Origin of the sequence: Bacillus sp. FJAT-25509 (assembly GCF_001420605.1) — a bacterium.
Lineage (GTDB): Bacteria > Bacillota > Bacilli > Bacillales > Bacillaceae_G > Gottfriedia.
Genome location: NZ_LJIZ01000032.1, coordinates 1 through 57671 on the forward strand (window position 1 = coordinate 1; position 57671 = coordinate 57671).

Genomic DNA, 57671 nt, shown 5'->3' on the forward strand with positions numbered 1-57671 from the left:
ATTTAAAATGATAAAAGCACATCAATTCATTGAGTGCTTTCAATGTTTTAAAACTAAACCTTATGCAACTAAAGCATACTATAGTTGCATAAGCGTTCCAAAAAGTTGTCTAATAGACAGCATCTTTTTTATTTCAAATATCAACATTTTAAGTTAACAGAGCCTTGAATTAAAAAAGAATGTCTAATTAGACATTCTTAGGGGATTCTTAATTTGATAAATTTAACTACGTAACTTTCTACTTTTTGAACTTACAAGTTCCACCATCTGTCACTACGACGACCATTATTATCGCGTCTTTCATTGTCGCAACGATCTACTGCGCGACAGAATTCTTCTTGATTAACCGTGATTTTCGCATTAAATGTAACCTCGTTATTTCTTCTATTATTTCTATTATTATTTCTTTCGTCATTTCTATTATTATTTCTTTCGTTATTACAATTGCAACTCATTATAACACTACCTTTTCCTTTAATTTAATCTCGATATCTTATGATTGGACAAGCAAAATGATATGGACAAGTGTTTGATTTTAATAAAAATATGATGCAATTCCATGGATTTATTTAGCATTGGAAAAAACGGCTAAATAGGGGTTTGGAGTTTAATTTTAAATTTACGAAAAAGGAAGTCGCTCAAGAGAGGGGCTTCTTTTTTTTGTACATGAAAAGAGTCTTCTTTTTATATAGCTTTCATAAATATATATGGATTAAAAAATATATTTCGTCCAATAAATCATGTGAAATTAATCGCATGATTTTCTTTAAAAATGTTTCTATATACAAAAAAAGTAAGGCGAGCTTCTAACTACTTTAAATAATGTAAGGTTTAATTAGTTTATTTTAATTGGAGGTAATGGCGAATGTTAGGTGCAATCGAAGCAGGTGGAACAAAGTTTGTTTGTGCAATAGGAGATGAAAATGGCAATTTAATTGAGCGTATTCAATTTCCAACAACTGTGCCAGAAGAAACGATTTCACAAGTAATCGAATTTTTTAAGAACTATCCCATAGAAGCAATTGGTATTGGATCATTTGGGCCGATCGATGTGAACGAAGCGAGCTCTACTTACGGATCGATTACATCAACTCCTAAAATGGCTTGGCAAGGCTTTCCTTTTGTACAAGCTATAAAGCAGCATTTTTCTGTTCCAATTGGTTTTAATACGGATGTAAATGCTGCTGCCCTAGGTGAAGCTACCTTTGGTGCAGCAAAAGGGTTAGATAGCTGTTTATATATAACAATTGGTACAGGTATAGGAGCTGGAGCTGTCGTAAATGGTCATTTACTTCAAGGCATCACACACCCTGAAATGGGACATATATTAGTGAGACGTCATCCGAATGATGAGTTTGTAGGGAACTGTCCATACCATCGTGATTGCTTAGAAGGCTTAGCATCAGGACCTGCAATTGAAGCGCGATGGGGGGAAATAGGTTCAAATCTAATCAATCGAAAAGAGGTTTGGGATTTAGAAGGATATTACATTGCCCAAGCACTTATGCAATACATATTAATTCTTTCGCCTAAGAAAATCATTCTTGGTGGAGGCGTAATGAGTCAAATGCAAGTTTTTGAAAGTGTTTACAAATATTTAAATGAGCTAGTTTGTGATTATGTTAGTTTACCAGAGTTGAATGAGTATATTGTACCACCTGGTTTAGGTAATAACTCTGGAATTATTGGTGCTCTCATGCTTGCCCAAAATGCATTAAATAAAAATGCACTAGTTTAAATAGCATATAGGAGGAAATTAGCATGCAACCTTTATTTTTAAAACCAGTATTTAAAGAACGAATTTGGGGTGGGACAGCTTTAAAATCAGATTTTAACTATAACATACCAAATGAAAATACAGGTGAATGCTGGGCAATCTCAGCTCATCCTAATGGGGCGTCAATTATTGAAAATGGCCCATTTGCAGGTATTGCATTAAATGAATTATGGAAAAAGCAACCGGAATTATTTGGTCATCCAAAGGAAGAAGTTTTCCCACTATTAACGAAAATATTAGATGCTAATATGGATTTATCTGTTCAAGTACATCCTGAAGATTCTTATGCAAAAGTTAATGAAAATGGTGATCTCGGAAAAACAGAATGCTGGTATATTCTTGACTGTAAAGAAGACGCACATATGATATTTGGCCATAATGCCAAAACAAAAGAAGAACTAATTAGCCAAATTAAAGAAGGTGAATGGTCAGATTTACTTCGCCGAGTAAAGATTAAGCCAGGTGATTTTTTCTATGTCCCAAGTGGAACCATTCATGCATTATGTGAAGGAACTCTCGTATTAGAAACACAACAAAGCTCTGATACAACTTATCGGGTATACGATTATGATCGAAAAGACCATGAAGGAAATTTAAGAGAGCTTCATTTAAATAAAGCAATCGATGTAACAACAGTTCCTCATCAAGAAACAAAAGTGGAATTAAAGTCGGAAGAAAAAGAAAATATAAAGATTAATACATTTGTAGATTCGGAATTTTTCACTGTATATAAATGGGATGTTACTGGAAAAGCTTATTTAACCTATAATGATCAATATTTACTTTTAAGTGTAATAAACGGTAAAGGAAAACTGATCCATAGCGGAGAAGAATATACTTTATCAAAAGGCTCGAACTTCATTATTCCTGTTGGATTTGGGGAATTTGTTTTAGATGGAGATTGTGAAATAATTGTTTCGCATACTTAAGAATTAAGGCATTCCATCAGAAGGTTTTCAGACTGAATGCAAGCGCTTGCTTTGTGAGGTAAATGAGTACCGCAGGCAGAAAAGAAAGCGGGCGTTTGTTAACAAAATAAAGGCAGCCTAATAGCTGCCTGCCTTTGCCTTTTAAAATTCAACTTCACTAGTAGTTTTAGGATTAGCTAACCAGCGCAATGTCTGATTATGGTGCTTAATAATTTGCTCAGCCGTAAGCTCATCTGAATTCCATGTACTATGAGCATCCGTTACAAGTGTAACCTCATAGCCATTTCCAAAGGCGTTTCTAGTCGTTGTATCAACACAGATTTCTGTTTGAATTCCCGCCATTACTAAATGATTAATTTCCTGCTTTGTCAGCTCTTCTTTTAAACTCGTCTTAAAAAAAGAGTCTGGTGTTGTTTTATGTATAATGATATCTCCATCAATTGGAGCAATATCTGACTGAATTTCCCAACCAGGTGTACCGTATTCAAGTGGAGAACCTTCTTCGGAATGTTGTATATAAAATATTGGCGTATTCGTAGCCCTTGCTTTATCGATCAATTTGTTTAGATTATTTAATAACGTTTCCCCGTTATATACGGGATTAGATTCGGAGAACATAAAAGCCTGCACATCAATTACTAAAAGAGCTGTATTTCTCATTTATAAATCTCCCCTTTGAAAAATGGATATTTTTTACACCTTATAGTAGAAAATATATCATTATTAACAGTAGAGGAGAAGGGTATTTTCAGAAAATTTCTGCTTGTTGTAATTATAAACTATTTTCCGGACAGTTGGATACCGTGCCAACTGCTTACATCACATTGGCCAAATTCATTACTACCTGCAGCAACAACCGTGCCATCTGATTTAAGTCCGAGAGTATGTGTGCAACCCGCCGAAATCGCTACAATATCGAACCAGTCACTTACATTACATTGGTCATGCCTATTCAAACCTGTACCAATAACAGAGCCGTCTGATTTTAGTCCAATCGTATGATTACTACCCGCCGAAATCGCTACAATGTCTTGCCATTCGCTTACATCGCATTGACCATCTTTATTCAATCCCACAGCAACAACCGTGCCGTTCGATTTAAGCCCGACGGTATGAAGATAACCCGCTGAAACCGCCACAATATCATGCCAGCCAGTTACTTTACATTGACCATACCGATTGTTACCTACAGTTGTAACTGTGCCATCCGGTTTCAGTCCGACAGTATGCCAATCACCAGCCGCAATCGCCACTATGTTGTGCCAATCACTTACATTGCACTGACCATCGTTGTTTCGACCTACAGCAATAACCGTGCCATCTGATTTAAGCCCGACTGATCGACGCCAACCAGCCGCAATCGCCACAATATCAAACCAGCCACTAACATTGCATTGTTCATGCTTATTCCATCCGACAGCCACAACAGTTCCGTCTGATTTAAGCCCAATGGTATGAGAATTACCTGTGTGAGCGTTACCCGCTGCAACCGCCACAATTTCGCGCCAATCGTTTACTTCTAGTTTGCCATATTGATCATCACCTACAGCTGTAACAGTACCATCTAATTTAAGCCCGACGGTATGACGATAACCAGCTGCTATAGGAGCTTTAGGCCATGTTTTTACTTTTAACTCTGCTTCGTTCGGGGAAGTATGATCCATGTTTTTATCACTCCAATTACTAACAGGATTTAAATCGTAATTCTGACTAAAATCTTTAGATTTAATCATAACTTCTAATCTACAATCTTTAGCCCCATCAATGATGCAAATTGAATGGCTTGATTTGATGAAACTTTACAGCCGTTTAAATTACTAATTGAAACTGTTAATTCATTAAAAGTAGAACTACTAATATCGATACCTTTGAGTGATGTTTGTTCGAAATTTGCTCCATCAATATCACATCTATTAAAATCAACTTTCTTGAATTTACAATCATAAAAATCAGTACTTTTTAGAACAGAGTCACGAAAAATTACTTTTTCTAATTTTGAATCTCCGAAAAGTGACAAATTTAAAACTGAATTTTCAAACTGTACATTTCCAATGCTAGATTCCGTAAAATTTGCGCCTAATAATTTACAATTTTTAAAGACAACTTTGTGGATGGAAGAATTTCTCATATTGCAATTTGATAAATCACAGTCTTCAAAATATACATCAGTCATACTGATATTTTTAAAATCTGAATTCGTGAATTTACAATTCTTGATTACCGCTTTATATAAATATACTCGATCTACAACTTCATTTTCAAAAACAGAGCCAGAGATCTCACACATTCCTAATTCTGGGTCCTCTTCATAAAAAATGTCATAAAAATTTCTAGCTATTAATTCTTTGGGGATAGTAGGTGTATCGATTTTCATAGTGATTCCTCTCTTTAAATAAAAATTCATTAGATTTGCTACTCATTACTATAAAGAACTTTGAGTTTTAAAAAAAGACTTTTAATTTTTTTTAGTCTGTGTCCAAAACCGCTTGTTTTTTTCTCTGTAATTTAAGAAGAGAGTATCATTTCGATTTTGAAAAGCTATTAATCTAAATCTATTAAAACTTCCATATTTATATTAGGATACTTGTCCAATCTACTTCTATTATTTTGAATAAATTATATTAAAATATCAGGAGGTGATTTTATGCATTCAATTCGTCCAGTTGCAAATGCTAGTGTAAATCAAAGACAAGGATCTTTTAATAGATTAGAGAATGCACAAGCAGAGATTCAAAGATTAGTAATTCGTGATGCACACAACATTACAGTTGCTCAGACTGAAGCTCAAGCTTTAGTTTTAGTACAACTTTCTCTAAGTGCTGCAATTGAAGCTGTAATTCTTATTTTTGGTGATGATCCAAGAATTAGTCAACTTCAAAAAGTTGCTCAGTCCTTAGAAAACCTTCAATTACAATCACAATCTGTTTTCATTGAAAAAGCAGATGGAATTGTAGTCACACAAACTGAACTGCAATTTGAAGCTGTCATTCAAGCTGCAATTGCATTATTAGCACAAGTAGTAGCAAAACTCGGCTAATAAAATTTGGAGAAGAAAAGGACAAGCGTATTAAGTCCTAACCTCATATTCAAATAATTTATTAAAAGATTTTTTGCTAGGGTTGATGACTTTTTTTGAAGTTAATGGTAGTCTTCCGTCTTCAAAGAAAGTTAACCTGATTTTGATTTTAATACCATCTATTTTTATCAATCCGACAAAAATAGATGGTATTTTAGTGTTCATCTATCATTAATTATTAAAAATAAAACAAAAGTATCGCTTCACGCTATATACTCTTTGTTTTAAAATAGTAGAAATAATAAAAATTTTAATAAGGGGTAAGGTAGATGGATATTACAACAACTGAAGTAAACGGACAACTAATTGCAATCGCCAATGCAGATTCAGTAATACTTATTGATGAACAAAGTGCTTTAGATCTGATTATGACAATAAGTTATGATCATAAAAGTAATCGTATAGCACTTAACAAAGAGGCGATTTCAGAAGATTTTTTCAATCTTAGTACGAAACTTGCTGGTGCGGTGCTTCAAAAGTTCGTTAACTACAATATTAAGTTTGCGATTATAGGTGACTTTTCTAGTTATACAAGTAAGGCTCTAAAAGATTTCATTTATGAGTGTAATAAAGGGAATAATGTATTTTTTGTTTCATCAGAACAAGAAGCAATTGATAAATTATCTAATGCAAAATAATCACTCCTTTTGACAAAAGATAAAATAATCACTCCTTTTGACAAAAGATAAAATGATCATCGTTATTCCAAACGTGGAGATGATCCGCACGATATCCGCGAAGCCATAGTACACCATTAATCCGTCTAATGTAAAAACCTTTCGGAAAATCTTCATCTTCAGATAATGCCTCAGATGCAATTGTAATTGAACCGGATGGAGCTTGATGTTGCTTTACAGAATTCCCTATAAAACCTTCTGGTTGATCTAAATATGATAGTCTTATGTAAGGTCCTAGCTCAAGAGGGCACAATTCCAAATTCAGTTCCTTTGCTTTTTTATAAATTTGAGGTGTTGTTGCCCCTTCTAAAAATCCAAGATCGCCAACCGTTAGTTCAACCGTTTGAAGGCTGTACTTTGTATTTGATACAGGAAAGTGATCATCTTTTAATAGCATCTCACCATATTCATTCATCGAGATAGAGGATTGTTGTAATTTCTCGATTAATTGAGATTTCGTAAGTCCACCAACATCTACTACTCTAGTAATAAATGGACAATTAGGGTATATTTTTTCATTTTCAATATGCATTTGTGTTCACTCCTACTACATATTTATTGTGCTTAAAATATTCTATAGTTCTATTTAAATTTCCTTGTTAAACTAAGAGATAATAATAGGTCATGATTTTTTTGATGAACAAATGAGTAAAAAATTTATAGATATTGGAGTTGAATGATGATGAAAACAATTGGGCTGATTGGTGGTATGAGTTGGGAGTCTTCATTACTGTATTATCAAATTATGAACGAACGCGTGAAAGAAAAGCTTGGCGGTCATCATTCCGCAAAAAGCTTACTGTATTCAGTCGATTTTCAAGAAATTAAAACGCTCCAGTTTGAGGATCGATGGGATGAGTTAACGAAAATTATGATTGAAGTTGCTAAAAAGCTGGAGAGTTGTGGAGCAGAATGTCTTGTAATTTGTACGAATACAATGCATAAGATGGCAAAAGAAGTTGAAGAATCGGTCAAAATTCCTTTATTACATATTGCTGATGCAACTGCTAAAGAAATTGTAAATAGTGGAATTAAAAAAGTTGCCTTGTTAGGGACTGCATTCACAATGGAGCATGATTTTTATAAAGGAAGATTAATTGAACAGTTTGGTTTAGATGTTATTGTCCCAAATGAAGATGAAAGAAAACTTGTACATAATATTATTTATGAGGAACTTTGTCTTGGAATTGTGAAAGAGGAATCTAAGCAAGTTTATTTGAACATAATCGATCATTTAATTGGACAAGGAGCTGAAGCTGTTATTCTCGGTTGTACTGAAATAACGATGTTAATCTCTCAGGAAAATTGCAGTATTCCTGTCTTTGATACGACAAGAATTCATGCTGAAAGTGCTGTAGATTTTGCTTTAGGTATTAAATAATAAAAGAAACCCACAAGGTATTAAATATTTCCTTGTGGGTTTTTATATTTTACAAACACTGTACTAATTAAAGCGGGGAGTATAGTAATTAACCTTCAATAGGGAAATCGTTGTTTGTTTGAGCAAGTGTTTTCTCTTTCCGAATCATGAATAAATTGAAGACAATATAATAAGCAAACATGATTAGCATTAGCCCAGCAGACCATCCAGAAGCCATACTTTGTAATTTGTTAGTTAAATCATCATTTTGTAATCCATTTAGTTTTTCAATTGAATAAATATCATAAATTCGATAAACCAAGCGACCGAAGAATAGTAGAGTAACAGTACCGCTAATCCAAATATTTGTATGATAGAACCATGCTCCATTTCTATTTTCATAATTTGTTTTAATTGTAGCGAAATAAGCAAGCCCAATGCCAATTAAAATACCAATCACATCTGATGTTAAAATAATTGGTTTTATACCACCTTGAAATAGTATTAATGCGCCAATTAAAAAGAAGATAACTGTACTTATACGCATTCTCTTCTTATTCAATTGCTGCCATCCGATATTTCGACGGATTCTTTTAAAGATGCGATAAACTAAAAGTAAAATAATGATTCCGATAAAAATATATTGTTGATTCATTGTTTTTCTCCTTAATTTGTATTGTATGTTCATATGATATTCTTTTATTTATTTTGAATCGACTTCTATTTGATAGAAATTCATTCATAAAGTCTATAACTAGAGATAGAGGAAAACAGGAAGAATATTGATTAAAATTAAGAGTGAATCTTTTAAAAGGTAAATGAGAGGAGTAAGTTTATTTTGAATAAGAACAATGTCTTCTTATTAAGACCAATTATAGGTGCCACTATTATTTTAATTTTCATGAGCACAGGGAAATTATTTAGTGGACCACCTCTTAAAACGGCACTTTATTTAACGATTTGGGTTACTTTAACTTGTATTTTATTGATACCTAAAGATAAATGGTCGAATGCAAATTTAGTTATTGCGTTTAGTATTATGGTGATTGAAGCATTGGTCGGATTAATTTTGTTTAAAGAAATAAATGTTTTGTATTTTTTAGCTTTTATGTTTCATGTAACGATTATCAGGTCATCTTTATCGAGGACTCCGATTACATCCATAATCGTTATGATCGTCATTGCTTTAATCTATACGCGATTCGGACACCAAGATTTATTAAACGTTTTAACCTATATTTTAATCTCAATTATTATTTATTTAAATATTCGAAGTAGAATGCAGCGAAATGAAATGTATGCATTGAATAAACAACATGTCGTTAATTTAGAAAAAGCATATAGTCAGCTACAAGAAGCGTCTTCTACTGTTATGCAAAATGGAATTTTAGAAGAGAGAAATCGAATTGCCAGGGATATTCATGATGCTGTGGGACATAGTTTAACTTCCATTATCGTTCAAATGCAAGCTGTACAATATATGATAAAAAAAGATCCAAATCAAGCCGAACAAAGTTTAAAGGATATGTTAGTAGTTGCTCGAAAAGGTTTAGATGATATACGTAAATCGGTTCATTCACTTGCCGATGATCTTCCTCAATCTGCAATTGGCACATTAGAAACTTTACTGACACATATGGAATCCTCATCTTCTATTCAATATTCCTTCATAGCGGAGATAGGTGATGTTGAATTAGATGTCGAGGTATACAAAATACTGTTTAGAATTTTACAAGAATCAATTACAAATGTTATACGGCATTCTCAAGCTACAAAATTAGATGTTGTACTGCGAAAGGAATCTAAAGGCATCAATATGACTATTAGGGATAATGGGGATTTAGAAGATGCTCAAAAAATTAGTGAAGGATTTGGATTAAAATCAATGAGAGAAAGACTAGAGAAAATGAATGGTAGTCTTTCCTATTCAGTTATTTTTCCACATGGCTTTGAAATTGTTGCAAAAATACCTTTGTGACGAAGGGAAGAGTGAGAAAATATGTCATATGAAAAAATAAAGGTCTTACTAGTTGATGACCAAACGATGATTAGGCAAGGCTTTAGTTATGTAATCAATCTACAAGATGATATGAACTTAATTGGTGAGGCATCTGACGGAATAGAAGCAATCAAGTTAGCAAAAGAAAAACGCCCAGATGTCATATTGATGGATATACAAATGCCTTGTCTTTCGGGTATTGATGCTACAAAAGAAATAATGAAACAATTACCTACGACGAAAATTGTTATTTTAACTACATTTGATGATCAAGAATATATTTACCAAGGAATTCGATCGGGAGCAATAGGATTTTTATTAAAGGATGCTGAAGTTGAGGAAATGCTTGATGCGATTCGCTCAGCCTATCGAGGTGAAGCTATTTTTAAAACAACTCTTGCAGCAAATGCACTTTCTAGAGCGATTGTTTCTGGATTTTCAGTCCCAGGTAAAAAAGGAGAATCAATGCTAATCGAAAAACTAACGGATCGTGAACAAGAAATCCTCCAGGAAATGGCCTATGGACTTCGAAATGATCAAATCGGTAAGAAATTATTTATAACAGAAGGTACTGTTAAATCACATGTCCATCGTATATTACAAAAATTTGGTTGTGAAGATCGAACACAAGTAGTCGTAACGGCGCTTAGGAATGGAATGGTGAAGTAAGAAGGATTTAGGAAAGTAAATAAAAAGTAGATGTTATTTCTATCTGAAATAACACCTACTTTATTTGGACCGAAATCTACATAAATGAAATTTTTCATAATGGCTTGTATTACTTTTAAAATCAATTCGGAGGAAAAAGTGGAAAGGGTAGTTTAGGAAAGATGTTTCGAATTGAATTGTGCTAATTTTAGATTAAATTTAGGGCTAGAAGAAATTATTGGGATGACTTTATACTCAGTAATAAAATGTTGTAGAAGATCTTCTTTATATAGACTCGGTAATAAATGTGATCATAAAATACATCTAATTAAATAGATATAATATTAAATGGTAGAAAGGAAGAGTTTGTTCTAGTCGATGACCTATTTTGTACAAGATTTTTTATGATAAAAAAAGAGGAAAATAAAAAAAAACTACGAACTATTATTATTATTAATTAATTCAGTTAATCGAAGTACTTCTTCATAAAAAATTGGATATGTATTTTATTAAGTATGTTTGTTAACAATACAGAAATTAAATAAAATTTACTAAAGAGGTGTATTCAATGAGCGTCCATGACCCAAACGAATTTGATGAATTGATCCCAAATGATACCGATTTAAATTTTATTAAGAAGTTTCCAGAAGTTGAAGAAGCGATTGGAATTGATGAAATTCTGAAGTGGTTAGAAGATTAACAAAATCAGATAATTTGAAAATAAAAAAGTACTTTCTAAATTTTTAGAAGGTGCTTTTTTTCATTTTCAATTAATTTAGAATAAACCTAGTCAAAGAGGATGATTTTTTTTGATTGCAGTTTGATTATTTCGGAATATAAATGACTGATGTTTTAAGCTTTGGTTATAAAAAATTGATAAAAGCGAACGGAAAAGCAATAGGAAAAAAGTTAGGTAGAAAATTTAGTGAATAAATAGTAAGAACCAATGCAAGAGAGAGTATTTTGCTACTTTCATTTTTAATTTAAGTCTTATATTGGATTAAGAGCATGTAATTTTACCTATAGTATGATCTATTGAAAGGTATTGCTTTCCTATATATAGAAGTAGTCTAAGTGAACAATTTGTAAGGGCTTTCATTTTAGGTTTTTGCTTTAATTAACGTTTGATCAATACGCACTTAATTAAGGAGGCTAATTAGAAATGAAGAAAAATCAGTTTGATACAAAGTTGATTCACGAAGGCTACAAAACTAGTGAGTATCACGGGAGTTTAACTCCTCCATTATTTCATACGTCTACCTATACATTTCCAACTGCACAACATGGAGAACAGTCCTTTGCCGGAGAGAAAGATGATTTTATTTACTCAAGATTAGGAAATCCAACCGTTCAAATTTTGGAAGAACGAATGGCTGCGTTAGAAGAAGGAGAGGTAGCGTTAGCATTTGGCTCTGGAATGGCTGCTGTATCTGCTACAATTTTCTCGTTAATTAGCACTGGCGATCATATTTTATGTTCAAAAGGCATATACGGATGTACGTATGGATTTTTAGAAATGTTGGAGAGTAAATTTGGAATTGAACATAACTTTTGTGAAATGGATACTGAAGAAGAAATCCATAACTTAATCCAAGAAAACACGAAAGTTATATTTATTGAAACACCGATCAACCCTACAATGAAAGTCATTGATATTGAAATGGTTGTCGAAGTTGCGAAAAATAATAATATTACAGTAGTAGTTGATAATACTTTTTGCTCACCTTATTTACAAAAGCCATTAACACTAGGCTGTGACATTGTGCTACATAGTGCAACGAAATATATTAGTGGTCATGGTGATGTAGTTGCAGGAATTGTTGTTTGTAAAACAAAAGAGCTAGCTGATCGAATGACCCCTATCCGAAAAGACATAGGTGCGATTATGTCACCATTTGATGCATGGCTGTTGCTTCGAGGATTAAAGACATTAGCAGTTCGAATGGACCGTCAATGTGAAAATGCAAAAAAGGTCGTTTCATTTTTACAATCGCATCCAATGATAAAGGAAGTATTCTACCCTGGAGACTTTAAAAATCAAAATTATTTTATTGCTAGTAAGCAAATGAAAAAAGGTGGGGGAGTCTTCGCATTTACATTTGACGGGACAAAGGAAGAAACTCAGGAATTTATTAACCATTTAGACATGATAAAAATAGCGGTAAGTCTAGGGGATACAGAAACATTAGTTCAGCATCCAGCGACGATGACACATGCAGTCGTTCCAAAAGAGTTACGAGAAAAAATGGGCATAACAGAAAATATGCTACGCATGTCAGTCGGGTTAGAAGCATGGGAAGATATTGTAGCTGACTTACAACAAGCTTTACTTAAATCTAATAGCAATACAGTATGTTAATCTTGATTTGATAAAAAAGTACTTTCTAATTTTTTCTTAGAAAGTACTTTTTATTTTAGCTCTAAAATTTAAATGGATAATTAACAATATCATTAACCCCCATAAATTTGATACTACATTTTAAGAAACAAATATTACACATCGAAACGTCAATTTCATTAGTTAAAAAACTTTATAGGACGAGCAGTCTTGCAAAAGGAAGATTTTTATGATTATTGACATAAATAGGGGGTATATCTAGTCAAAATCGTAATAATTATATAACAATGTCGATATGAAATTGTATGTTTGCTTTGATTTTTTGGCTAAATTGACTGCTTAGACTAAACGATTCACTTTAAGGCACTAGTTTATGGTGAAAAGTAGCCCGTAATACGGATAGCAGTATAGGTATATTTCTAGTTTAATTGCATTTTTCATACTTTTAATTGCAGTTCTAGAATTTTTAATTGCGATTCCGGGATTTTAATTGCAGATTTGCCATTTTTAATTGCGATTCTGGGAATTTAATTGCACTTACTTGAAATTACGATTTAATCCATAACCAAATCAATTAAAAAAAATCCAGCAAGTCCCCATAAAAATGGACCACTAGATTTTTAAACAAAACCTACTTATTCAAAGAATCAATAATCGGATAAAGCTCTTCTAAATGAGTAATTTCATATGTAGGTACAACTTCATTTCGTTCCTTATGATGCCTATTAATCCACACGTTTTTCATTCCAATTCTGCTTGAGCCTAAAATATCTGTCATAAGATTATCTCCGACCATAATGACCTCTTCTTTTGAAAGTTCCATTAATGATAAGGCATGTTCAAAAATACTTGGGTCAGGTTTACCTTTTCCGAAGTCTCCAGAAATTAGTATTTGATCAAAATACTCTTTAATCTTTGGTGTAATTGAAAGCTTCGTATGTTGCAAATCAGGAGAGCCGTTTGTTAGTAAGAGCAGTTTATATTGTTCATTTAATCGATCTAGCACATCAAATGTTTCATCGTATACAAAAGGGTTTCCTTTTCGTTCTTCAGGGAATGTTTCGGCTAATAAATGACCAAATTCTGGATCATCTATTCCAAATGCTTTTAAGCCAAGCGTCCATGCATTTTTTCGATAGGCAGGAGAATTCGCCTTCATTTTTGGAAATTGATCATGATCATCTAAAAAATTCCCCCATAGTCCTTCGAATGGATTGATGCCAATTAATTTTGTGAATTCGTATGTATCGTATGATTCATAAAGCTTTCTAGCCGAATCACGAACGGCATTTTCAAATTCAGTTGGGTTAATACCGTATTTTTCTGTAGCTAGTTTACATGTATTTGCAAATGCAACTTGAACACTTTTTTGGTCCCAAAGTAATGTGTCATCCAAATCAAATATGATTCCTTTAATCATAAAAAATAGCCCCTTCCAAATATGAACTGTCTAAATTATCCACTATCGTACTAGGAAAATATGAATTAGTAAATAGAAAGCTACTAAAATTTTACTTTTTTTTAGATACATTTAATGATTATTTATTTTAAATTAATAATTTAGTACAAATGACGATTAAATGGAATATAATACCTTGTTGATTTTGTTTTAATTAATGATGAAAAGAGTGAGTATATGTCATTTGAGGATTTTGTAAACTGTCATTCAATGCAAATTAACTCGAAGGCGGTCTTTGATAAACAAAATAAATTAATGCGATATTCGCTTACAAGAACTTGGGATGAATCGAAAAAGAAAGCTACGCTTGTATTACTTAATCCTTGTCGAGCAGATCATCTAAAGAGTGATTATATATTGGCGAGATGTCTTAACTTTTTTATAGATTATAAGAAAGGTAACTTCGGCTCGTTAGAACTAGTAAATCTTTTTGCATTAATGGAACCGGATTCAACAAAGCTAAAAGGGAAAGAATGCGAAGTTGGCGAACATAACGATGAAGCAATAAAATTAGCGATTAGTAACGCAGACATTATTATAGTAGCTTGGGGTTCAAGTAAACGATTTAAGTGGCGAATAAAAGAAGTTCTAGACCTGCTAGAACCTTATAAAGATAAATTATTTAATTTTTGTGATGACTCAAATCGGAAAGATATATTGATTCACCCAGTTATTTTAGCGGAACGACATTGGTTAGAAAAATTAAATTTTGAAGCACTTTACGAATGGACTACAAAAGATTAATCTTAATGATATTTCTGAAGGCAACTCATTTTGGGTTGTTTTTTTTATTGCTTGAAAATTCAAATACTTATATTTGTAAAAATTGTTATAATAAATTGAGCATATAGTTTTAGTTCAAGGTAGAAAGCTACCTCTTAAACTAAATACTAAACTTTACTAAAATTGCAGACTTCTTAGAAACTCAATTATTACTTGAGTCCATTTTCCATTAATTCAAGTAACACTTGATTTTAACTATTCAATTAACTAGATACAATGAAATTAACTTTTAAATAGAGGTGATATAAATGTTTGATATGAAAAAAGTAGGTAGACAAATCGCTCAATTAAGAAAAGCAAACAAGATTACACAGATGAAGCTAGCTGATCAATTAGGTGTTAGCTTTCAAGCAATTAGTAATTGGGAACGAGGAGAGACAATGCCTGATATTTCTAAATTACCTGAGCTTGCAGAAATTTTTAATGTAAGTATTGATGAAATTTTAGGAAATGAAAAAGGCGTTAAATTGATCAATAATTTAATTGAAAAAGATAATACGGATTCTTCAATTGAGTTAGAAGTTGAAAAAGAAGAATTTTTAAATGTTGCACCGATTCTTAATATCGATCAAGCAGACATCGTTTTTAGAAATGTTGAGAATCACCTTACAATTACTGATACATCGGATATTGCTCCCTTTGTTAGTGAAGATCTAATTGATGAATGTGCAAAGAAGGAATTTGATTCGAATGGAATCAAAGAATTATCACGCATGGCACCTTATATTAGTAATGATGTAATTGATGAATTTGCGGAGAAAGAGTTTGAGTCAAATGGAATTGAAGAATTAACTTGGGTTGCACCGTTTATTAGTACAGAATTAATGGACGAATTAGCGAAGAAAGAGTTTGAAACGAATGGTATAAAAGCTTTAACAACTTTGGCACCATTCATCAGCGAAGAAGTAATGAATGAATGCGCAAAGAAAGAGTTTGAAACAAGTGGTATAAAAGGATTAACTCAGGTGGCACCATTTATCAGTAACGAAATCATTGATGAATGTGCAAAGAAAGAGTTTGAAACAAATGGTATAAAAGGATTAACTCAAGTAGCACCATTTATTAGCGATGAGATCATCGATGAGCTTGCAATGAAAGAGTTTGAGCTAAATGGCATAAAAGAAATAACATCAATGGCAGCATTTATCGGTGACGAAATAATCGATGAATGTGCAAAGAAAGAGTTTGAAACAAATGGTATAAAAGGACTAGCTCAGGTGGCACCATTTATCAGTGATGAAATAATAAATGAATGCACAAGAAAGAGTTATGAATTAAATGGGATTAAGTCATTAGCACCGATTTGTCCTTTTATTGAAGGTGACCTACTTAATGAACTTGCTTTAGATGCTATATCAAAACATGGCATTAATGAGATTATTTCAGTGATCCCATTTTTAAATTCAAAAATTGTAAAGAATGCAGTAATTAAATAGCTTTCAAACTGAACTTGTATTTACTTTCAAGGGTCGCAATTAGGACCCTTATTTATTTTTTCTAGACATTTTATTAATAAATAAGGATATTTTCTGGACAATTCGGTAATATCCTTTATCATATAAATAGTAAAAATAATGAAAAGGTGACTTTATGAAAAAATTACTTGTAATTGTGGCTTTAGCAGTCTGTCTAATTATCTCTGCACAAACAAATCCATCAAAAGGAGAGTTTGTCACTTGGGCAAAGGATCAGCTTAAATTGGAATCAAAAAATAAATACATTGATTTTGGAATTGACTTATTAGGGGAAAAACTTATTAGTAAGGTTACAACTAAAAAAGATTATATCTTTTTTTCAGTTTACGAGGTTAAGGCTTTAGACAAGGAAATAAAAGTGGTCGGTTTATTTAATCACTTTATTCCAATTTCAAAAAAATAAATTATGAAGAGTTAGTGGAAAACTTTGATTGCTTGTATATAATAGAAGAATAAAGTTAAAAGAGGTGGAAAGAATGAGCAAATCAAAAGCAAGAAAATTACGAGACAAACTAGTTAGAGAAGGTAAACGAAATCCAGAATTAAGTAGAAGTTCATTTGCGATGTTAGATTTAAATACGCGTAGAACAAAAACGAAACAAGAAAAATTAAATCAAGTTAAACATAAAAAACAGTCCTTTGGAAAAGATGATTTTCAAACAAAGGACTGTTTTTATTTAGATGCTGATCTTATTGTTGTGTAACAGGCGCTTTTTTTACTTTATTAGCGAATTTAACTGTTAGATTTGTTTTATATACGTCGGCCGCAGCTTCAAATTGATTGTAAGTATTATTAAATTTTTTAAAAACGTTAGTTGCATTTACAAGAGCAATTTTTGCTTTTGCTACATCTCTTTTTTCAATTGCATTATCTAAGCTTTCATTCTCTTCTATATCATACAGCTCGTCAAAACCATCTTTAAAATACTTATCAAACATAGAATCTAGATCTTTTTCGATTTGACGATGTGTTGTGTAATCCATATCAAGAACATCGTATGCATAGCTAATAATTTCTTGTTCTTTAGATGTCATCCCATAAAAGCGTTGATTTACTAAAGCATATTCAGTTTCATAGTTTTTATATTCAGCAGGTAATTGCTTACGAATATAAATTTCATTTTCAGTATAAATTTGATCCTCGATATCGTATACATATGACTCGATCATATCATATGTGTGGTTTTGGTAATTTCTAACTGCCATCAATTTATTTTTTTGAGTTGTAAAGTATGTTTTAGCACCCTTTGAATCTACTTTTTTAATATATGTATTAAACTGTGCTGTTACTTTTTTCATATCTACTGCAGCATTGTCTTTACGCGCTTTATCAATTCTTGTTTTAAAGCTCGCTGTTTTTTTCACTAGTTCGTCTTTACCTGTATATCCGTATTTATTAAATAAAGTAACATCAGTTTGTAGTTCTTTATAATAATCATAAACTTCTTGATCTGTATAATAGATTTCACTTTTTAAGTTGCTAAGAACTTTTATGTAAGAGCTGACTTGTTTTTTTAAATCATTTTGAACTTGGACAACTTTAGTATTAGTTGCAGCTTGGGTTTCAGTTGGAAGTATACTTAATAAAATACCTGCTGATAGAGTTGTTGCAGTTGCTATAGTTGCGATTTTCTTAAATTTATTCATTTCGGTCTCCTAATATTAAAATTTTTCACACTATTAGTATATTACATGTTACAAAAATATTAAATATATATTAATAAGATTAAATATGTTTTAAATTACCTTTAAATGGAGTTATACCAGTTCACTCCACTTAAAGGTAAATAAATTAAGTGCTACAATCATAAACTAGTAAAATCTATTTTTAGTCTCGAGAGGCATTTACAATTAACTGTGCCATTCTTCTTGGGTATACTTTTGCAGTTGACATATGATCGCCACTTCCTTGTATAAAACGATAAACTCCCAATCTACTAGCCATATGAGGATACCAACCAGAATTTTCGCCTGTAGGTACTACTGTATCTTCTTGTAAATTAATAAAGCTTCTTGGAGTAGATAATTGGTAAAACGTTTTTAAATCTAGTTTTTCAACAAGGGGAGTTGCCGGTTCAGGTGTTGTCGCACTATAAATTTGCCTCGCCGTTTGTAAATCAGCCAAGTTAACAAATACATCTCGGAAATATTGGAATGGTAGTTTGATTGTATTATCAGAAGATTGCGCAGCTAAGTCTAATAGGAATTTTTGGGCTTGAAGTGGAAATTGATCTGTAAGGCTTTCACCGTCATTTAAAACAAAAGCATTCCAAAAAACTAATCGTTTAATTCGATCGTGAAGCTGTTCAGCGACTTTTTGAATGACAGTACCACCAAAGCTGTGACCTATCAAAATAATATTATTAAGCTTATTAGACGTTATATAATGAACTACTTGCTTTGTAATGATCTCATGATTTACATTTTTATCTTTATCTGTACCATGCCCAGGCAACTGTGGTGTGTGAACAATATGTCCCATTTTTAGTAGTTCTCGTGTGATTCCGTGCCAGAAGAATGGATCAACCCATGAGCCGTGAACTAAAACGAAAGTAGCTTGAGCATGCTGACGATAAAAAATGTCAGATTGGTCAATTGAATGATGCTGTTGATGTATAGGATATGATTGATATTCGTTATACCAATATTGGTGATAATCATAGTAAGGATTATTTTGATTTGGATTCATATTTTGATTCCTGTAGTTTATAGGTTGAATCATTTCATGGGATTTTTTACTGGTCATGCTAATTAGTCCCTCCTCGTTAATCTTTCTCATCGTATGCACCTATTCGTTAGAAGGTGCCCACTTAACTAATGGAAATATAAGTAAGTAAAGAGGGGAAAATAATATTTTAGGAGGAGAATATTATCAAAAAAGCTGTTATTTTATTAATACTATTGTTAATTGTTTGTACAAGTGTTTACATTGCGTTGAAGGATAAACTTTTCCAAGATTCATCACATTCGAATCCAAATAAAAATACAAATCATCAAACGGAAACGGATACTAATCATTCGAATCAACTTTCAACAAAAGAAATTTTAAATAATATAATTTCAAGCGCTAAACAAGGAGAAATTCCAAACCAAAAAAATATAGAAGTAGGAAAGACTTCCTTAAAAGATATAACAGAGCAATTTGGGGAATCTACCCAAAAAGATGAGGCTGCTAATAGTACGTACTTAACTTATCAAAAACAGGGATTTGCTGTAGGGTATGATCATCAAAATCGAATTTATGAAGTAAGATCATATAATTCTAATTTACAACAAGTTCACTATGACGATATTATGAAACAATTAAAAAAGCCAAGTAAGATTAAATATTATAAAGATCAACAAGTTGATCAAATTATTTTAGTTTATGAACTACCAAATCAAATTGAACTGAAGTTTATTTTACCAAGACCAACTAGTGAAAATAATAATCCTACATTGCATCATACGTCAGTATCAATTATTGACCAGCTTATTCCTAATACTGGCACTAAACTAGATCAGCTTTTAAATGCAATGACACTTCAAGAAAAAATAGGTCAAATGATTATTTCAGGTTTTTATGGACCGAATTACTCAAATAGTTTAAAAGAACTAGTTGAACAATATTATATTGGTGGATTTATTTTTTACAATGAAAATCTAACGAATAACAGTCAAACGGTTAAACTTGTAAATTCAATAAAGGCTGCTAATCGAAATAATCTTTTACCGATCTTATTCGGAGTTGACCAAGAAGGTGGAAGGGTATCACGTTTACCAGGAAATCTAGGTCAAATACCATCAAACGAAATAATTGGAAAGAAAAATAATGGACAGTTCTCATATGAAATAGGACAAATACTAGGAGAACAGCTACAAGCTTTTGGTTTAAATATGGATTTTGCTCCTGTTTTAGATGTAAATAGTAATCCTAAAAATCCGGTCATTGGTGATCGTTCATTTAGTAATAATCCAGCAACTGTAAGTAAATTAGGAATACAAACAATGAAAGGAATTCAATCAGAGAAAATCATTCCAGTTGTAAAACATTTTCCTGGCCACGGTGACACTTCGGTTGATTCCCATTTAGAGTTACCTGTTGTAAACAAATCGTATACTGATTTAAAATCGTTAGAATTAATACCATTTAAGGACGCTATTAATCAAAACGCAGATGCTGTTATGATTGCACATATTTTATTACGAAAAATCGATCCTAAATATCCTGCTTCAATGTCTAAAAAGGTCATTTCATCAATGTTAAGGAATGATTTAAAATATGATGGAGTGGTTATGACGGATGATATGACGATGGATGCAATTGGAAAAAATTATAATTTGGAAAAAGCAGCGGTTACTTCCATTTTAGCTGGAAGTGATATCATTATGGTTGCTCATGATCCTAACAAAGTAAAAGCTGTATATAAAGAAATCGAAACAGCCGTGAAAAACAAAACAATTTCAGAAGAACGTATAAACGAGAGTGTAAAAAGAATCATTTTACTAAAACAAAAATATAAATTAGACAATAATCAAGTAAAGCCGATGGACCTTCAAAAGCTCGTTGAAAAAACAAACAAATTAGTAAAAAATTAGCAAAAAAAGGAAATTACCACCTTTTGTCGAATAAATAGTCTAAAAAGGTGGTGTTCTTTCTGGCTAGTAAGATTTCAGATGCAGGATTAATGCTATTGGCTATTTTTAAAGAACTTCAAGAAAAAGAGCCAGACTTTGAAAAAGGGCTTCATAATGAAGTAGGAGTAGCTATTGATGATGTCGAACCTGCATTAATTGAATTGGAAATGCAAGGATTTATAAACGGTTTAACTTGGATTAAGAGTGATATAGATCAAAAAGAAAATGCTTCATTATTTAATATTTCAATAACACCTATAGGATTAGCTAGAGTAATAGAATTATTAAGATAATATGTATACATAAAATGACTACCTCAAATGTTACGAGGAGTATAGTAAATTTCCTTTTAGAAAAGTCTGTGAAACAGCCATATATTTTTATCGATTATAAACTTTCTTAAATAAACATACCAAATTACGCTGAAAAAAAGAGCCTAAAAATATTCTCTTAGGCTCTTTTTTTATTTAGAAACAGTCGTGTTAATTGTATAACTTATGATACCAGAACGGTTTCGTGCGTAAATACTTAATTTTGTTCCAAGCTTTTGTTTAGGAATTTTGACCGTATATGTTCCTTTGTTAGATGTGGTGGTTGAACCAATCGTTTTCGAACCAGATTTCACATAAACCGTTGTAGATGGTTCGGATTTACCTGTAACAGAAGTTGAGTTGATGCTAACTTTGTTAACCGTTGGTGTCTTAGGAGCAGTAACCACCTTGACTAATGTACTTTTACTGGTATTTTTTGAAGCATCCGTCGCTGTAATGGATAGTGTTGTGTTGGACGATTGCTTGGAAATTGCTATCTTAAAAGTACCAGTATTTGTTGCTTTACCAGTATTTAGTACTTTAGTTCCTTTTTTAATCGTAATCAGTGCATTCGCTTCTGATTTTCCTGAAACGGTTGCTGAAATATTACTGATTCGATTGACTGTTGGTGCATTAGGAGCAATTGTATCCTTAATTTTTGATACCGTGACTTTGCTTCGATTCCCAACTAGATCAGTCGCTGTTGATTGGATCGTTTTATTTTGAGCAATGTTTTTCAATGTAACTGTAAATTGACCGTATTTATTAGCTTTCGTCGTAACTGTTTTTCCGGTAGACGGTTGGCTAGCCAATGGAACAGTAGTTGCCATTGTGCTAAGAGATTTTGTGTTAACCATCGAATCGACCGAAAGTGCAGACGAACGAGAAGTGGTTGTTGGGATTAAAGAATCCGTCGACAGATTGATTGTAGCATTCGGTTCGGCTGTTCCTTTTACAATGTTGGTAGCATTATCGATACTCGTAATCACTGGCGGCTTTGGTGCAACAGTGTCACGAAGTACGTTTTCAACAACAGTGTCTGTCCCATATGGTGCTTCGGCTGGAAACAAATCTTCTAAGAAATACATAAAATGAACCGTAGTATTCGCTCGTAATGGAGTGATTAATGGAACAGAAAATGTTCCATCCGGTTTTGTTATAACTTCATAAGGATAATCTGCCGCATTAATCTGTAATTTAATATTTGGTGGTGCAGTCCCTGTGATGATCAACGATGAATCGTATAATGAGTTCACATGAATACGCGAATCAGGTTCAGACACAACATTTACTGATAAATAATCGACCAATCCCTGATAAGTTGCTTTTATAATCGTACCACCTGATTTTTTTGCGATAAGTTTATTGGATGAGTCAATCGATACAATTGATGGGTCAATTGGCGTTAAGGTAACTTCATTTGGGTCAAGGAATGTGATTTCGTTCTTCTCATTTATATATTGCAACCCATAATAGGTCGATTGGTTTTCTTTTAATTGAATATACGGATCTTTAAACTCAATCCGTTTAGTCAAAGGCTGACTTATTGGATAGTTTTGTACCTCAATATATTCAGGATCTTCGTAGTTTTTGTCATTTGTGTTTTTAGCATAAGCGATTTTATCCATGTTTTGAGAAAATACAACATTGTCAATATCATTTCCAACTGTGCGTAAATAAGCACCAGTTGTTGCGTTGAAAAATTTAATCTTATGGAAATAATGGAAAATTAATTCATTATTTTTACCGTAACTAATTGCACGAGAAGTTGTTCTATTATTTTTGGCTGATTCGTTGATGTACAAATTAAAAACAGTTGAAGACTTTTCAAAATTACGATTCACATCGTATTGCACAAATGGATTTGCGAGTCCTGAATCATTTGTTAATGATAGCGTATTGCCATCAGGACTAAAAATCATTTGACGAATCGGATAATACCGAGTCGTTTTAAACGGATTTTCAAACGATTTTATGACTTTTTTTGTTTCGTAATTGATAATTTCAACGGTCGAATCATCTGTAACAGCAACAATTGGTTCTGTTGGATGGATACTTACACGTAATCCGTATTTATAATCAAATGATTTTTCAAACAGTACGGTTTTTGTTGCATCATCATATATGGTTAACCCATATGTTCCATCTGATAATTCATGTGTTATACCCATGATTCGTTCATCGGACCCTTTAAATGAAATTTGGGCGATATAATAAGGTAATGTAAATAATTTGTCCCCTGTCTGAACATCGAAAAACTGTGTGTTTTCGCCTTCATTTGAATACAAATAAGAACCATTAGGACTATAATTAAGATAGCGAACAGGCATATGGTTTAGTAATGCTCCTGTTTTTGTATCGTACATTCCAAAGTTCACAAAAACTCGATTCCCGTCCGGTGAAAGAGTTGGGCTGTTACCAGGACTTGCAAAAATCAAAGAAGGATTCGGTTCAGTCGCAGCAATGACTGCTTTTTGTTGAGTAAGCGTAGCCTTCGTACAAAAAAATAGTAGTAGACACAGTATGGATAAACTCGTTTTTTTAATCATATATTCTCCTTAAATAAATAGTCACTACTCGATTATATAGTGCTAATGTCAATAAAGATATGAGAATATTCGTAATCGAAGGGCAAGTTGAAAAATACAAATGATGTTTTTGTTTTTAAAAAGTTTCAAAAAAATTTATAAAAGGTTCAAATTGTAACATATTGAAAGAATATACTTGGTCGAAGGAGTGGGGGGATAAAATTCACTTGCAAGAAATAAACACCATTTCCATTTCCATTTCCAAAAGAAAAAAGGAGGAAATAAAAATGAAAATTAAAAAAGTAAACCCCGAATCTGTTGCTGCACCTGTTGGCCAATATAGTCATGTCACAATTGTCCCAAGACATGCAGAGCTAGTAGTTTTATCAGGTCAAGTAGGAAACGACAAAAACGGAGTATTTCCAATTGATATCGAAAGTCAATTTGTCAATGCACTTGAGAATATAAAAAACATCCTTGAGAGCGAGAAAGTCGAGCTTCATAATCTTTTTAAACTCAACTTCTGGCTAACGGAGAAAATCGATCGTCAATTCTTTCTAGACTGTTGGAGCCAATTTCATTCCGGTAACCCACCTGCAACAACTTATGCTTATGTATCAGCTTTAGCAAATCCAGACATTAAAATAGAAGTAGAAGCATGGGCAGCAAGATAATCAACTTAGTTCGTTACAATCAATCGTTATTGAATTAAAACTATGGATGGTAATGATTGGTATAACATAGCGAACTTTGGGAAACTTAAGTGGAGGTAATTCGGTTCGAAAGCGAGATGAAAAATTGAAATGGATGAATTCGAGTCTCAATTAAATCCCACTGTAAGAAAAAATATAACAAAAACACTAACACAACTTAATATGAAAATCGAAGGCATGATTGGAAGAATTGAAAATAAAGGATGCGGCATATTAACTGAATTTGAAAATATCCATCGCGTCTTTAATAATTTACAAATGGATGCAGCCTCATTTTATTTAAATTCATATCTATCTCCGTATACTGATATCTTTGATGAATTGGCAATTACAGTTCAGCACTTATCAAAACGTAAACATGGCGGATTAATTGTAGTAAAAAGAGACGACTCACTTGAAGAGTTGATGAGTTCAGGGATACACGTCGGTGCAAAACTATCCCCAGCATTATTAGAATCAATTTTTTATCCAGGTAGCCCGTTACATGACGGAGCAGTACTAGTTGAAAATAACATGATCATTTCAGCAGGTAATGTACTTCCGCTATCTAAAATTACATACGATAATAAAAAACTTGGAACAAGGCACCGAGCAGCAGTTGGAATTTCAGAACAAAGCGATGCACTTGCTCTAGTTGTATCAGAAGAAACAGGAAATATATCTTTTGCTTATAAAGGAAGCTTATATCCTGTTAAATATGGGGCACCTATTAATTAAAACCGAAACGATCAATTAGATCGTTTTTTTTTTGTTGAAAAATGAGATTGTCAATTAGTGTCCAATATGACCGTTATGAGGAAGTAAATTACAAGTATAAGCAAAAGTACTACCTCATGAAGCTGTTATGAGGAAGTAAATTACAAGTTTAGGCAAAAGTACTACCTCATGAAGCTGTTATGAGGAAGTAAATTACAAGTATAAGCAAAAGTACTACCTCATGAAGCTGTTATGAGGAAGTAAATTACAAGTATAAGCAAAAAGTACTACCTCATGAAGCTGTTATGAGGAAGTAAATTACAAGTTTAGGCAAAAGTACTACCTCATGAAGCTGTTATGAGGAAGTAAATTACAAGATTAAGCAAAAGTACTACCTCATGGGATTCTATTTTAAAGATTGAAAATTTTTAATATCAACTCGCTGAACGATCATTTAGATCGTTCTTTTTGTTTTTATAATAATTTTACTTTTTTCAGATTTTATGGATTGAATTGTTTTTGAAATCATATTATGATTATACTTAATTATTCCGATACGAAAGGTTGGTTTTTGGTATGTCTAATCCAAAAATAAATACAATTCCATTACCTTTAGTTCGTACAAATCAATGGACGATCTTTATTTCTGTAATATTAACATGGATCACTGGTCAGTACTGGCTACTACTTATTCCTTTAATCAGTGGACTAAGTGGATTACTTTTTGATTTCCATCCAATCATAAAATTTGCTAAACGTTTTTTAAAAAAGAAACCATCGAGCTATCCGCAAGAGGATAAAGGTCAACAAAATTTTAATCAAACAATTGCAGTAACCTGTTTATCTCTAGCATTTATTGGTGCATTAGTTAGTTGGAACGTATTATTTTATGTGTTTTCAATTATGGTCGCATTAGCTTCGTTTATCGCAATCAACGGATTTTGCATTGGTTGTTATATTCATTTTCAATGGAACCAATATAAATATCGAAAAAGCTTAAGATAAATTAAATAAAAATCAGAGTCTTCTCATTAAATGAGAGGACTTTTTTTATGATTTCAAAACAATAATCTGATAGAAAAAGAAGTTGAATATAAAAAAATGGAAGGAAACTCGTAACAAAAAATTCATTGGTTTATTTCAAATATCTAACTGATGTATGATATGATATAATAATAAGTCTTTTATGGTGGTGATTTGGATGGAAAAAGCTCATTTCTCAGAAGAACTTATGAGATTTATTTCAAATATGGATCGTGAGAATTCTGTTGTTCAATTTTCTGTTCCAGGCAAAGGACGATTTACACTTGTCCTTCAAGAAGAAGAACAATCTATTAAAGCAGACGTCGAAGCAAATCCTGAAATAGAAATTATGATTAGAAAAAGTCAGGATGAGTACAAAAAGGGTTTAGGGGTGTCAACATCTGAGTTTTTAAAATCAATTTCCTCTAAAGACTTCATCTAACGATTTTTAGAAATGTTATATGGCCGCTTAATGTACGAAATAAACTTACCCAATTTAGAAGTATAAGATTCACTCCAGAAGAAACATTTGATTTTATTTCACAAATAGTCTTGGAAACAGAAGATTTATTAAAAAATGAAGTCATTGGAAAAACATATACTGAAGAACATGGAAATTATAAAGGAATATCAAGAGTCGTAATAAAAAAATTTCGAATTTATTTTGAAATGGTCAATAACGATATAGTTATTGTAGCAATCGTATTTCCAGGTGAAAAATAATAATAATCAGAGCCTTCTCATAAATGAGAGGGCTTTTTTTATGATTTGAATACATAATTCGGTATACTAGAAATAGTATTTGAAAATGTGACGTTCTCCAAGGTTTTTAAAGCAAATTAGAAATTGAGGATTTACTATAAAATTAAACGAAATAGATGGATTATTGCTTCAGGAAGGAGATTTAAAATGATTCAATGGAAAGAAGACATTGTTATAAATGAAAATATCGAAAAAGTATGGAGTCTATTTTTAGATAAAAACATTAAGAAAATAATGCCAAAAGTTGAAGAACATAATTTAATCGATAAAAATGAAAACGAAGTAGGTGCAAAGCATCAGCAAAGTTATAGAGAAGGAAAACGTGTAGAATCTTATATTGTTGAAACTTTGGCTTACGAGGATACTGAATCATATAAAAAAAAGCAAATCCATTTTGTTTTAGCAAATGCGTTTGTAACGAATCTGACATTTACATTAGAAAAAATCGACGATATACATACAAAATTTATTTATGAAGGCACGAATGCCGGAGTAAATTTTATCGGACGAGCTATGTTAAAGCTAGCTAATCCAAAGGGGAATAATTTAAAGGCAGTACATGATTTTTTACAAAGAGTCGAACAAGAAGCTTTAAAGGCGTAGGATTAATAGGAATTTATAAAACAACAAAAAGGAGAGCATTCCATACTCTCCTTTTTTATTATTTATTTGATACTTTACTTAATAATTCATATGAATATAAACGCGCTGCATGATCGAAAACAGAACCATTTACCATGATTTCATCAGCTTTTGTTATATTTAAAACTGTTTGTAGCTTTTCAGTAACGGTTTCGATTGTACCAATAGCAGATAGTTTCATTTGATTTTCAAGTGTTTCTTTTTCATATGGACTCCAAATTTCATCCATATCGTCAACTGGTGGTTTTAAAAGAGAAGGTTTACCACCTCGAATTAAGTTTAAAAATGATTGTTGTTGTGTGGTGAAAAGTCTTTTTGCTTCTTGATTTGTGTCAGCAACGACAACATTTAAGCCAATCATTGCATATGGTTCATCTAAACTTTTAGATGGTTTAAAGTTATTGTGATACAACTGCATTGCTTGAACTGTATAATCTGGTGCGAAGTGTGCTGCAAATGCAAATGGTAAACCTAATTCAGCAGCTAACTGAGCACTAAAGCCACTTGATCCTAATAGCCAAATTGGTATATTTAAACCTTCGCCAGGCACAGCTTGAACCGTTAAACTGCCTAATCCACCTGGCGGATTAAAGTAATTACGTAATTCCTCTAATTGAGCAGGGAAGTCTTCATGGCTGCGTAAATCTCTACGTAACGCTCTCGTTGCTGACATATCACTACCAGGAGCACGACCTAATCCAAGATCAACACGACCTGGATGTAGTGATTCTAATGTACCAAATTGTTCTGCTATGACTAATGGAGCATGATTTGGTAACATGATTCCTCCAGAACCAACTCGAATCGTTGATGTTCCACTTGCAATATGTCCAATTACAACTGAAGTTGCTGAACTTGCAACTGCAGGCATATTATGATGCTCGGCAAACCAGTAACGGTGATATCCCCATTTTTCAGCATGCTGTGCTAAATCAAGACTATTTTTAAAAGCATCAGCAGGAGTGCTTCCTTCAACAACCGGTGCTAAGTCTAATACAGATAAAGGTATTTCACTTAAATTCTTAGCAACTTTATCTTGGAAACGATTATTCATCATAAAATTTTCCTCCTAAAAAAACATTTTTCAATATATGGAAATAACGAGACGTTCTCATTTGATAAACTGTGTTTTAATTATATACAGTATGCTAAGATTATAGAAAATCTTTAGCCATAATACAAGTTTTTGAACTTGGAAATATTTATTCAGGGAAACTTCATTTGGTAACAAGAAGCACTTTTGGTAAAAAGAAAAAAATTTGTAAATAAATGTATAGAATAAATTTTAAGAATCATACTATCTTTAATCTGATAAACAACATCAGAGCATCCAAAAGACAAAGGAGTCGACAACATGGCAAACAGAAGATCTTCAAATCAATATGCTTCACCAAATGCAAATTCAGCAATTGAGCAAATGAAGTTCGAAATAGCTTCTGAATTTGGAGTGCACTTAGGACCAGACACAACTTCACGCGCTAACGGTTCAGTTGGTGGAGAAATTACGAAGCGTCTAGTTCAAATGGCAGAACAAAGCCTAGGCGGATATGCTCGTTAAATAAAAAATGAGGATGGAAAGCAAACTTTCTATCCTTTTTTTATTGTCTAAAAACAACTAGATCCATCCAGTAAATCGTTATCTACTTACATTTAAAAAAGTCTAAAAACTACTATATACTTGCAAGGGATACAAAAACGGGGGATAATAATATCACTGGATGGTGATAAAAATGTCAAGTTGTAAAAATTCCGTTACACCTAAGTGGTTCGGATTTGCTATTCAGGCATTAGTTTTACTAGCAACAACAGAAGGGGTTACACCAAGTAAAGCAATCGCAAAACATATTAGATCAGGTGTTTCATTTATGAGAAGAATTATGGCTCCCCTCGTAAAGGAAAAAATAGTAGAAGCAAGAGAAGGACGAGATGGTGGCTATTTATTAGCTAAGTCACCTGAGGAAATTACCTTAAAACAAGTCTACATTGCCCTACAAATGACAGAACCTCTATCAACCGCACTAATTGAATCCACATCTGACTGTACTAGTGGACGTGTAATGAACAATGTATTTTCAGACTTTGCAATTGAAGCAGAAGAACACTTACTTGGCTTTTTATGTAACTATACTTTGGCTGATTTTGTAAGACGTGCCAGTCATAAAACAATCGAATCACTTTGAAAATATCGTACATTTGGATGTACGATATTTTTATATTGTTTGGGATAGTGTGTCTGTTAGGAGGCGAGTACAATAAAATTTAGAATCGCAATTAAATTTAGAGAATGCTAATTAAAATAGTGTAATCGCAAATAAATTTCAGGAATCACAATTAAAATTGTAGAATCGCAATTAAATTTGGAGAATGGCAATTAAAATAGTGCCATCGCAAATAAATTTCGATAATCGTAATGAAATTAGTCATTTCGCAATGAAATTTTGAGAATCACAAATAAAAATAGCGAAATCGCAAATAAACCATACGAAGTGTATAGTTTACAGGGGAAAATATCAAATTTTTATTTCGAGAGAAGTGATTTCTCTCAGATCATGATCGATTGGACTTTTTTTAATGATATAAATTAAAAATTGCTTCTTTTCTTATGAAATGTGAGGTGTTTTAATTGGAGCAAAATGATTATTATCAAAATTTATTAAAAAGGCTTTGTAAAGCTAATAATATCTCTCCCCGAAAACCTATATTTGAAAGTATTGATGGTTTCGTAATGATCCATGTAAAAAATCATTTGAAAGAAGGAGTAGATTTAGAAAGCTTTAAAATATTAAATCTTATTTATCAAACAGTTGTACCTTTAGGCATAAAGTTCAATCAACAATTATTTTTATATCCAAATGGGGATCGATTAGATAGAGTTACGATCTCTTTTAGCAGAAATGATTATATGGTTTTAAACAAGAAACTGGAAACAGGAGATATAAATAATGAGTAAAAATAGTTTTAATTAATTATTTTTACAAAGCAACAGTAAAGTGATTTTACGAATTCTTTTAAATATATATATGGGATACTATAAAAGTAACAAAAAAAATTTAGAAAATTTTGAGGAAAAGTGAAAAATGTATGAATTTTATTAGATTTCAATAAATCATCTGTCAATGGCATGCGGACGAGGTGATAAATTCCTCCACGCTTTCTTCCATTAAAAATCTAGTCCCTTACGAGTTTCAGCTAGCCCTCAAATTTTAACCTTGAGAGTAAGGATAATCAAAAATCAAAAAATGTCCTTGAAATGAGAACAGTTATGACATATACTGTACTTAAATCAACACACTTACAAAAAGTAACCAACTAATTTTTACCGCACTATTTTTTTAAGTATTACTGTTTCTAAACTAAGAACAGTAAGGATTCAGTAAAAAACTCTAAAATTAACTGTACTTAATATAAGTTCAGTAAAAAACAAACAACAAAAGGGAGAGATTTTTAAATGAAATGGTTTACTCGAATTATTCAAGGGATTTTAATTATTGCATTTCTACTGTCTGGATTTGTGAAATTAAGTGGAAATGCTCAGATGTTACATGATTTTATAGAGGTTTATGGTTATTCAAAAGGTATGATGTATACGATTGGTTCATTTGAGGTGTTAGGTGCAATTGGTTTATTAGTTGGTTATTGGAAGTTGATATTGGGTAAGCTTGCTTCAGTCGGATTGGCGATTATTATGGTAGGTGCTGTATTTACTCATTTACATGCGGGTCAAGGCATGAGTGTTGCAATGGCTCCGTTCATTCTGTTAGTGTTAACATTAATTGTACTATTTTCTAGAGGAGGTAAATTAAAATGAATTTTCATCAAAAGCCAAAAGTTTATGCTCCAACTGTTGAATTAAAAGTTGCAAATTTAGAGCGTTCATTAACGTTTTATCAAGAGGTTATTGGTTTAAAAGTTTTGGAACATTCCACTACAAATGCTAGTTTAACAGAGGATGGGGTAAATGTATTAATTAAATTAGTGCAACCAGACAATGTTACACCTAGAAATGAGCAAAATACAGGATTATATCATTTTGCGTTATTAGTACCTACTCGAAAAGATTTAGGTATCGTGCTTAAGCATCTGATTGAAACTAGAAATCCACTTCAAGGTGGTTCGGATCATTTAGTCAGTGAAGCGATCTATTTAGCGGACCCGGATATGAATGGTATTGAAATTTATGTAGATCGTCCATCGGAGAATTGGCAATGGCATAATGAGTATGTCGTTATGGATAGTAAACGATTAGACGTAGAGGGACTTTTAGCACTTGCTGAGGATGAAGCTTTTACTGGTCTACCATCAGGAACAATTATGGGTCATATCCATTTGCAAGTTTCTGATTTAAATAGCACAGAGAAGTTTTATTGTGAAGGGCTCGGATTTGATGTTGTAACGAAATATGGAAGCCAGGCATTATTTATTTCAACTGGACGTTATCATCATCACATCGGTTTAAATACTTGGCATAGTGCAGGAGGAGTTGAACCTTCTGATAGCAGTGCAGGATTAAAGAATTTTACATTGTTATATCCAAGTGAAGAAGAAAAATCGGTGGTAGTAAATCGTTTAAAGAATATGGGAGCTTTTGTTTTTGAAGAAAATGGCTTTACATTTACGAAGGACCCTTCAGGCATAACAATCCAACTATTAGTTGGTAATGAAAAATAGAAATACAAAAAATATGAGTATCAGACTGATTGCAAACGCTTGTCTTTAAGGGGCGCGAAGTCTGGTGAGGAGCGGAGTTACCCTAGACGGTAATGAGCACCGCAGAAAGCGAGCGTTTGTCAACAGTCTAAAGAGACATTTTCAACTACTATGTTGTGAATGTCTCTTTTTTTCGTTTCTATTTTTTAGTTGCATTCTATCATATTTTTTCAATAAAAATAATATATTTGAACAACATGTACATTTACTAACTATGGGAGACGGGAAGAAAAAGGGAGAGTGAAAAAGTGTTACATATTGTGGTTTGTATAAAACAAGTGCCAGATACGAAGATCATTAAGATGAATCCTAAAACGAATACGATGGACCGTGCAAGCGCTCCAGCAATATTAAATCCGTATGATGCTCATGCGGTAGAGGAAGCTGTTCGAATTAAGAATAAATATGGTGGAACAGTTTCGGTTATTACCATGGGGCCACCACCTGCTGTAAAAGCTATAAGAAAATGTATTGAAATTGGTGCAGATGAAGGGTATATGATTTCAGACCGTGCATTCGCTGGGGCAGATACGTTAGCGACAAGCTATGCTTTGACGAAAGCGATTGAGAAAATAGGACAAATTCAAGCGATTGATTTAATCATTTGTGGAAAGATGACAATTGACGGTGATACTGGACAAGTTGGACCAGGTATAGCACGTCGTTTAGATATACCACCGTTAACATCTGTTAAGAAGGTCCAAGAAATTAATAAAGGTGATGGATATGCAATTGTTCATCGAAAAATAGAAGATGGCCATGAAGTGATTAAAACGAGTTTACCTTGTCTATTTGCAGTTGAGAAGGAAATAAATGAAGTTCCTTATTCATCACTTACAAATATGATAAAAGCTGCAAGGTATAACCCGACAATATGGGCCGTGAAGGATTTAGAAGATATCGATATTAAACAACTAGGTTTAAAAGGTTCACCAACAATTGTATCGAAAGTATGGGCTCCACCAAAGGCTAAAGGTGGTACGGTATTTGAAGGAACTTCATTAGAAAAAGTAAATGAACTAATGAAGATTTTAAATGAGAAGAAAGAGTTATTTGAAGTGAAGGGAGGGGTATAAATGGATTTCTCAGAGTACAAAGGTATTTGGGTGTTTATTGAAGAAAACGATAAAGTCATAGCACCCGTGTCACTTGAATTGCTTGGAGCTGGTAAAGAATTAGCAGAAAAACGTGGTTGCGAATTAGCAGGATTATTAATTGGTGAAAATGTGAAATCGTTAGCCCCTACGTTATTTGAATACGGTGCTGACATCGTTTATGTATATGATGACCCAATTTTTAAGGATTATCGTACTGAATCTTATATGAAAGCAGTACTTGAATGTTGTAACAAATATAAGCCTGAAATCTTATTATATGGAGCTACTTCTAAAGGGAAGGATTTAGCAAGTGCTGTTGCAACTGACTTACCTACAGGTTTAACAGCCGATACAACTGTATTAGATGTTGAAGAAGATACAGGGCTATTATTAGCTAGTCGACCTGCTTTTGGTGGAAATATAATGGCAACTATTCTTTGTAAGAAATATAGACCTCAAATGGCGACAGTTCGTCCAAAGGTTATGAAAGCGCTCACTCCTATTCCTGGCGCTGAGGGAGTTGTGATCGAAGAGGAAATTGATTTAAAAGAAGAAGATATTCGTACAAAAGTTTTAGAGATTGTACGTGCAACAACTAAGAAGGTTCGCATTGATGAAGCAGATATCATCGTAGCGGGTGGCAAAGGATTAGGTAGTAAAGACGGATTTCAGTTGATTCATATGTTTGCTGAATCGATTGGAGCGGCTGTTGGTGCAAGTCGTGATGTAGTTGAAGCTGGCTGGGTTGAACATCATCATCAAGTTGGTCAGACTGGCTTAACGGTTACACCAAAAATTTATTTTGCAATTGGGATATCTGGCGCAATCCAACATATTGTTGGGATGCAAAATTCAGGTCTCATTATTGCAATCAATAAAGATCCAAATGCGGCAATTTTTCAATCTTGTCATTACGGCATCGTAGGAGACGCATTTGAAATTGTACCAATGCTGATTAACCAATTCCAAGAAAGTTTTTCTTTAAAGGAGGAAAATCACGATCATGCCGGAAAAATTTGATGTAATTGTCGTTGGAGCAGGCCCAGCAGGAATTTCATGTGCATACGAACTCGCAAAAAATGGTGTTAATGTTGTCCTTATTGAAAGAGGAGAGTATCCAGGTTCGAAAAATGTTATGGGTGGCGTATTGTATCGTAAAATGATGGAGGATGTTATACCTGAATTTTGGAAGGATGCACCAATTGAGCGTGTGATTGTAGAGCAACGAGTTATGATGCTTGATAAACAATCCGCTACTACCTTTGGATATAAAGGTCTTGAATTTGCTGAGGAACCTTATAATAATTTTACTGTTCTGCGCTCAAAATTTGATCAATGGTTTGCTCAAAAAGCAGTAGAACAAGGTGCATTATTAATTAATGAAACAGTTGTTCTCGAGTGTATTGTTGAAAACGATATGGTTGTTGGGGTAAGGACGGATCGACCAGACGGTGATTTATATGCCGATGTGGTAGTTCTAGCTGATGGAGTAAATTCACTTTTAGGAAAATCTTTAGGTTTCCATAAAGAATGGAGACCAGATGAAGTCGCTTTGGCTACAATGGAAATTTTAAAGCTGGATAGTAAAATAATTCAAGATCGATTCGGTCTTGAAGGTAACCAAGGGGTAGCAATTGAGCTATTTGGAGATGCGACAAAAGGCATAGTTGGCACAGGATTTTTATATACAAATAAAGATTCTCTTAGCATTGGGGTCGGTACATTATTATCAGGAATGATTGAAAATAAATTGAAACCTTATGATTTACTTGAATATGTTAAGAATCATCCGATGATTAGACCGTATATTCAAGGAAGCGAACCACAAGAATACCTTGCTCATTTAATTCCTGAAGGTGGGTACAAATCGATTCCTAAATTGGTAGGAAACGGAGTGTTGGTAATTGGTGATGCAGCACAGTTAGTAAACGCAATTCATCGTGAAGGCTCAAATATGGCAATGACATCTGGAAGATTAGCAGCAGAGACCATTATCGAAGCAAAAGCGATTGATAACTACTCTGATGTTGCTTTAAAACCATACGCTGATAAATTATTAAATAGCTTCGTAGGACAGGATTTGAAAAAATATAAAGATGCAACACATCATTTTGAAAAATTCCCTCAATATTTCGAGCAATATATTCCACTATTAAATAAATCTGCCAGCCAAATGTTTACAGTAGATGGTAAATCTAAATGGGAAAAACAAAAGAATATTATGAGTAATATAGGAGGAGCAAAGGCTAAAATTAAGCTTGCGAAAGATGTATACAAAGCATGGAAGGTGATGAAATAAATGAGTGAGACAAAAAAAGAAAGTACAATCGAAGAAAAGCAGTATCTCGTTCGTTTTAATGCCGATACAAAATCGCACTTAACTGTACTAGATTCCGATATTTGTATGACAAAATGTCCTGATAAAATCTGTACGATCTTTTGCCCAGCAGAAGTTTATAAATGGGAAAATATTCGAATGCATGTTGGATACGAGGGATGTCATGAATGTGGAAGCTGTAGAATAGGCTGTCCTCATCAAAATATTAAATGGGAATATCCGAAAGGTGGGCACGGAATTATATTTAGATTGGGGTGATCTGAAATGTTCTCGATAGGCAACTATGTTATGTTTAGCTTAGATGGTGCTGTGGGAACGGTTATGGAAACTAAAGATAATCATTGCTTAGTAGCTTGGGAGGATCGTGTTTGTAGCTGGGCAAGTTTCGATCTACTAAGGAAAATTAGCTGCGCAGAATTAATTCAACTCTTCACTCCAAAATAATTCACCTATTTTTAAATGTAAAAAACCTATAAAATATGGGGGCTATATGGGAGGTACCTAAAACCACCTATATAGCCCCCAATTACATATTAGAGCATCACATTAACCCGTATACCATAAAAACAATTCTAAATGTTCCTTTTTCTATTTTCACTTTTTTAGGTTCTATGATAGATTTTTTTTCAGATTTCGGTTTACATATTTTACAGGATTTTTTTAAGTTATCACTGTTTTTAGGTATAGATAATTTTGTTTTTTCTTTTTGACTAGTTTCTAGTTTAGAGTGTTCAGTTTTATTAACTATCTTGGTTGGTTTAGTACTTATGTCTTTTTCTGTTGCTTCATTATATTCTGCTTCATTTGAAGGATCTGTAAAGGAGGTAAAAATAAATATAACAAATAAGGCCCCAGTAATAATAAAATTCTTTAAAGCCTTTCCGTTCATTTTAAAGAAAGAGATCATCCCCAAAATAATAAAAAATAGGATTCCAATAAGACATAAAAATTCAATAAACGTGTACAATAGATAGCCTCCCTATATTTCGCCACATAATAAATATTCGTTATAGAGGACTAAATAACCTTTTTGAAGTGAAATGAACCATTACTAAAGTTTAGGAGTGTTCCGTTAAACAAAATAATAAGTACTATTTTCCTGTGCTTAACAATTTGTTTTTAGTGCTTTAGTTGTTATTGTTTGATAACTAAATAACACCCGTAGATAAAAATGTTGTATACCTATAAATCCAATATCAAAGGAATAATTTTTTCCTAGAAAAAATAGACCACTAATATGAGCTCGTTCATTTATAAGGAAGACTCCTATTAATATAGAAGTCTTTACATAATTTTTAAATAACGTCAGTCCACTTAAATTAAAAAGTTCCCCAAATTGTCTCCTAGTTATTTAATTTAGAATACATCATTATACAAATCTAGGGGACATTAATAGTAGTAAAAAATGTTAATGTTCCAGCAATCCAAAACTATATACTTATAACATTTACATGCTAATGTTATTAATAGATATAGGATCTTACGACTATATCTTTTTTATTTTGAAGTTTAAGGGAAACGTTGAAACGAATATTAAGGATAAAGGAATTAATATTTACTAAAACTATACAATTCGAACCATATGAATGAATAAATTCAACCGTATAATTAAATTCATTAATTAAATACGAATAATATCATTGACTAAATAATAGATTGAATTTATATTTAATTTTAAATATTCAAATAATTAGGGGTGCTTAAATGGGAAATGCATTAGTGTTTCAGTCAGATTTTGGATTACTAGATGGAGCAGTTAGCGCTATGTATGGTGTTTCTTGTAATGTAAATCAAGATATAAAGATTTACGACTTGACCCATGATATACCTCAATACAATATTTGGGAAGCTTCATATAGACTTGTACAAACAATGAATTACTGGCCAGTTGGAACAGTATTTGTTTCAGTTGTAGACCCAGGTGTAGGGTCAGATCGTAGAAGCATAGTGGCTCGCACAAATACGAATCACTTCATTATTACACCTGATAACGGAACATTAACACATGTTGGCAAAATATATGGGATCAACCAATTAAGAGTCATTGACGAAGAAATTAATAGACTTCCAAATTCAAGTGAATCTTATACTTTCCATGGAAGAGATATATTTGCTTATACAGGTGCAAGATTAGCTTCTGGAATAATCGACTTCGAAAATATTGGTCCAGAAGTAGATTCAAATTCATACATACAATTACCTATTAAAGAATGCCATAGTGAAAACAATTCGATAACAGGAACAATTGATATACTTGATGTTCGTTATGGTAGTATTTGGACGAATATTGGTCGATCAGATTTTCTCAAACAAGGCGTTTCTCATGGGGACTTTGTCGAAGTGCTAATTACATACCAAGGAAGAAAAGTATACAAACAAGCCGTAAAATATGGAAAATCATTTGCTGATGTAGCAATTGGAGAACCAATTTTATATGCAAACAGTCTGGATCAAATGGCAGTTGCTGTAAATCAAGGTTCGTTTACTGATGAATACGGAATTGATACCGGGATCGAATGGGAAATAACACTTATAAGCAAGTAGGAAAAGCTTAAGAGTATCAAATATATAGGGCTAGTAGAAAAGAGCTAATTTTAGTAATTTTTCAATTGAATTTTAACTTAGAAGTTTACTTATATTTAAGTGGGCTTCTCTTTTTGTTGTGAATTTTAATCGGAAAATTGGAACTTTCGAAGTAGAATTTATAAGTTTACGTGAAATGTTTCACGTGAAAAACATTTTTGACTCTATTAAATTTCTTATATTTAGGGGATTTGTTTAATTAAAAGTAAAATTTAAGTGAACGTTTTCACAAATTATTCACAGACAATGGTATTTTTCTTTACTATAATTGGCCTTAACTTCAAGATAGATGTTTAGTTCTTTTTTGAAATATCTTTAATGAAGAATTTTATTTAAGGGGTTTTGATTAAATGAAGGTTTCAAAAATTGTAGCAATTGGTGTAGTAAGTTTTTCAACACTCGTAGGAGCGGCAAACACTTCCTTTGCAGCTGTCGCGTCTCAAGCAAATTCAAAAGCAGCTATTAATTTTACAGAAGGTTCTGGTCCAGTAACTCCAGTAGATCCAACTGACCCAGCAACTCCATTAGAGCCAATTGGACCTACTGATCCAACAGATCCTCCTACAGGTGAGACAGGTTCGTTAACATTGGACTTTGTTTCTTCAGTTCAATTTGGTTCGAAAGAAGTTTCAAGTAGTGATCAGGTTTATTCTTCTACATCTAAAAAGCCTTTTATCCAAGTTTCTGATCGACGAGGTACTGGTGCAGGGTGGGAAGTGACAGCTAAAGCTAGTAAATTTACAAACGGTGCAAGTGAATCACTACCTGGAGCGGTTCTTACATTTAAAAATGGATCAGTTGTAACACCAGGAAGTGGAACTGGCCCAACGCCTGCTCAAACGATTACATTAAATACAGATGGATTAACTGAATCATCAGTTGTTACTGCTGAAGCAGGTACGGGACTTGGTACTTGGTTAACTAGATGGTTAGGCCCAAATCCAGATGTTAATGATGGTGCAGTAAATAATAATGTTACTTTAAAAATTCCTGGTGGAACAGCAACAGTAGGTAATCATGAAGCAATTGTTACTTGGACACTAGTCGATGCTCCTGGAGTATAATTAAATCTACATAAAAAAGTTAATTGATTTTTAGCCTGATTAGAGTACTTTCTATCAGGCTTTTTATATTTTTCTACTAAAAAATTCTGTATAATTTAAACTGTCGTTAAGGACAGCTTAGAAACTAAAGGTGGAGATTTTATTGGAATCATATTCTAAATTAGCAAGTAGATCAAGTAGGTTATTAGCAATATTGGTTGATGGATTTATAAGTTTTCTTTTTATTTTTGCCATTTCTATTATTACTGGAATGACAAAGTTTTCAACATTTTTTGATCCTACTAGAGTAGACAAATTTGATATTTGGACTTCTCTACTATCCATTATTAGTGTCATTATATTTTATATTTTGATCCCTACATTTGTTTGGAAAGGGCAAACATTAGGAAAGCGTTGGTTAAATATTGTAATCGTTAAGAACGATGATCAGGAAGTAAATTTAAAGACGATGTTTTTAAGAGAAATTTTTTTCGTTTTAGGATACATTAAAATACCATATTTTTCGTTAGTTGTAGGTTTTGTTGCATTTGTCGATCCTTTTTTCATTTTTTCTGCAGATCGCAAAACACTACATGATTTAATTGCTAAAACTAAAGTAATTGATGTATAAAAAAGAAAGCTCATTTCGAGCTTTCTTTTTTATTTTAAAATTTTCATCTGGCTTATATGGGCACGTGTTTCTTCAGTACCTAATTCATAAATCATTGCATAAGCTTGTTTTAAAAAATAGTCATATCCATCGTTGTTTTCTTGACTCCAATTTGTGATTGGAATGATGAAAGCAGTTTGAATACCTGCTGCTTCATCATAACTGTCAATCTGATGGAAAATTCTTTCGAGTCTATGTTTTTCATCAATTGTAGCATCGATTTCTAGCTCATAAGGTGCGTCCCCTTGATTCGGAACAATTGTTTTTGCTTGAACAGATACATAATATCTCCTTTTTTCCATAAAGATCTCCCTTTTACGTATTTTTGGTTATCATTTTTATTATCTTCACCGACCAGTGCTTTATTCAAAATTAATAATCAGCGCTAATAGCCCTAAAAAGGAATTTCATAAATAATATTGAAATATAAATTTGATATTAAGATAATTTAGGTATGGATAAGGGGGGGAATTTATGAAGGGACTATATCGAGAATTTTTTCTTCATTTCGATATTATTGTGATGGGGGTACTTTTTTTAATTGGGATTATTTATAGTATAGGATTTCATTTTTCTTGGTTTACTGTCTTAATTTTCATTATAGGAATAATCTTTTTTATGTTTAGTGAGTATGTAACTCATCGTTTTATTTTCCACATTAAGGCACCAAAAAATAAACTATTTCTTAAATTTATGAAAAGAATTCATTATGATCATCATACGTATCCAGATGATTTGAAATTGTTATTTTTACCGATATGGTACAGCATTCCGAATTTAGGATCACTTTGTATCATTTATTTTTTGATATCTAGAAATCTAATTCAAACGATCGCATTTGGCTCAGGTTTAGTTTTTATGTTACTAGTGTACGAATGGAAGCATTATGTAGCTCATAGGCCAATTAAACCATTAACAAAAGTAGGGCGACAGATTAAGAAGCTACATATCCTGCATCATTTTAAAAATGAAAACTTTTGGTATGGCGTATCGACACCTATTTTTGATGGGATCTTTGGTACGTTGAAGGATGAGAAGGAAGTAGTAACAAGTAATACCGCGAAAGCCTTAGAAGAAAGAATGTAAGCAGAAAGTAAAAGAGTTATCTTGGAGGAATAATGTTTTACTTATTTTCTTTTTTAATTGGTGGTTGTTACGGCATTATTGCTGGTTGTACGTTTTATATAATTAAAATGATTAAGGAAAATGCCTAGTGTTTACGCTAGGTTTTTTTTGTCGGTTTTAGCACCTTTTATTTATGAAACAGCCTATTTTAATGAACTTTTACTAAAAAATTAATATTTTATTAAAATTGAAAAAAGGGTAAATATTTGATTGGATGGCCTACTATACTGAAAATAAGGGGGAATGATTGTGTCATTGGATCGAACTCAATTAGAAAATGTTTTAAGACAGATAAAAGAAAAGAGAAATTCAAATGACTAAACTAAATTACAAAAAAATTATGCTCTTAGGATTTGGATTTTTTGCAATCAGTCTTACTTGGTCAGTCTATAATGCTTTTATGCCAAAACTTTTAAGTGATTATATAAAGTCATCTGCTTTAATCGGATTTATTATGACGTTTGATAATTATTTTGCATTATTTTTACAACCTGCCGTTGGAATGTATAGTGATCGTTTAGATACACGATTTGGTAGAAGAATGCCATTTCTAATGATCGGTATGCCTCTTGCAGCAATATTTACCTTTTTAATTCCAGTGCATAAAACACTTTTTATGTTAATCTTTTTTATTGTGTTTATGAATTTAAGTATGAGTATTTTCCGTTCTCCAGTTATAGCACTTATGCCTGATTTAACAAGAGTTGAACAAAGAAGTAAAGCGAATAGCGTCATTAATTTTATGGGTGGAATTGGTGCCTTAATTGCATTCTTTATTGGTTCAATTTTGTGGGATCTAAATAAAGGATTTCCTTTTTACTTAGCAGGATTTTTAATGTTAGTTAGTTTTCTAATTCTTTTTTTCTTTATTAGAGAAAAAAGAGATGTTCTAAATTATGAGCAAGCTGAAGAAAAGGTGAAATTAAGAGAAGGTTTCCGTTCAGCCATTCAGAATAAAAGTGTATTATTTCTATTATTAGCAATTCTGAGTTGGTTCACGGGATTTAATGGAATTGAGACCTTTTTTACACGTTATGGAGAAGTTTATTTAGGGGTAAAGGTTAGTGCAGCGGCATTTTCATTTGCTTTCATCTCATTAGCATTTTTAATCTTTGCAATTCCTGCTGGGTTCATTGGAACAAAAATTGGTAAGAAACGTAGCATATTAATTGGTATATTTGGAATCATGATTGGGTTTATTGTTTTATTTTTCTTAAAGGATTTATTATACATTCGAATAGTCTTTTTGGTTATGGGATGTTTTTGGGCATTAGTGAACATTAATTCATATCCTTTTTTAGCTGAGATGGCACCGATTGGGTTTATTGGAACTTTCACAGGTTTATATTATTTATTCTCATCGATTGCCAATATTATTTCACCCCCATTTTTAGGTGCAATTATGGATCTAATTGGATTCAAATTCATGTTCTTGTATGGTTTTTTCTTTATTACAGTATCATTCTTTATGATGCTTAAAGTAAAAGACAATCATAAAACAGTCGAAAAAAATTCAAATGCATCTATTTAAATTTGATGCTTTGAATTTTTTTTAATAGTTATTAAATCGTTTCACATAATTAAAATTAAAAAACAAATAATAATGAATGCTGATATTTCAGTGTCTTTAAAAGAGTAATTTTGAAAAAAACAAAAGTTAGGAGCACTACAAAATGACAACTAATATCAATAAATTGATTGATCATACAGTTTTAAAACCTGAAACAACTAAATCTCAAATTGAAAAATTATGTCAAGAAGCAAAAGAACATAATTTTGCTTCGGTTTGTGTGAATCCAACTTGGGTCAGTCATTGTGCAAGTTTGTTAAAGGGCTCTGAAGTTTTGGTTTGTACTGTTATTGGATTTCCTTTAGGCGCGAATACAAAAGAAACAAAAGCGTTTGAAACTAAGAATGCAATTGAAAATGGAGCCGGGGAAGTAGATATGGTGATTAATATCGGAGCTTTAAAAGATAAGGACTATGATACTGTTGAACAAGATATAGCAGCAGTTGTAAATGCAGCAAAAGATAAAGCGTTAGTAAAAGTAATTATCGAAACAAGTCTGTTAACGAATGAAGAAAAAGAAATGGCTTCTAAGCTTTCTGTAAAAGCCGGAGCAGATTTCGTTAAAACATCTACAGGATTTTCAACTGGTGGTGCAACTGTAGAGGATGTAGCATTAATGAGAAAAACAGTTGGACCTGATATTGGAGTTAAAGCATCAGGAGGAGTACGCGATCTAGCAAGTGTAAATGAAATGGTTAAAGCTGGGGCAACTCGAATTGGTACAAGTAATGGAATCACGATTGTCCAAGGAAACGTAGCGACAGAAGGCTATTGATTCCTTTTAATGGTAAAGGGTGTTAAGTTTCAAACTTGACATTTACCTGTTGACCTATCAATAGTTTATGTATTATAATCGTAAAAGACATGTGGAAAAGGGTTTCTTTTTTTACAGTGTTTTATTGATTGTAAGTGGTAGCTTGGAGGGAGGGAAAAGTAAGATGTCTAAAACAGTCGTTCGTAAAAACGAATCTTTAGAAGATGCTCTTCGTCGTTTTAAACGTTCAGTTTCTAAAACTGGTACGCTACAAGAAGCAAGAAAACGCGAATTTTATGAAAAGCCAAGTGTAAAACGTAAGAAAAAATCAGAGGCAGCGAGAAAACGTAAATTCTAAGAGAGGGTGTTACTATGAGTCTTCTCGAACGTTTGAATTCAGATATGAAACAAGCGATGAAGGAAAAAAACAAAGACAAGTTAGCAGTTATTCGAATGGTGAAAGCGTCATTACAAAATGAAGTAATTAGCTTAGGGAATAATGTGACATTGTCAGCTGATCAAGAGTTAACAATTTTAACTCGTGAAGTGAAACAACGTAAAGACTCCCTCCTGGAATTCGAAAAAGCTGGTCGTCAAGACCTTGTGGATAAATTAAAGCAAGAGTTACTGATTCTAAACGAATACTTGCCTCAACAATTATCTGAAGAGGAACTTCTTGAAATTGTACGTGCTACAATTTCAGAAGTCGGTGCTACATCAAAAGCTGACATGGGGAAAGTTATGAGTGCAGTTATGCCTAAAGTAAAAGGACAAGCTGATGGCTCTTCTGTGAATAAAGCTGTAGCAAGTCTGTTAAAATAAACGTCTATTTTTAGACGTTTATTTTTTTTTTTTGTTTTTGGGATGAATGGCTGTATATGGAATTGCGATTGTTAAAGAGTGTGCAAATAAAATGATTGAAACTGCAATTAAATTCCTTGGAAGTGCAAATAAAATCTTCGAAAGTACAATTAATATCTTCGAAAGTACAATTAATATCTTCGAAACTGCAAATAAAAAAATCAAAACTGCAATTAACTCCTTAAAAATGATTGCTTCACTCGAATAAATCACATTAGTTTGCTGACTTTTTACGATAACAATACCGTTCACTAAAAAAAACTTAATTTCTTATAAAACTGTTAAGTATTCTCCTCCACCAGCCTACATCTGCACCATTTTCAGTCTTGGTGTAAACTTTATCCTTTAATTGCGCTCCACACATATCCAGTTAGTGTGTCCTGAACTAGTTTAAGATCCTGCACTTAACCAATTTGATTTGAAAGTAAATTTAATTGAAATTTGCATAATCCAGTTTGGAGAAAACGCAACCGAGAATAGCTATTTGCTCTCGTTTTTTTGCAATATAAATTAATGGAAAAAATATTAATTTTTTAGTCTAAATTTAACTAAGTGTGTGATTTATATCACATATAGAATTAATTTTATTCGGTATGATGAATTTAGATGAACAATGCATTTGTTTATCATCCACTTGTAAAGGAGAGATGGGAATAATGACACCGTTCGGGGATTTACACAATGATTTAGGTGGAATAGCATTTGCTTTAGGTTGGTTAATAATAGTCGTACCATTCGCGTTTACATTAATCTTTATTACGAAAGAGATGGCAATAGGTGACGAAGAACGATTACAAGATGAGATTAAACAAGGGGTTCATGATTATGCTAGAACAAATAAAGAACTATTCATAACAGAAACATATGATACACCACAAATTGATACATCTATGACTAAAAGGCCGTTACCAATTAAGTTGTTAGGTATTATAGTAAGTGTACTCATCACCTATGTTACAGTCAAAGGGATTTACGGTGATGGGAATAGTGATCTAACTTCAATAGGTCTTGTAGTAATGTGGAGTCTATTCTTTCTCACACAAGGGGTTCTTTGGTGGGTTACTACTTCACAAGGAAAACAAGATGTTTATCAAGATGTTACAATCCAAAGAAGAATGTAAAAACGTAAATAAAATATTTCAACCGAGAATAGTATTTGTTCTCGGTTTTATTTTTGTATCAAAAGATTTGGCTGTAACTTCAATGCTATAACTAAAAAATTAACTTCTTAATCATTTGGTTTGTTATCCGCACCCCATCTAGACGCCAGTACCCATAAATCTCAATTTCCTCACTAAAATTTAAAATCAATAAACCCTACTTTTATAAAATCCAAATATTCATCTTAAATTTCCATTGCCTTTTTCTTTTTATATCATACCTTCTCAGAAATCATCATAAATATGATATGAAAGGGGGAGGAGTCTATCTTGAAAAGATTAGCGCATAATTTAAAAACATGGATGTCAAGTAAGATGGACTTACCACCAGATGTACTATTGGAATTGCCACGTATTACGATGTTAGGTCAACTACATATTTATATTGAAAACCATAGAGGGTTACTTGTGTACTCAGACAATGAATTGCGTTTGTTAATGAAGCAGGGGCAGTTGTTGATTAAAGGGAAAGATTTTGTTTTGAAGACGATGTTGCCTGAGGAGATTTTGTTGGAAGGCGAAATTGAGCATGTGTATTTTATTAATGAATAGCATCTAGAACTTACACCATGATCAGTCTAATGACATGGGGGATTAGGATGAAAAACCAATGGACTTCAAATCTTACAGGGATGGTTCAAGTAAAAGTGATTGGGCTTGGACCAGAACGTTTTTTAAATGAGTGTATGCGTAAGGGGATTCCACTTCGTGATGTGAAGAAAAGTGGAACAAATTCGATTACGTTTACAATTGAGTTGAAAGATTATAAACGGATCAAGAATATTCCTCGGAAAAAAGAATATAAAGTATATTTTATTGGCCGGAAGGGGCTTCCTTTTGAAGTTAGACGAGCTTGGAAGTATTTTGGATTTGTTATGGGTGTTGTTGGCTTTTTATTAGTTTTGTTTTTACTTTCAAATATGGTTTGGAGAATTGATATAAAAGGTGCTTCACCTGAAGTTGAGTATAAACTTCGGAAAGATTTAACTGCGATGGGTGTTAAGACTGGCGCATCTCAATTTACTTTACCTAGAATGCAAACGATCCAGAAAAAGCTACAAGATGAGAATCCAACATTAACCTGGATTGGTGTACAATTAAATGGGACTACCTTTCATTTTGAGGTGGTTGAAAAGCACATACCTAAACCTGAGAAGGCATTAAGTCCACGTCATATTATTGCAAGTGAAGAAGCTGTTATTTCAAGCATGTTTGTTGAAAAAGGGAAACCTCTTGTAGTAAAGAATGATTTTGTGAAAAAAGGTCAAATATTAGTATCTGGAATAATCGGTACGGAAGAACATCCTATTTTAGTACCAGCTGTTGGCAAAATCATGGGAGAAGTTTGGCGAGAGGAAATTATTAGTGTCCCTTTAGATACTCCTTTTACGGTGCTTACAGGAGAAAGAAAAACTAGTTATTATATCGGAACAAAGGAAAATAAAATAAAATTTTGGGGATTTGATAAGAATAAATATAAGTCTTTTGAAGATGAAAGTAGTTCGTATCAATTTAAATTTATAAAATGGAAATTGCCGATTTTTTTTAGTAAAAAAACAATTCTGGAAAGTGAAAAATATGTTAGAACATACTCTAAAGTGCAGGCTGCACAACTTGGAAAAGAAATTGGGAAGAAGGAATTAATGAAAAAGTTAAGTCCGGATGCCAAGATTTTACAAGAAAAAGTTTTGCACGAGTCAATAGACAATGGTAAAGTTAATTTAAGAATGTATTATAAAGTTTTAGAAGATATCACAAAAACGAAAACTATTGTTCAAGGGGACTAAAGTAATGCCAGAACAACTACTAACGATTAATCAACAACTAGAGGATCCAAACGAAGCAATTGCCTTATTTGGTACAAACGATAAGCATCTAGAAATAATTGAGAATTTGCTTGATGTTAAGATTGTGTCACGTGGTCAATCTGTACAAGTTTCAGGTACGAATGAAGATGTGAAAACTGTTGAGCAAATCATTCAAGCTCTTTTAGAGGTTATTCGAAATGGAGTGAGTATTACATCGAGGGATGTTACATACTCAATTCAGATGGCTAAAGAAGGAAGGCTGTCATCATTTGCTAGGTTGTATGACGAAGAAATTATTAAGAATTCAAAAGGAAAACCAATTCGAGTTAAGACTTTTGGACAAAGACATTATCTTCGTGCAATTCAATCAAATGATTTAGTATTTGGAATTGGACCTGCTGGTACAGGTAAAACATATCTTGCAGTTGTCATGGCTGTTCAAGCATTAAAAAATAATAAAGTAAGTAAAATTATTTTAACAAGACCTGCTGTGGAAGCTGGAGAAAGTTTAGGATTTTTACCAGGAGATTTAAAGGAAAAGGTTGACCCATATTTAAGACCACTGTATGATGCTCTACACGATGTTTTAGGGCAAGAGCATACTGTGCGTTTAATTGAACGAGGAACAATTGAAATTGCACCTTTAGCTTATATGAGGGGACGTACTTTAGAAGATGCCTTTGTCATTTTGGATGAAGCTCAAAATACGACAATGGCTCAAATGAAGATGTTTTTGACCCGTTTAGGATTTGGCTCTAAAATGGTTATTACAGGTGACCCTTCACAAATTGATTTACCTAAAGGAGTAAAGTCGGGTTTAGTATCAGCTCAACATACACTTAAAGGTGTAGAGGGCATTGGTATGACGATCTTGGAACAAACTGACGTAGTACGTCACCCACTTGTACAAAAGATTATTCAAGCTTATGATTTAGCAAAAGAATGATTCGTAGTGACCCTACATTGATAGGGTCATTTCGTATTTTTATGATGAGGTGCATTTCTAGAAAGGGGAAACAATGAATAGTTTGCAAGCTTTAATCCAGCGTTTTAAGAATCAAACTCTTGTCATATTACTATGTACCATTGCATTCAGCTTATTAAGTTTTCTTCTTTTAGTTAGTCATGTTAGACCGGTAAAATACGACATTCAGCTATTATCAATTGCTGATGATAATATTTATTCACCTATCACGATTGAGGATAAAGGAGCTACAGCTAAAAAGCGACAAGAGGCTGAATCAAGAGTTGAGGATGTATATAAATACGAGGAAAGTTATACACAAAAGCGTATTGACATAGTAAATTCAATTTTTGATATTGTAACAGAAGTGAAAAACAAAAATGCAAAGAGTGATAATCCTACAGGACAAGCATTAATTGATAAAGAAACAAGTGATGTAAAGAAAAAACTGCCTGACGACATTCGTAAAAACTTAGAAGATAGTGTATTTAGTACTTTAGTTAAATCGTCAGATGAACAGTTAAATATTACTAAAGCTTCGTTAAATACAGCTATTAATAATGTTATGTCTGAGGAAATTACTACGAGCCAAATCGAAGAATCTCGTGGAAAGCTGCGAAATGAATTATCATATGTAAGCGTTAATCCTTCACTAAAGGATGCGATGATCTCAATTGGCGATTTTGCTATTGTTCCAAACTACTTTTATGATGTCGAAGCGACAAAAGAGAGAAGACGTCTAGAAAGTGAAAGTGTAGATAGTGTCTATATTTTACAAGGACAAGTCTTAGTAAAAGCCGGAGAAACAATTACAAAGGAAAAATATGATCAATTAAAATTAGTTGGTTTAATAAAAAACAAACAGTCGATTCAACCGTATATTGGATTAATTTTATTAATTGGAGTATTGGCGTACTTCGTATTGAAGCAAACGGCAACTTTAAAAGATAAAGGGAATATATACATCGTTACATACTATAGCATTGTAATTTTTACAATCTTAATTTTGAAAATTGTAAGCTTGTTTCAAAAAGTTGAGTTTTCTGGCCTTGTATATGTAGCTCCAGTTGCGATTGGGACTTTGTTAATAAAGTTTTTATTAGGTAATCGATATTTAATGGTTTCGTCGATTATTTTCTCTATTTGCGGTAGTTTAATGTTTAATGAAGATGTAAATGGCGCAATTAATTACTCGACTGGAATCTATATTTTATTTAGTTCAATCGCCGTTTTATTTTTAAATGAGGTTAAAAATAAGCGTTCAATGATTCTCCATGCTGGATTTTTAATTTCGCTTGTTAATATTGCTACTCTGTTTTCTTTGATTTTAATTCGGAATGGTCAATATTCATCTGTAGAAATTGGGATTTATTTATTAATGGGACTTACTTCTGGAGTTTTATCAAGTGTCATTACGATGGGGATTTTACCTTTTGTAGAAGATTCGTTTGGGATGGTGTCCTCATTTAAACTTGTTGAGTTGGGTAGTCCAAATCATCCTTTATTAAGAAAAATTTTATTAGAGGCTCCGGGTACATATCATCATAGTATAATGGTTGCAAATTTAGCTGAAGGTGCTTGTGAAGCGATCGGTGCAAATGGTTTGTTAGCTAGAGTTGGAGCATATTATCATGATATAGGTAAAACGAATAATCCAGGATTCTTTATAGAAAATCAAATGGGTGTTCATAATCCCCATGATCGTATTAAACCGATTCAAAGTAAAGATATCATTTTAAGGCATGTAAGTGATGGTGTAACAATACTAAAAAAATATAATTTGCCAAAAGATATTATTGATATTGCAGCAGAGCATCACGGTACAACTTTATTAAAGTATTTTTATTACAAAGAAAAAGAGACGAATCCTGATGTTAAAGAAATTGATTTTAGATATCCTGGTCCAAAGGCTCATTCAAAGGAATCAGCAATTGTAGGAATTGCTGATAGTGTTGAAGCGGCAGTTCGTTCGTTAAAAGACCCTGATATGGAAAAAATCGAGGTATTAGTTTCTTCGATTATGCATGATCGCTTGAATGATGGTCAGTTTGCAATGTGTGAATTAAATTTAAAAGAATTATATATTGTTGAGAAATCATTGTGTGAGACTTTAAAAGGAACTTTCCATTCAAGAATACAGTATCCAGATGAAAGATAAGGTGAAATAATGGTTCAATTAGAAATAGATTTTATAGATGAAACAAATGAAGTGACTAACGAACAGCAATCTGATATAAAGGGTTTACTAGAGTGTGCACTTGAATATGAGGGTGTAACTGGTGAAGTTGAAATTGCAGTTTCATTTGTAGATGATGAAAGAATTCATGAAATTAATAAAGAGTATCGAGAGAAAGATCGTGCTACTGATGTAATTTCATTTCCAATGGAAGAATTAGGGGAAGGAGAAATTGAAATCATTGGTGTGGACTTACCGCGTACTTTAGGTGATATTGTCATTTCAATTCCTACTACTAAGAGACAAGCTGAGGAGTATGGTCATTCGTTCCGCCGTGAATTAGGTTTTTTAGCAGTGCACGGATGTTTACATTTACTAGGTTATGATCATATGAATGAAGCCGATGAGAAAGTGATGTTTACAAAACAAAAGGAAATATTAGAAAAATATGGCCTTGAAAGACTTTAAAAAAAGAGCGACATTATTTAGATCTTTTGGTTTTGCATTTAGTGGTATTTTTAAAGTCATTAAAGAAGAAAGAAATATAAAAATCCATTTATTTGCAGCCCTTATTTCAATCGGCCTTGCATTTTATTTACATATTAGTCGAATAGATTGGTTAATTCTTCTACTTATTATTACAATGGTCATTTCGCTAGAGCTTGTAAATTCTTCAATTGAAGCAGTTGTAGATTTAGCATCACCTAATAAACATCCTTTAGCAAAAAAAGCGAAGGATGTGGCAGCTGGTGCAGTGTTAGTCGCTGCAATTGTTTCAATCATTATAGGTGCTTTGCTATTTTTTCCGTATTTTACTATACTACGTTAATAAGACCCCACTTTTTTTGTTCGGGCTTATAATAGGAGGCTACATAAATGGATAAACAACAACTTATAAATGAAGCGATAAAAGCTAGAGTAAATGCATATGTACCATATTCGAAATTTCAAGTTGGTGCAGCATTACTTACTAAGGATGGTCAAGTTATTCGTGGTTGTAATATAGAAAATGCATCATATGGTCTAACGAATTGTGCAGAACGTACTGCATTATTCAAAGCGTATTCAGAAGGCATTACGGAGTTTACAGCAGTGGCAGTAGTCGCTGATACCGAGGGACCTGTTGCGCCTTGCGGGGCATGCCGTCAAGTTTTATTTGAACTTAGTGGTCCAGATACAATCGTATATTTAGCAAACTTAAATGGAGCAATCCAAGAAACATCAGTAAAAGAATTATTGCCAGGAGCATTTACATCGGAGGATTTGAATGAATAAAGAAAGTTATAAATCAGGTTTTGTCTCAATTATAGGTAGACCAAATGTAGGGAAAAGTACATTCCTAAATCGAGTAATTGGTCAAAAAATAGCTATAATGAGTGATAAGCCTCAAACAACTCGTAATAAAATTCAAGGCGTTTTTACGGAAGATGATGCACAAATTGTCTTTATCGATACGCCAGGAATCCATAAACCAAAACACAAACTTGGTGATTTTATGGTAAAGGTAGCTCAAGACTCAATTAAGGATGTTGACGCTACGTTATTTATGGTAAATGCCAATGAAGGATTTGGTCGTGGAGATGAATTCATTATTGAGAAGCTGCAAGGAAGTCGTAGTCCAGTTATTTTAGTTATTAATAAAATTGATACAATTCATCCTGAACAGTTATTTGATTTAATCAATAAATACAAAGATTTATACCAATTTGCTGAAATTGTTCCAATCTCAGCATTACAAGGGAATAATGTCGATCGCTTATTAAAAGTTATTAAAACTTATTTACCAGAAGGTCCGCAATATTACCCTGCAAATCAAGTAACAGATCATCCTGAAAGATTTATCATTTCAGAATTAATAAGAGAAAAAGTATTGCATTTGACTAGAGAAGAGGTTCCACATTCAATTGCTGTTATTATTGAGCAAATTGAAAGAAGACCAGAAGGAAATGCAATATACGTGAATGCAACAATTGTGGTTGAAAGATCTTCCCAAAAAGGTATTATTATCGGAAAGCAAGGTAGCATGTTAAAAGAGGTTGGCAAGCGTGCTCGTTTAGATATAGAAAACTTGCTTGATACAAAAGTATTCTTAGAGTTATGGGTTAAGGTTCAAAAAGATTGGCGTAATCGTATGTCTCAATTAAGAGATTTAGGTTTCCGTGAGGATGAGTATTAAAAGGCAAAAATTAAGCGATAGGGGCTTAGAATCAGGGGTCTAGTAATATTACCGTTATTTTAAAAAGCCCAACACACTTCTTTTGATTTTGCAAGCTTTTTATTTGTTATTTTAATAAATTTTATACACATGAAAATCGGGAGAGAAGGTCACATTATAAGTAAGCAGGGAAAGTAATTTGGCTATAGGTAATGAGCAATGAGTTGTAGCTATTCTTGAAAGGTGGTTTCTCAATGTTGAATTTTACCTGGGATGTCTTTTCTAAAACTGGAAATGTTGAGACGTATTTATTGTTTAAGCAGCTTGAACAGGAACATGTGGATCAGAAAAGTTACATTGATGAAGAAATAGCTGATATTGATTCCCTACATACTTAACCTTCATCCAATTGGATGGTGAGTTAAATGTTACAGCGTGTAGAAGGAATTGTATTACGGGCAAACGCTTATGGAGAATCAAATGTTATTATTACTCTTTTAACAAGAGAATTAGGTAAGATAGGAGTTGTGGCAAGAGGAGCGAAGAAGACGAATAGTCGACTTGCTTCTGTTACACAACTCTTTACATATGGGTCGTTTTTAATTCAAAAAGGATCTGGATTAGGTACATTAAGTCAAGGTGAACTGATTGATTCATATCGAGAATTAAGAAGTGATTTAGTTGCAACTGCGTACGCTTCGATTGTTGTAGAACTTACAGATAAAGCTGTAGAAGAGAAAAAAAATAATCCGTATTTATTTGAATTAGTCCTTCAATTACTACAGCACATGAATGAAGGTGCAGATGCTGAAGTTTTGACTTATTTATTTATGACGAAAATGATACCTGTGTTAGGATATCACCCATTTTTTGATCAATGCATAAATTGTAGACGTAGTGCAAATGAAAATATATTTGTAGCCTTTTCTGTTAAAGAAGGTGGGTTTTTATGTCAGCGTTGTAAACAGACCGATCCATATGCTTTTTCTGTTACTGAAAAGTCGGTTAAGCTAATGAGGTTATTTTATCATTTTGATGTAAATCGACTTGGTAAAATTGAGGTTAGTGAAGCAACTAAGAAAAACTTACAACAAATTTTATTTTCTTATTATGATGAATATAGTGGGATCTATTTAAAGTCACGTAAATTTTTAGAGCAATTGAAAAATATGGATAATTTTCTGAAAAATAATAAAAATTCAGAAACCTAAGGAAGGAAATAGGCTACCTATTTCCTTCTTTCTTTTTTAAATTGTAAAAATAGTATATAATATTTATTAGAGAGTATAACATATTGGATAGTTAGGGGTGAGGGAAATAGAACTGACAAAGCGACAAACTCAAATACTTGAAATAGTAAAAAGTAATGGACCAATTACAGGTGAACATATAGCTGATAAGCTAGCACTTACAAGAGCTACGCTTCGCCCGGATTTAGCTATTCTTACAATGACTGGTTTTTTAGAAGCAAGACCACGAGTAGGATATTATTACACAGGAAGAACAAGCGGTGCACAGGTCATTGACAGAATAAAAAAATTGACTGTAAAGGAATTTCAGGCGATTCCTGTTGTAGTGGATCGAAGTTCATCAGTATATGATGCGATCGTTACAATGTTTCTTGAGGATGTAGGAACGTTATTTGTTGTTGATCAAAATTCGGTTTTAACAGGAGTACTTTCGAGAAAAGACTTACTCCGTGCAAGTATAGGAAATAAAGATTTGCATACATTACCCGTAGATATTATCATGACGAGGATGCCAAACATTACAATTTGCTATAAAGATGATACAATTTATAATGTAGCTAAGAGTTTAATTGAAAAACAAATTGATGCTGTCCCTGTTGTTCGTGAAAGTGAGCATGGACTTGAGGTAATTGGTCGATTTACAAAAACAAATTTTACTCGTGCGATTGTAGACTTAATGAACAATGATATGTTTTAGTAAAGTTAAGAGGTGAACATATGGGCAATTCAATCGTTTATGTTGTATCAGATTCTGTTGGAGAAACAGCAGAGCATGTCGTAAAGGCGGCTATTAGTCAATTTCATCAAAAATTCGAGATTAGACGTGTACCATACGTTGAAGATAATGCAACATTAATTGAAATAGTTCAAGTAGCAAAAGAAAATAATGGTATTATTGTATTCACATTAGTAAAACCTGATATGAGAAAGAAATTATTAGAAGAAGCGCAAGGTGCTGGTGTAATTGTTTATGACTTAATCGGTCCATTAATCGATAAAATTTCAACGATTCATAAACTTGAACCTAGAAATGAACCAGGTGTAGTTCGCAAACTAGATGAGGATTATTTCCAACGTATAGAAGCAATTGAATTTGCGGTTAAATATGATGATGGAAGAGACCCAAGAGGTATTGAAAAAGCTGATATTGTCTTAATTGGTGTATCTAGAACATCAAAGACTCCTTTATCACAATATCTTGCTCATAAAGGATTTAAAGTTGCCAATGTGCCTTTAGTTCCAGAAGTAGATCCACCAGAACAACTACTTAAAGTTCCAAAAGAAAAGTGCATTGGGTTAATGATTTCTCCAGAAAAGTTAAACAATATTCGAAAAGAAAGATTAATTTCCTTAGGACTGCACGACGGAGCTAGTTATGCTAATATTTCAAGAATTGAAGAGGAACTAAAACATTTCAATAATGTTGTTAAACAAATTGGCTGTAAAGTTGTAGATGTTTCAAGTAAGGCAGTAGAAGAATCCGCTAATGTAATATTAAATTATTATTATCAAAATAAGCAGATAAGATAATTTTTTAGAAATTAAAAATGATGATTGATCTTTTTAGACTGACACATTAGAGTAATCTAATGTGTTTTCATCTTTTTAAAATAGGAATTTAAATAAATTAGGATCGTATGTAAAAGTTGAAATTCTTTAGTACTTATTGCTAGATTTCCTAATTAAAATAGATTATAATAAAAAATTGTATGAAATGAACTAATAATAGGTTTAACTTTTTATACTTACGAATAAACTATGAATATGTGCTTCCTAGTTTATTGAAGGATGGAAATAAAACTACATAAATCGATACATGTTTTGAAGGAATTACAAAAGACGTGTAGAAATTAATCATAAGCGATAAATAAATGGGTTAATGAAAACCAGAACTAGCAGTTGAATGCAATGCTTATGAACTACTGTTTAGCACTTCTTTTTTAGATAATTATTAATTCATATATGACTTAATAAATTAAATTAACTTAAGTTTTAATATATGGAAATATTTTTGTCGAATCATGAAGGAATACAGTGAGTTTTATCGAATAAAATAGTATATGGAGCTGTCAGTATGGGAAACAGAATTCCCGATGAACTTGTCGAGCAGGTTCGTCAGTCAGTCGACATAGTTGATGTAGTAAGTGAGTATGTTCCTCTGAAAAAACAAGGAAGAAATTATTTTGGACTATGTCCTTTTCATGGAGAAAGCACACCATCTTTTTCTGTGTCTCCTGAAAAACAAATTTTTCATTGTTTTGGATGCGGTGCTGGAGGAAATGCGATTTCTTTCATTATGCAGCTTGAAGGACTTAACTTTCAAGAATCTGTCCATCAGCTTGCAAAAAATACAAATATCACTTTACCTTCAGATACGGTTGACACAGTCAAGAATCCACAAGCTACTGAGCAAGGCATTATGCTTGAAGCTCATGAGTTTGTCAAAAAGTACTATCATCATCTATTAGTTAACACAACTGAAGGTAAACAGGCGTTAGAATACCTACTTAACAGAGGTATTTCGAAAGAGGAAATAAAGCATTTTGAGCTTGGTGTTGCTTTAGATTCTTGGGATGCTGTTACTAAAGTGTTAGAAAAACGTGGCTATCCAATGCCGATCATGGAGAAAGCTGGTCTAGTTGTTCGAAGTGAACGTGATGGTAATTACTATGATCGATTTAGAAATCGATTAATTTTTCCTATTCATAACCATCAAGGAAAAATTGTTGCATTCAGTGGAAGAATAATGGGTGAAGGTTCACCAAAATATTTAAATAGTCCTGAATCTTCAATTTTCCATAAAGGAAAATTATTATATCAATTTTACCAAGCAAAGAATGTCATGAGAAAGCAAAATCGGGCAATCTTAATGGAAGGTTTTGCAGATGTCATTTCTGCGTTTAGAGCTGGTGTCCATGATGCAGTTGCAACCATGGGAACTTCATTAACAGAGGATCAAGCGAAAGTCTTGAAAACATCTGTTGATCAACTTATTATTTGTTATGATTCAGATCAAGCTGGTATTAACGCAACTGAAAAAGCAGCTAAAGTTCTTCAAAAAGAAGGATTTACAATTAAAGTTGCACAAATGCCTGATGGCTTAGATCCCGATGAATATATAAGACAATTTGGTCCAGAAAAATTTAATACCTCTATTATTGAAGCTAGTGTATCATTAATGAGTTTTAAAATGCAATATCATCGAAAAGGAAAAAATCTTTTAGATGAAACTGTTAAATTTCAGTATATAAAAGAAATGCTACAAGAAATTGCTAAACTAAGTCAACTGATTGAACAAGATTATTACTTAAATCAACTCTCAAAAGAGTTTTCTATCTCGATTGAAGTACTTAAGAAGGAATTTGGACAATATAGTAATCAGGCAAATCGTATATCTAATGTAACAGAAGTAAAAACTGATATCAAACGCGATATTACTTCTAAGACACTTCTTCCTGCACATGTTCGAGCTGAACAATTACTTTTAGCTCATATGTTAAATAGCAGTGACGTGGCTGAGAAAGTGAGACAGCAATATCAGGGTCTATTCTACAATAATGATTATTCCGAGATTATAATCCATCTTTATGCTTATTA

General features: G+C 32.6%; 66 protein-coding genes (1 of these 66 running past the window's edge). 53 read left to right on the top strand and 13 right to left on the bottom strand.

Features of this window, described 5'->3' with window-relative positions; all coding sequences use genetic code 11:
* Positions 1-251: 251 nt before the first annotated feature.
* Entirely contained in the window at positions 252-455 is a 204-nt protein-coding gene (locus tag AN960_RS24610; RefSeq protein WP_156339729.1) for a hypothetical protein, read from the bottom strand.
* A gap of 410 nt (positions 456-865) precedes the next feature.
* Here AN960_RS24610 and AN960_RS18905 point away from each other — a divergent pair, with 410 nt between their 5' ends.
* Together AN960_RS18905 and manA are read left to right on the top strand one after the other, a co-directional pair.
* Complete coding sequence (locus tag AN960_RS18905) at positions 866-1738, top strand: ROK family protein (protein ID WP_056474818.1); 873 nt, start codon at positions 866-868, stop codon at positions 1736-1738.
* Positions 1739-1761: 23 nt separating this feature from the next.
* On the top strand, positions 1762-2706 hold the full coding sequence (manA, locus tag AN960_RS18910) for a mannose-6-phosphate isomerase, class I (RefSeq protein WP_056474819.1): 945 nt from the start codon (positions 1762-1764) through the stop codon (positions 2704-2706).
* 141 nt (positions 2707-2847) lie between these two features.
* Here the strand turns inward: manA and AN960_RS18915 are convergent, their stop codons facing one another.
* From AN960_RS18915 to AN960_RS18925, 3 genes are all read right to left on the bottom strand, one after another.
* A complete protein-coding gene (locus tag AN960_RS18915; RefSeq protein WP_056474821.1) occupies positions 2848-3366 on the bottom strand; it encodes a cysteine hydrolase family protein in 519 nt (172 codons plus the stop codon).
* A gap of 119 nt (positions 3367-3485) precedes the next feature.
* Complete coding sequence (locus tag AN960_RS18920) at positions 3486-4370, bottom strand: RCC1 domain-containing protein (RefSeq protein WP_056475623.1); 885 nt, start codon at positions 4368-4370, stop codon at positions 3486-3488.
* 74 nt (positions 4371-4444) lie between these two features.
* A complete protein-coding gene (locus AN960_RS18925) occupies positions 4445-5080 on the bottom strand; it encodes a pentapeptide repeat-containing protein (RefSeq protein WP_056474824.1) in 636 nt (211 codons plus the stop codon).
* Positions 5081-5350: 270 nt separating this feature from the next.
* On the opposite strand from AN960_RS18925, the gene AN960_RS18930 reads away from it, so the two are divergent.
* On the top strand, positions 5351-5743 hold the full coding sequence (locus tag AN960_RS18930; RefSeq protein WP_056474827.1) for a spore coat protein: 393 nt from the start codon (positions 5351-5353) through the stop codon (positions 5741-5743).
* Positions 5744-6051: 308 nt separating this feature from the next.
* Positions 6052-6420: a DUF4180 domain-containing protein gene (locus tag AN960_RS18935; protein WP_056474830.1), complete on the top strand. Its 369-nt coding sequence runs from the start codon at positions 6052-6054 to the stop codon at positions 6418-6420.
* Positions 6421-6448: 28 nt separating this feature from the next.
* On the opposite strand, the gene AN960_RS18940 is transcribed toward AN960_RS18935, so the two are convergent.
* The gene (locus AN960_RS18940) at positions 6449-6991 is read right to left on the bottom strand and encodes a hypothetical protein (RefSeq protein WP_056474833.1); all 543 of its coding nucleotides are present in this window, start codon (positions 6989-6991) and stop codon (positions 6449-6451) included.
* 150 nt (positions 6992-7141) lie between these two features.
* Here AN960_RS18940 and AN960_RS18945 point away from each other — a divergent pair, with 150 nt between their 5' ends.
* Positions 7142-7840, top strand: a complete 699-nt coding sequence (locus AN960_RS18945) for an aspartate/glutamate racemase family protein (RefSeq protein WP_056475625.1) — start codon at positions 7142-7144, stop codon at positions 7838-7840.
* A gap of 88 nt (positions 7841-7928) precedes the next feature.
* Here the strand turns inward: AN960_RS18945 and AN960_RS18950 are convergent, their stop codons facing one another.
* Positions 7929-8474 (bottom strand): CcdC protein domain-containing protein, encoded by a 546-nt coding sequence (locus AN960_RS18950; protein WP_056474836.1) that lies wholly within the window; start codon positions 8472-8474, stop codon positions 7929-7931.
* Between the two features lie 183 nt (positions 8475-8657).
* Between AN960_RS18950 and AN960_RS18955 the strand changes: the two genes are divergently transcribed.
* From AN960_RS18955 to megL, 4 genes are all read left to right on the top strand, one after another.
* Positions 8658-9797: a sensor histidine kinase gene (locus tag AN960_RS18955; protein WP_056474840.1), complete on the top strand. Its 1140-nt coding sequence runs from the start codon at positions 8658-8660 to the stop codon at positions 9795-9797.
* A 21-nt stretch (positions 9798-9818) separates the two neighbouring features.
* Positions 9819-10487, top strand: coding sequence for a response regulator transcription factor (locus AN960_RS18960; protein WP_056474841.1), 669 nt, complete (start codon positions 9819-9821; stop codon positions 10485-10487).
* Positions 10488-11034: 547 nt separating this feature from the next.
* Positions 11035-11166: a hypothetical protein gene (locus tag AN960_RS25175; protein ID WP_268875886.1), complete on the top strand. Its 132-nt coding sequence runs from the start codon at positions 11035-11037 to the stop codon at positions 11164-11166.
* Positions 11167-11628: 462 nt separating this feature from the next.
* On the top strand, positions 11629-12825 hold the full coding sequence (megL, locus tag AN960_RS18965; RefSeq protein ID WP_056474842.1) for a methionine gamma-lyase: 1197 nt from the start codon (positions 11629-11631) through the stop codon (positions 12823-12825).
* A 610-nt stretch (positions 12826-13435) separates the two neighbouring features.
* Here the strand turns inward: megL and AN960_RS18970 are convergent.
* On the bottom strand, positions 13436-14224 hold the full coding sequence (locus AN960_RS18970; RefSeq protein WP_056474843.1) for an HAD family hydrolase: 789 nt from the start codon (positions 14222-14224) through the stop codon (positions 13436-13438).
* 216 nt (positions 14225-14440) lie between these two features.
* Between AN960_RS18970 and AN960_RS18975 the strand changes: the two genes are divergently transcribed.
* The 4 genes from AN960_RS18975 to brfA all read left to right on the top strand — a co-directional run bounded on the left by AN960_RS18975 (position 14441) and on the right by brfA (position 17225).
* Complete coding sequence (locus tag AN960_RS18975) at positions 14441-15007, top strand: DUF1643 domain-containing protein (protein ID WP_056474845.1); 567 nt, start codon at positions 14441-14443, stop codon at positions 15005-15007.
* 287 nt (positions 15008-15294) lie between these two features.
* On the top strand, positions 15295-16482 hold the full coding sequence (locus AN960_RS18980) for a helix-turn-helix domain-containing protein (protein WP_056474847.1): 1188 nt from the start codon (positions 15295-15297) through the stop codon (positions 16480-16482).
* Positions 16483-16636: 154 nt separating this feature from the next.
* Entirely contained in the window at positions 16637-16924 is a 288-nt protein-coding gene (locus AN960_RS18985; RefSeq protein ID WP_056474850.1) for a DUF4359 domain-containing protein, read from the top strand.
* Positions 16925-16997: 73 nt separating this feature from the next.
* The gene (brfA, locus tag AN960_RS18990) at positions 16998-17225 is read left to right on the top strand and encodes a ribosome rescue factor BrfA (RefSeq protein WP_056474851.1); all 228 of its coding nucleotides are present in this window, start codon (positions 16998-17000) and stop codon (positions 17223-17225) included.
* Here the strand turns inward: brfA and AN960_RS18995 are convergent.
* On the bottom strand, positions 17212-18168 hold the full coding sequence (locus tag AN960_RS18995; protein ID WP_056474852.1) for a hypothetical protein: 957 nt from the start codon (positions 18166-18168) through the stop codon (positions 17212-17214). The genes brfA and AN960_RS18995 overlap by 14 nt on opposite strands.
* A 181-nt stretch (positions 18169-18349) precedes the next feature.
* Positions 18350-19267: an alpha/beta hydrolase gene (locus AN960_RS19000; RefSeq protein WP_286131752.1), complete on the bottom strand. Its 918-nt coding sequence runs from the start codon at positions 19265-19267 to the stop codon at positions 18350-18352.
* Between the two features lie 188 nt (positions 19268-19455).
* Between AN960_RS19000 and nagZ the strand changes: the two genes are divergently transcribed.
* Complete coding sequence (nagZ, locus tag AN960_RS19005; protein ID WP_056474853.1) at positions 19456-21099, top strand: beta-N-acetylhexosaminidase; 1644 nt, start codon at positions 19456-19458, stop codon at positions 21097-21099.
* A 95-nt stretch (positions 21100-21194) separates the two neighbouring features.
* Complete coding sequence (locus tag AN960_RS19010; protein WP_056474854.1) at positions 21195-21431, top strand: hypothetical protein; 237 nt, start codon at positions 21195-21197, stop codon at positions 21429-21431.
* A gap of 170 nt (positions 21432-21601) precedes the next feature.
* Here AN960_RS19010 and AN960_RS19015 read toward each other — a convergent pair whose 3' ends face one another.
* Positions 21602-23998, bottom strand: coding sequence for an Ig-like domain-containing protein (locus tag AN960_RS19015; RefSeq protein WP_056474855.1), 2397 nt, complete (start codon positions 23996-23998; stop codon positions 21602-21604).
* Positions 23999-24264: 266 nt separating this feature from the next.
* Here AN960_RS19015 and AN960_RS19020 point away from each other — a divergent pair, with 266 nt between their 5' ends.
* The 5 genes from AN960_RS19020 to AN960_RS19045 all read left to right on the top strand — a co-directional run bounded on the left by AN960_RS19020 (position 24265) and on the right by AN960_RS19045 (position 27774).
* Positions 24265-24651 (top strand): RidA family protein, encoded by a 387-nt coding sequence (locus AN960_RS19020; RefSeq protein WP_056474856.1) that lies wholly within the window; start codon positions 24265-24267, stop codon positions 24649-24651.
* Positions 24652-24780: 129 nt separating this feature from the next.
* Positions 24781-25407 (top strand): sporulation-specific diadenylate cyclase CdaS, encoded by a 627-nt coding sequence (gene cdaS / locus AN960_RS19025; RefSeq protein WP_056474857.1) that lies wholly within the window; start codon positions 24781-24783, stop codon positions 25405-25407.
* A 555-nt stretch (positions 25408-25962) separates the two neighbouring features.
* Positions 25963-26391: a DUF4395 domain-containing protein gene (locus AN960_RS19030; RefSeq protein WP_056474858.1), complete on the top strand. Its 429-nt coding sequence runs from the start codon at positions 25963-25965 to the stop codon at positions 26389-26391.
* A gap of 196 nt (positions 26392-26587) precedes the next feature.
* Complete coding sequence (locus tag AN960_RS19035; protein ID WP_056474861.1) at positions 26588-26851, top strand: hypothetical protein; 264 nt, start codon at positions 26588-26590, stop codon at positions 26849-26851.
* Between the two features lie 467 nt (positions 26852-27318).
* Positions 27319-27774, top strand: coding sequence for an SRPBCC family protein (locus tag AN960_RS19045; protein WP_056474872.1), 456 nt, complete (start codon positions 27319-27321; stop codon positions 27772-27774).
* A gap of 58 nt (positions 27775-27832) precedes the next feature.
* Here AN960_RS19045 and AN960_RS19050 read toward each other — a convergent pair whose 3' ends face one another.
* A complete protein-coding gene (locus tag AN960_RS19050; RefSeq protein ID WP_502692556.1) occupies positions 27833-28870 on the bottom strand; it encodes an LLM class flavin-dependent oxidoreductase in 1038 nt (345 codons plus the stop codon).
* Positions 28871-29167: 297 nt separating this feature from the next.
* Between AN960_RS19050 and AN960_RS19055 the strand changes: the two genes are divergently transcribed.
* The 10 genes from AN960_RS19055 (at position 29168) to AN960_RS19100 (ending at position 36399) form a co-directional block, all read left to right on the top strand.
* On the top strand, positions 29168-29371 hold the full coding sequence (locus AN960_RS19055; protein WP_056474875.1) for an alpha/beta-type small acid-soluble spore protein: 204 nt from the start codon (positions 29168-29170) through the stop codon (positions 29369-29371).
* A 172-nt stretch (positions 29372-29543) separates the two neighbouring features.
* Positions 29544-29993: an RrF2 family transcriptional regulator gene (locus tag AN960_RS19060; RefSeq protein WP_025568186.1), complete on the top strand. Its 450-nt coding sequence runs from the start codon at positions 29544-29546 to the stop codon at positions 29991-29993.
* Positions 29994-30436: 443 nt separating this feature from the next.
* The gene (locus AN960_RS19065; RefSeq protein ID WP_056474879.1) at positions 30437-30763 is read left to right on the top strand and encodes a hypothetical protein; all 327 of its coding nucleotides are present in this window, start codon (positions 30437-30439) and stop codon (positions 30761-30763) included.
* A gap of 498 nt (positions 30764-31261) precedes the next feature.
* Positions 31262-31621 (top strand): DoxX family protein, encoded by a 360-nt coding sequence (locus AN960_RS19070; RefSeq protein ID WP_056474882.1) that lies wholly within the window; start codon positions 31262-31264, stop codon positions 31619-31621.
* The gene (locus AN960_RS19075) at positions 31618-32481 is read left to right on the top strand and encodes a VOC family protein (protein WP_056474892.1); all 864 of its coding nucleotides are present in this window, start codon (positions 31618-31620) and stop codon (positions 32479-32481) included. The genes AN960_RS19070 and AN960_RS19075 overlap by 4 nt, the downstream gene beginning before the upstream one ends.
* Before the next feature lie 287 nt (positions 32482-32768).
* Positions 32769-33596 carry an electron transfer flavoprotein subunit beta/FixA family protein gene (locus AN960_RS19080; RefSeq protein ID WP_056474895.1) on the top strand — a complete coding sequence of 276 codons (828 nt, stop codon included), beginning with the start codon at positions 32769-32771 and terminating at the stop codon, positions 33594-33596.
* Positions 33597-34637 (top strand): electron transfer flavoprotein subunit alpha/FixB family protein, encoded by a 1041-nt coding sequence (locus AN960_RS19085; RefSeq protein WP_056474897.1) that lies wholly within the window; start codon positions 33597-33599, stop codon positions 34635-34637.
* Complete coding sequence (locus tag AN960_RS19090; protein ID WP_056474900.1) at positions 34621-35916, top strand: FAD-dependent oxidoreductase; 1296 nt, start codon at positions 34621-34623, stop codon at positions 35914-35916. Before AN960_RS19085 ends, AN960_RS19090 begins: the two co-directional genes overlap by 17 nt.
* Positions 35917-36213: a ferredoxin family protein gene (locus tag AN960_RS19095; RefSeq protein ID WP_025568180.1), complete on the top strand. Its 297-nt coding sequence runs from the start codon at positions 35917-35919 to the stop codon at positions 36211-36213.
* Positions 36214-36219: 6 nt separating this feature from the next.
* Positions 36220-36399, top strand: a complete 180-nt coding sequence (locus AN960_RS19100; RefSeq protein ID WP_025568179.1) for a tudor domain-containing protein — start codon at positions 36220-36222, stop codon at positions 36397-36399.
* Between the two features lie 97 nt (positions 36400-36496).
* Here the strand turns inward: AN960_RS19100 and AN960_RS19105 are convergent, their stop codons facing one another.
* Positions 36497-36922 (bottom strand): hypothetical protein, encoded by a 426-nt coding sequence (locus AN960_RS19105; RefSeq protein WP_056474903.1) that lies wholly within the window; start codon positions 36920-36922, stop codon positions 36497-36499.
* A 737-nt stretch (positions 36923-37659) separates the two neighbouring features.
* Between AN960_RS19105 and AN960_RS19110 the strand changes: the two genes are divergently transcribed.
* From AN960_RS19110 to AN960_RS19120, 3 genes are all read left to right on the top strand, one after another.
* On the top strand, positions 37660-38499 hold the full coding sequence (locus tag AN960_RS19110) for an SAM hydrolase/SAM-dependent halogenase family protein (RefSeq protein ID WP_056474907.1): 840 nt from the start codon (positions 37660-37662) through the stop codon (positions 38497-38499).
* A 389-nt stretch (positions 38500-38888) separates the two neighbouring features.
* On the top strand, positions 38889-39602 hold the full coding sequence (locus AN960_RS19115) for a WxL domain-containing protein (protein ID WP_056474909.1): 714 nt from the start codon (positions 38889-38891) through the stop codon (positions 39600-39602).
* Between the two features lie 142 nt (positions 39603-39744).
* A complete protein-coding gene (locus AN960_RS19120; protein ID WP_056474912.1) occupies positions 39745-40212 on the top strand; it encodes an RDD family protein in 468 nt (155 codons plus the stop codon).
* 29 nt (positions 40213-40241) lie between these two features.
* Here the strand turns inward: AN960_RS19120 and AN960_RS19125 are convergent, their stop codons facing one another.
* Positions 40242-40553, bottom strand: coding sequence for a hypothetical protein (locus AN960_RS19125; RefSeq protein ID WP_025568175.1), 312 nt, complete (start codon positions 40551-40553; stop codon positions 40242-40244).
* A 172-nt stretch (positions 40554-40725) separates the two neighbouring features.
* Between AN960_RS19125 and AN960_RS19130 the strand changes: the two genes are divergently transcribed.
* The 20 genes from AN960_RS19130 to dnaG form a co-directional block, all read left to right on the top strand.
* A complete protein-coding gene (locus tag AN960_RS19130) occupies positions 40726-41337 on the top strand; it encodes a sterol desaturase family protein (protein WP_056474915.1) in 612 nt (203 codons plus the stop codon).
* Between the two features lie 352 nt (positions 41338-41689).
* Positions 41690-42907 carry an SLC45 family MFS transporter gene (locus AN960_RS19135; protein WP_056474916.1) on the top strand — a complete coding sequence of 406 codons (1218 nt, stop codon included), beginning with the start codon at positions 41690-41692 and terminating at the stop codon, positions 42905-42907.
* 142 nt (positions 42908-43049) lie between these two features.
* Complete coding sequence (deoC, locus tag AN960_RS19140; protein ID WP_056474917.1) at positions 43050-43721, top strand: deoxyribose-phosphate aldolase; 672 nt, start codon at positions 43050-43052, stop codon at positions 43719-43721.
* Positions 43722-43884: 163 nt separating this feature from the next.
* Entirely contained in the window at positions 43885-44058 is a 174-nt protein-coding gene (gene rpsU, locus AN960_RS19145; protein WP_003152957.1) for a 30S ribosomal protein S21, read from the top strand.
* A 14-nt stretch (positions 44059-44072) separates the two neighbouring features.
* Positions 44073-44522, top strand: a complete 450-nt coding sequence (locus AN960_RS19150) for a GatB/YqeY domain-containing protein (protein ID WP_056474918.1) — start codon at positions 44073-44075, stop codon at positions 44520-44522.
* 46 nt (positions 44523-44568) lie between these two features.
* On the top strand, positions 44569-44769 hold the full coding sequence (locus AN960_RS19155) for a hypothetical protein (protein WP_056474920.1): 201 nt from the start codon (positions 44569-44571) through the stop codon (positions 44767-44769).
* Positions 44770-45217: 448 nt separating this feature from the next.
* A complete protein-coding gene (locus AN960_RS19160) occupies positions 45218-45682 on the top strand; it encodes a hypothetical protein (RefSeq protein WP_056474921.1) in 465 nt (154 codons plus the stop codon).
* A 342-nt stretch (positions 45683-46024) separates the two neighbouring features.
* The gene (gene yqfC, locus AN960_RS19165; protein WP_088011443.1) at positions 46025-46273 is read left to right on the top strand and encodes a sporulation protein YqfC; all 249 of its coding nucleotides are present in this window, start codon (positions 46025-46027) and stop codon (positions 46271-46273) included.
* A gap of 47 nt (positions 46274-46320) precedes the next feature.
* Positions 46321-47508: a sporulation protein YqfD gene (gene yqfD / locus AN960_RS19170; RefSeq protein ID WP_056474926.1), complete on the top strand. Its 1188-nt coding sequence runs from the start codon at positions 46321-46323 to the stop codon at positions 47506-47508.
* 4 nt (positions 47509-47512) lie between these two features.
* The gene (locus tag AN960_RS19175) at positions 47513-48475 is read left to right on the top strand and encodes a PhoH family protein (protein ID WP_056474929.1); all 963 of its coding nucleotides are present in this window, start codon (positions 47513-47515) and stop codon (positions 48473-48475) included.
* 73 nt (positions 48476-48548) lie between these two features.
* A complete protein-coding gene (locus AN960_RS19180; RefSeq protein WP_056474932.1) occupies positions 48549-50651 on the top strand; it encodes an HD family phosphohydrolase in 2103 nt (700 codons plus the stop codon).
* Positions 50652-50660: 9 nt separating this feature from the next.
* Positions 50661-51137 carry an rRNA maturation RNase YbeY gene (gene ybeY, locus AN960_RS19185; RefSeq protein WP_056474934.1) on the top strand — a complete coding sequence of 159 codons (477 nt, stop codon included), beginning with the start codon at positions 50661-50663 and terminating at the stop codon, positions 51135-51137.
* Positions 51118-51498 carry a diacylglycerol kinase family protein gene (locus AN960_RS19190; protein ID WP_056474936.1) on the top strand — a complete coding sequence of 127 codons (381 nt, stop codon included), beginning with the start codon at positions 51118-51120 and terminating at the stop codon, positions 51496-51498. The genes ybeY and AN960_RS19190 overlap by 20 nt, the downstream gene beginning before the upstream one ends.
* A gap of 47 nt (positions 51499-51545) precedes the next feature.
* Positions 51546-51944 (top strand): cytidine deaminase, encoded by a 399-nt coding sequence (locus tag AN960_RS19195; RefSeq protein WP_025671606.1) that lies wholly within the window; start codon positions 51546-51548, stop codon positions 51942-51944.
* A complete protein-coding gene (gene era / locus AN960_RS19200) occupies positions 51937-52845 on the top strand; it encodes a GTPase Era (protein WP_056474939.1) in 909 nt (302 codons plus the stop codon). Before AN960_RS19195 ends, era begins: the two co-directional genes overlap by 8 nt.
* Positions 52846-53078: 233 nt before the next feature.
* Positions 53079-53222, top strand: coding sequence for a YqzL family protein (locus AN960_RS24135; protein ID WP_069034173.1), 144 nt, complete (start codon positions 53079-53081; stop codon positions 53220-53222).
* Positions 53223-53249: 27 nt separating this feature from the next.
* Positions 53250-54035 (top strand): DNA repair protein RecO, encoded by a 786-nt coding sequence (recO, locus tag AN960_RS19205; RefSeq protein ID WP_056474940.1) that lies wholly within the window; start codon positions 53250-53252, stop codon positions 54033-54035.
* A gap of 97 nt (positions 54036-54132) precedes the next feature.
* Positions 54133-54771, top strand: a complete 639-nt coding sequence (gene ccpN / locus AN960_RS19210) for a transcriptional regulator CcpN (protein ID WP_056474942.1) — start codon at positions 54133-54135, stop codon at positions 54769-54771.
* A 20-nt stretch (positions 54772-54791) separates the two neighbouring features.
* Positions 54792-55604, top strand: coding sequence for a pyruvate, water dikinase regulatory protein (locus AN960_RS19215; RefSeq protein WP_056474945.1), 813 nt, complete (start codon positions 54792-54794; stop codon positions 55602-55604).
* A 544-nt stretch (positions 55605-56148) separates the two neighbouring features.
* Positions 56149-57671: the 5' portion of a DNA primase gene (gene dnaG, locus AN960_RS19220; RefSeq protein ID WP_056474946.1), read on the top strand. 286 nt of this gene lie beyond the right edge of the window; the window shows 1523 of its 1809 coding nt (coding positions 1-1523); its start codon is at positions 56149-56151; its stop codon lies beyond the right edge, outside the window.

Excerpts from the sequence above, each read along its gene's own strand:
- AN960_RS18960 (WP_056474841.1), top strand. The coding sequence starts at position 9,819 with ATGTCATATGAAAAAATAAAGGTCTTACTAGTTGATGACCAAACGATG.
- AN960_RS19035 (WP_056474861.1), top strand. The coding sequence starts at position 26,588 with ATGGAAAAAGCTCATTTCTCAGAAGAACTTATGAGATTTATTTCAAAT.
- AN960_RS19050 (WP_502692556.1), bottom strand. The coding sequence starts at position 28,870 with ATGATGAATAATCGTTTCCAAGATAAAGTTGCTAAGAATTTAAGTGAA.
- AN960_RS19135 (WP_056474916.1), top strand. The coding sequence starts at position 41,690 with ATGACTAAACTAAATTACAAAAAAATTATGCTCTTAGGATTTGGATTT.
- megL (WP_056474842.1), top strand. The coding sequence starts at position 11,629 with ATGAAGAAAAATCAGTTTGATACAAAGTTGATTCACGAAGGCTACAAA.
- era (WP_056474939.1), top strand. The coding sequence starts at position 51,937 with ATGAATAAAGAAAGTTATAAATCAGGTTTTGTCTCAATTATAGGTAGA.
- AN960_RS19020 (WP_056474856.1), top strand. The coding sequence starts at position 24,265 with ATGAAAATTAAAAAAGTAAACCCCGAATCTGTTGCTGCACCTGTTGGC.
- AN960_RS19060 (WP_025568186.1), top strand. The coding sequence starts at position 29,544 with ATGTCAAGTTGTAAAAATTCCGTTACACCTAAGTGGTTCGGATTTGCT.
- AN960_RS19000 (WP_286131752.1), bottom strand. The coding sequence starts at position 19,267 with ATGACCAGTAAAAAATCCCATGAAATGATTCAACCTATAAACTACAGG.
- AN960_RS19130 (WP_056474915.1), top strand. The coding sequence starts at position 40,726 with ATGAAGGGACTATATCGAGAATTTTTTCTTCATTTCGATATTATTGTG.
- AN960_RS19100 (WP_025568179.1), top strand. The coding sequence starts at position 36,220 with ATGTTCTCGATAGGCAACTATGTTATGTTTAGCTTAGATGGTGCTGTG.
- cdaS (WP_056474857.1), top strand. The coding sequence starts at position 24,781 with ATGGATGAATTCGAGTCTCAATTAAATCCCACTGTAAGAAAAAATATA.
- AN960_RS19075 (WP_056474892.1), top strand. The coding sequence starts at position 31,618 with ATGAATTTTCATCAAAAGCCAAAAGTTTATGCTCCAACTGTTGAATTA.
- AN960_RS19095 (WP_025568180.1), top strand. The coding sequence starts at position 35,917 with ATGAGTGAGACAAAAAAAGAAAGTACAATCGAAGAAAAGCAGTATCTC.
- yqfD (WP_056474926.1), top strand. The coding sequence starts at position 46,321 with ATGAAAAACCAATGGACTTCAAATCTTACAGGGATGGTTCAAGTAAAA.
- AN960_RS18980 (WP_056474847.1), top strand. The coding sequence starts at position 15,295 with ATGTTTGATATGAAAAAAGTAGGTAGACAAATCGCTCAATTAAGAAAA.
- AN960_RS18970 (WP_056474843.1), bottom strand. The coding sequence starts at position 14,224 with ATGATTAAAGGAATCATATTTGATTTGGATGACACATTACTTTGGGAC.
- AN960_RS19015 (WP_056474855.1), bottom strand. The coding sequence starts at position 23,998 with ATGATTAAAAAAACGAGTTTATCCATACTGTGTCTACTACTATTTTTT.
- AN960_RS18985 (WP_056474850.1), top strand. The coding sequence starts at position 16,637 with ATGAAAAAATTACTTGTAATTGTGGCTTTAGCAGTCTGTCTAATTATC.
- AN960_RS18920 (WP_056475623.1), bottom strand. The coding sequence starts at position 4,370 with ATGGATCATACTTCCCCGAACGAAGCAGAGTTAAAAGTAAAAACATGG.
- rpsU (WP_003152957.1), top strand. The coding sequence starts at position 43,885 with ATGTCTAAAACAGTCGTTCGTAAAAACGAATCTTTAGAAGATGCTCTT.
- AN960_RS19190 (WP_056474936.1), top strand. The coding sequence starts at position 51,118 with ATGGCCTTGAAAGACTTTAAAAAAAGAGCGACATTATTTAGATCTTTT.
- AN960_RS19150 (WP_056474918.1), top strand. The coding sequence starts at position 44,073 with ATGAGTCTTCTCGAACGTTTGAATTCAGATATGAAACAAGCGATGAAG.
- AN960_RS18975 (WP_056474845.1), top strand. The coding sequence starts at position 14,441 with ATGTCATTTGAGGATTTTGTAAACTGTCATTCAATGCAAATTAACTCG.
- AN960_RS19125 (WP_025568175.1), bottom strand. The coding sequence starts at position 40,553 with ATGGAAAAAAGGAGATATTATGTATCTGTTCAAGCAAAAACAATTGTT.
- manA (WP_056474819.1), top strand. The coding sequence starts at position 1,762 with ATGCAACCTTTATTTTTAAAACCAGTATTTAAAGAACGAATTTGGGGT.
- AN960_RS19085 (WP_056474897.1), top strand. The coding sequence starts at position 33,597 with ATGGATTTCTCAGAGTACAAAGGTATTTGGGTGTTTATTGAAGAAAAC.
- AN960_RS19030 (WP_056474858.1), top strand. The coding sequence starts at position 25,963 with ATGTCTAATCCAAAAATAAATACAATTCCATTACCTTTAGTTCGTACA.
- AN960_RS18995 (WP_056474852.1), bottom strand. The coding sequence starts at position 18,168 with ATGAATAAATTTAAGAAAATCGCAACTATAGCAACTGCAACAACTCTA.
- brfA (WP_056474851.1), top strand. The coding sequence starts at position 16,998 with ATGAGCAAATCAAAAGCAAGAAAATTACGAGACAAACTAGTTAGAGAA.
- AN960_RS19215 (WP_056474945.1), top strand. The coding sequence starts at position 54,792 with ATGGGCAATTCAATCGTTTATGTTGTATCAGATTCTGTTGGAGAAACA.
- AN960_RS19115 (WP_056474909.1), top strand. The coding sequence starts at position 38,889 with ATGAAGGTTTCAAAAATTGTAGCAATTGGTGTAGTAAGTTTTTCAACA.
- AN960_RS18935 (WP_056474830.1), top strand. The coding sequence starts at position 6,052 with ATGGATATTACAACAACTGAAGTAAACGGACAACTAATTGCAATCGCC.
- AN960_RS18925 (WP_056474824.1), bottom strand. The coding sequence starts at position 5,080 with ATGAAAATCGATACACCTACTATCCCCAAAGAATTAATAGCTAGAAAT.
- AN960_RS18950 (WP_056474836.1), bottom strand. The coding sequence starts at position 8,474 with ATGAATCAACAATATATTTTTATCGGAATCATTATTTTACTTTTAGTT.
- AN960_RS18940 (WP_056474833.1), bottom strand. The coding sequence starts at position 6,991 with ATGCATATTGAAAATGAAAAAATATACCCTAATTGTCCATTTATTACT.
- AN960_RS18945 (WP_056475625.1), top strand. The coding sequence starts at position 7,142 with ATGAAAACAATTGGGCTGATTGGTGGTATGAGTTGGGAGTCTTCATTA.
- AN960_RS18930 (WP_056474827.1), top strand. The coding sequence starts at position 5,351 with ATGCATTCAATTCGTCCAGTTGCAAATGCTAGTGTAAATCAAAGACAA.
- AN960_RS19045 (WP_056474872.1), top strand. The coding sequence starts at position 27,319 with ATGATTCAATGGAAAGAAGACATTGTTATAAATGAAAATATCGAAAAA.
- AN960_RS25175 (WP_268875886.1), top strand. The coding sequence starts at position 11,035 with ATGAGCGTCCATGACCCAAACGAATTTGATGAATTGATCCCAAATGAT.
- deoC (WP_056474917.1), top strand. The coding sequence starts at position 43,050 with ATGACAACTAATATCAATAAATTGATTGATCATACAGTTTTAAAACCT.
- AN960_RS24135 (WP_069034173.1), top strand. The coding sequence starts at position 53,079 with ATGTTGAATTTTACCTGGGATGTCTTTTCTAAAACTGGAAATGTTGAG.
- AN960_RS18905 (WP_056474818.1), top strand. The coding sequence starts at position 866 with ATGTTAGGTGCAATCGAAGCAGGTGGAACAAAGTTTGTTTGTGCAATA.
- yqfC (WP_088011443.1), top strand. The coding sequence starts at position 46,025 with ATGTCAAGTAAGATGGACTTACCACCAGATGTACTATTGGAATTGCCA.
- AN960_RS19160 (WP_056474921.1), top strand. The coding sequence starts at position 45,218 with ATGACACCGTTCGGGGATTTACACAATGATTTAGGTGGAATAGCATTT.
- ybeY (WP_056474934.1), top strand. The coding sequence starts at position 50,661 with ATGGTTCAATTAGAAATAGATTTTATAGATGAAACAAATGAAGTGACT.
- AN960_RS19175 (WP_056474929.1), top strand. The coding sequence starts at position 47,513 with ATGCCAGAACAACTACTAACGATTAATCAACAACTAGAGGATCCAAAC.
- AN960_RS19180 (WP_056474932.1), top strand. The coding sequence starts at position 48,549 with ATGAATAGTTTGCAAGCTTTAATCCAGCGTTTTAAGAATCAAACTCTT.
- recO (WP_056474940.1), top strand. The coding sequence starts at position 53,250 with ATGTTACAGCGTGTAGAAGGAATTGTATTACGGGCAAACGCTTATGGA.
- AN960_RS19070 (WP_056474882.1), top strand. The coding sequence starts at position 31,262 with ATGAAATGGTTTACTCGAATTATTCAAGGGATTTTAATTATTGCATTT.
- AN960_RS19195 (WP_025671606.1), top strand. The coding sequence starts at position 51,546 with ATGGATAAACAACAACTTATAAATGAAGCGATAAAAGCTAGAGTAAAT.
- AN960_RS19110 (WP_056474907.1), top strand. The coding sequence starts at position 37,660 with ATGGGAAATGCATTAGTGTTTCAGTCAGATTTTGGATTACTAGATGGA.
- AN960_RS19155 (WP_056474920.1), top strand. The coding sequence starts at position 44,569 with ATGGCTGTATATGGAATTGCGATTGTTAAAGAGTGTGCAAATAAAATG.
- AN960_RS19090 (WP_056474900.1), top strand. The coding sequence starts at position 34,621 with ATGCCGGAAAAATTTGATGTAATTGTCGTTGGAGCAGGCCCAGCAGGA.
- AN960_RS19055 (WP_056474875.1), top strand. The coding sequence starts at position 29,168 with ATGGCAAACAGAAGATCTTCAAATCAATATGCTTCACCAAATGCAAAT.
- AN960_RS18915 (WP_056474821.1), bottom strand. The coding sequence starts at position 3,366 with ATGAGAAATACAGCTCTTTTAGTAATTGATGTGCAGGCTTTTATGTTC.
- AN960_RS24610 (WP_156339729.1), bottom strand. The coding sequence starts at position 455 with ATGAGTTGCAATTGTAATAACGAAAGAAATAATAATAGAAATGACGAA.